Below are 56,830 nucleotides of genomic sequence, written 5' to 3' on the forward strand. Positions count from 1 at the left end.
TAATGCGCTCCTGCACAAAGGTGTTTAGGTTTGCAACTTGGTTCCGTACGTCTTCAAAAGCAACTTTCATCGCTTTTTGAAAAACACGGGTTGCATATAAGATAAAAGGCAAAACAATAAAAACAATGAGCGACAATCGCCAGCTTTGGTATAGCATAAATCCAGCGATTACGAGCATTTTCAATAGGTCGCTAATAATCATAAACAAGCCTTCGCTGAAAATACTGGAAATGGTTTCCACATCGTTCACGGCACGGGTGGTCAATCTTCCGACGGCGCTCTTATCAAAATATTTCATCTTGAAACTCATCATCAATCGGAAGAGTTTTTGGCGCATATCGCGGATTACACTCTGGCCGAGCCAGTTGGTGTAAAATATGAAGGCGAACTGGAAAATTACTTCCAGCATGAGTACGACCACCATTAAAATGATGTACTTTATAAAACCGTCGCCATCTTTGGGAACCATAGAATTGTCTATGGCCAACTCCAAAAGATAGGGTCGCAGCACGGCAAGGCCGGACATTATGATTGCGGCAAAAGCGACAAAATAAAACACAAGCCGATAGGGCTTTGTAAAAGCCAGCAATCGCTTAAAAAGCTTAAAATCGAATGCGTTTCCTGTGGTTTCTGCCATTATAGTTTTATGTTATCGGGGTAAACAACTTTCGTCAAATACAAACCGTGCGCCGGCGCGGATGCCCCCGCTTCTTCCCTACTTTTACTTTTCAATATTGCCTTAAAATCTTCCAGCGTAGTCTTTCCGTAACCCACATCCAAAAGCGTCCCGACTATTGCGCGGACCATATTTCGAAGAAAACGATCTGCGGCAATGGTAAAAATAAGCCTATTATCCGTAGCTTCCCAAAATGCTTTTACGATGGTGCAATTGTACGTTTTTACATCGGTTTTGGAGCGGGAAAAGCATTGAAAATCTCTATGGGCCAATAGCAATTCAGCGGCTTGGTTCATCCAGGGTACATTTGGCACATTGTTAATCTGAAAGGCAAAATCCTGACTAAAAGGATCTTTGCCGACCGAAATAACGTATTCGTACTCCCGTTCCACCGCGTCAAATCGCGCGTGGGCATCTTCCTTTACTTCAAAAATATTCTTTACTGAAATATCCTTCGGAAGAAAGGAATTCATTCTAAAAATAAATTCATCAAAATTTTCAATTTTATCACTATCAAAATGTGCGAAAAGCTGTTTGGCGTGCACACCAGTGTCAGTTCTGCCAGCGCCCGTGAGCTTTATTTCCTTCCGAAGCAAGGTTGAAATGGTCTCCTCCAACACTTGCTGTACACTAATCTGTTCGGGCTGGCGCTGCCATCCAAAATAATTTTTCCCGTTATAGGCTATTTCAATAAAATATCGCACTTGCATTTTTTCAGAATTGACAAAATTACGATTTACTTTAAAGAGTTTAGAAGTTTGGGAGTTTAAAAGTTTAGAAGGTTGGCTGAGGGCTGTCCTTTTATTGAGACAAAACCAAAATATTAAATAACTTCGCTACATAGAAAAATAATCTATTTTGAAAAAAATCCTGCTCCTTAGCGACACCCATAGTTATATAGATGAAAAAATCCTGAAATACGTAAAACAGGCTGATGAAGTATGGCATGCAGGCGATATTGGCGACCTTTCGGTAACTGATGCCATCAAAAAACTAAAACCGCTTCGCGCGGTTTACGGAAATATTGACAGTACGGAAGCTCGGATGGAGTTTCCACTCCACAACCGTTTTATGTGCGAAGGGGTTGACGTGTGGATTACGCACATTGGCGGCTATCCGGGAAGGTACAATCCGTCAATCCGGCAGGAAATTTATTCCAATCCACCAAAAATCTTTATTTGTGGGCATTCACATATTCTGAAGGTCATGCCCGATAAAACAACTGGACTGCTTCATATGAATCCAGGTGCCGTGGGAAAACATGGTTTTCAAAAGGTACGCACGATGCTGCGTTTTGAGATTGATGGGGAAAAAATACTAAATTTGGAAGTTATTGAATTTGGGAATCGTTGATTCGGGATTTGAGAAACAAAAAACCCCCGAAGTTGGCATACTCCGGGGGTCTTGCACTAATATACCAAGATCGGTTTAACGTAAACGATCGACAGATTTTACGAGGTCCTCATCCCTTTTTATGGCCTTGTTGGCCAGCACTAAAAATACGATAGAAATGATGGGAAAAAGTACCCCAATACCCTTCTCTGAAACAATAGTTTCTCCGGATAACGTTAGCAACCTGTAAACGAAAACTCCCAGTAATACAAAGTTTGATATGATGTTCAAACGGTTGAGCACAAACTGCAACTGCCGTTTTTTGAAACTTAAAATTGAAATTATTGCCAACGCAATCGAAACAAATATCAGCCCAAAAATCAAGGGCTCACTCCGTTCCATAATTACAGAACCATCAGTGCCAATCACCACTGGAAACCACATAAATAAAGCTCCCATTACAATGGCAGAAACGACTAAATAAATGGTTTGGATGCGTTGGATCATTTTTTACAAAAATCTATTCTGCAGCAAAAATACTGTTTCTTTTTAAAAAAAATAACGGTGGTTTTTAATTTATTGTTGTATTATTGCAGTAACAATTCGTAACCAACTCAATCAAGGTTACTTAGTCTTCGAAAAAATTTTCAACGTACTTACCTTCTCAAAAGGAACACATTTGTATCAACATTAACAACAGTATATTCTACATGTTTGAAATTTCAGAATTAAAAGAAAAAAAGCTACCTGAATTACAGGAAATAGCCAAAGAGCTTAATGTGCCGAAATATCGCACTCAAAAAAAATTGGACTTGGTATATCAAATTCTCGATTACCAAGCTGCTAACCCAAAAGCGGTTAAAGCAGTCATTAAAGCCGAAGAGTCATCTACAGAATCCAAGAAAGAGGAAAAAACTTCTTCTACAAGTGACAATGCAGCCAAGGACCAAAAACAACGTCCTCAGAAAAATGAGAATAGGAACAAAAAACCTCAACCTCAAAAAAAGCATCACGATAAAAAAAGTGATGATGACAAAAAACCTGCAGACGATAAACGTTCCGGCAATGACAGAAATGACAAAGACAGGAAGGACAAAAAGGAAAGCGATAATAAACCGCAGCACCAAAAACCAAATTCCAACAATAACGACAATCGTCAGAAAAACCAACGCAACGACAATAACAATCCTGACAATCGCCAAAAACACCAAGGCCACAAACAAAAAGATGGCAATGTGCACGACAACAAAAGCAACGGAAATAAAGACTCCCGCAACCGTTATAGAGAGCCAGACTATGAGTTTGACGGTATAATTGAAAGCGAAGGCGTGCTGGACATTATGCAGGATGGCTACGGCTTTTTGCGTTCCAGCGATTACAACTACCTTTCATCACCCGATGATATTTACGTTTCCCAATCACAGATTCGTCTTTTCGGATTAAAGACTGGAGATACGGTTTTGGGCGAGGTGCGCCCGCCAAAAGAAGGTGAAAAATATTTCCCCTTAATTAAAGTGAACAAAATAAATGGCTTGAACCCGAACGTGGTTCGCGACCGTGTTTCTTTTGAACATTTAACGCCGCTTTTCCCTCAGGAAAAATTCAACCTTGCAGACAAGCAAAGTACCATTTCAACACGAATTATTGATCTTTTTGCACCTATCGGAAAAGGGCAGCGAGGCATGATTGTTTCGCAACCAAAAACAGGTAAAACCATGCTGTTGAAAGATATTGCAAACGCAATAGCAGCAAACCACCCAGAAGTCTATCAAATTATTCTTTTGATTGACGAACGCCCTGAAGAAGTTACCGATATGCAACGAAATGTACGTGGTGAAGTGGTTGCTTCAACCTTCGACAAAGAGGCCAGTGAGCATGTTCGTGTGGCAAATATTGTAATTGACAAAGCAAAGCGTTTGGTAGAATGTGGCCACGATGTGGTAATTCTTTTGGATTCCATTACACGTTTGGCGCGAGCTTACAACACAGTCCAGCCTGCAAGTGGTAAAATATTAAGTGGTGGTGTAGATGCAAACGCACTTCACAAACCAAAACGTTTCTTTGGTGCCGCCCGTAATATTGAAAATGGTGGCTCACTAAGTATCATTGCAACCGCTTTGACTGAAACGGGTTCTAAAATGGACGAGGTGATTTTTGAGGAATTTAAAGGAACCGGTAACATGGAACTTCAGTTGGATAGAAAAATCTCCAACCGAAGAATTTTCCCTGCTATTGACCTTACTTCTTCAAGCACGCGACGTGACGATTTACTGCTTGATGAAAACACCATTCAAAGAATGTGGGTATTGCGCAAATACCTTGCGGATATGAACCCAGTGGAAGCAATGGAATTCATCAACGACCGAGTTAAACAGACTCGAAACAACGAAGAATTTTTGATTTCGATGAACGGATAAAGTTCTTTAAAACAACCTAATTGAGCCCCTCAAAGTCTTGTGGGGCTTTTTTTATGACTTATAAATTACCACAGCCCTCAAAATGTTTTTATGCCTTTACTATATTTGTGAATATTATTTTCGATGAAAAAAACACTACTACATTTCAGTCTGCTTTATTTACTGTTTTGTTTCGCACTACAGAACATTTCGGCACAAAATTTAAACACTACTTTTGAAACTTCAAACGGCCTACAAACTGCACCCTATGAAGAAGTAATTGCATATTATTTGGCACTGGAGAAGAAATTTCCCTCCATCACTGTTTTTGAAATGGGCCAGACCGATAGCGGCTTGCCGCTTCATATCGTGGTATTCGATCCACAAAATAAAAAACATTCAAAAGAAAATTTTTCAAAAAACGGAAGAAATCTATTATTGATAAACAACGGAATACATCCGGGAGAACCCGACGGGATTGACGCAACAATGCTTCTTTTTAGAGATTTTGCCGAAAATAAAATCATCCCTCCCCAGAATACAATCATCGCGGCGATTCCCGTTTACAACATTGGCGGTGCTTTAAACCGAAACAGCACAAGCCGCACCAATCAAAACGGTCCCGAGGAATACGGGTTTCGCGGCAATGCGAGAAATTATGATTTAAACCGTGATTTTATAAAAAAAGACACAAAAAATGCTCGGGCTTTTGCGGAAATATTCCATTGGCTAAATCCAGATTTGTTTATAGACAACCACGTGAGCAACGGCGCCGACTATCAATATGTGCTCACGCACCTTTTTACACAGCACGACAAATTGGGCGGAGATTTGGGCACCTATCTGCACACTTCCTTTATGCCGCAATTGGAAGATTCATTGCTTCGAAAAAAATGGGACATTACGCCTTATGTAAACGTTTTTAACCAAGTGCCAGAAAAAGGGTTCTCGCAATTTATGGATTCGCCGCGTTACGCCTCGGGCTATACCACGCTATTCAACACCTTAGGCCTTACGGTGGAAACTCATATGCTAAAACCCTACAGACAAAGGGTGGATGGCACATACGAACTGATGAAGAGCTTTATAAATATTGCCGATAAAGACGCCGAAACAATAAAAACCCTTCGAAAAAATGCTTTGGAGAAATATAAAGTTGGCAGCTACTACCCCCTTTCCTGGGCAGTGGATTCCTCGAAAACCTCGACTTTAAAATTTAAAGGTTTTGAAGGAAAAATGGTACCAAGCAAAGTTACAGGGGCAGAAAGGTTGAAATATTTCCGTGACAAACCGTTTACGAAAGACGTTACATATTACAATCATTTTAAGGCAACGGATTCCGTAACAATTCCTTCGGCATATATTGTCCCGAAAGGATATTGGAATATTATTGAGCTTTTGAAGTTGAACAAAATTGAATTTTCGGAATTTTCAAAAGACACGATAATTACTGCGGAAGTTTATCACATAAAAAGTTTTGAAACCGTTAAAAATCCTTTTGAGGGACATTACCTTCATTATAAAACGGAAGTAAGAAAAAGCACAGAAAATGTTTCAGTAAAAGAAGGTGATATTTTGGTCAAAACCCAGCAGCCCGGCGTTCGCTATCTTTTGGAAACTTTGGAACCTTCAGCTCCCGATTCGTTTTTCAACTGGAATTTTTTCGACGCAATCCTGCAACAAAAAGAAGGTTTTTCGCCCTATGTTTGGGAAGATATGGCTGAAAATTTTCTGAACGAAAACCCCGAAATCAAAAAAGAATTTGAGCGCAAAAAGATGAGCGATCCCGCATTTATGAATAATTGGTATGCGCAGCTGGACTGGATACACAAGCAATCGCCCTATTACGAAAAATCACACCTTCGGTATCCGATCGTTCGGGTGGGTGGTTAAATATTCTTTCGGAAAAAGCAACTTAATATTTTCATAGGAATTCTGCAAAGCCCTTTGGGATTTTTCAAAATCCTTCCATTTTACTTTTTTAATGCCCTCTTCAGGCTCGGGAATTAGCGGCCCATCATAATCACTGAACATTTCGTACCAGTAGGTTATTTTTAGCCGGAATTTATCATTGCGGGTAAAAACATGGTACGTAGTCATCAAAAAATCGCGGATTTCGAGATCCTTCACCCCTGTTTCTTCGATAACCTCGCGAACGGCTGCCTCTCGATGGGTTTCTCCTTTTTCTATTTTCCCTTTTGGGAGGTCCCACTTTTTATTTCTTCGTATAAAAAGAATTTCCTTCTTGCTGTTATAGACCAGTCCACCAGCGGCTTCCACGACTTTTATTTTTTTTCGAAGAAAACGCTCAAGTTTTTCCGCATTTTTGTGGTACAGGTTAACATAAAGCAGTTCGCCGTTGTTTATTTTTTTTACCAACTTTTTAAAACGAGCCTGTTTTAAAGGAATGGTGGTGTAATGCTCCCCAATATTTTCTTCAGTTGAAAGAATAATGGGAATATCTTTTACAAAAACTTTATACATTTGCACAATGATATTAAACAAAGAAACGGCGCAAAAAACCGCTGCCTTACTATTGCAAATTAATGCAATAAAATTGCAACCACAAAACCCTTTTACGTGGGCGTCGGGATGGAAATCTCCAATTTACTGTGACAATCGCATTACACTCTCCTATCCGATGATTCGGAATTACATCCGCGAGAACCTCGCAAAACAAATTGAGGAACTGTACGGAAAGCCCGAAATGATTGCCGGTGTAGCCACTGGCGCGATAGGAATTGGCGCTTTGGTTGCCGATTATTTAAACGTTCCTTTTTGCTATGTGCGTCCCGAAGCAAAGGGACACGGCCGCCAAAATAAAATTGAGGGGCATCTGGAAAAAAACACAAACGTTGTTGTTGTTGAAGACCTCATCAGCACCGGAAAAAGCAGTTTGTTGGCCGTGGAAGCTTTAAAGGAGGCCAATGCGAACGTGAAAGGAATGCTTGCCATTTTCAGTTACGGTTTTGATACTGCCGAAGAAAACTTTAAAAAGGCAAATGTTACCCTAAACACTTTGAGCAATTATGAAATGTTGCTGGAAGAGGCCGAAAAATCCAAATATATCAATTCTGAAGAAGCTGCGCTGCTTTCTGAATGGAGGGAGAATCCTGCTGTTTGGGGGCAATAATGTTCAGTGTTCAGTCGCAGTATCCAGCACTTCTAAACTCATAAACTCATAAACTCATAAATGAAACTAAACAGCAAAAAAGTAACCACCCAAAAATCCGCAGCAGAACTTTGTGATTTTTTGGCCGATGTAAGGAATTTCGAAACATTGATGCCCGAGAACATCAGCAAATTTGAAGTGATCAGAGAAAATGCTTTTGTATTTGCTTTAAAAGGCATGCCCGAAATAGCGTTGGAAGTAAAAGAAGTTGAAAAGCCAAACAAAGTAGTTTTGGGCGCAATCAGCGATAAAATTCCGTTTACGTTAACCGGAAATATTGAGGAAATTTCTGAGAACGCATCAACTGTTGAACTTCATTTTGAAGGCGAATTTAACGCGATGATGGCAATGATGGTAAAAGGGCCTATTTCAAAATTTATAGATACGTTGGCATCCAATTTGGAGCAAGTTTAAACAAACTTCAGCTTTCTCCCGCAAGTGTGAGTGAAGGGAAAGTTTTTTATTCGTTTTCAATTTCAAAAAATTAGTTTTACTTCTTTCAACTGAAATTTTCGTAAGCCTTCATTTTCGGTATCCACCAAAAGCTCGCCGATATTAGACACGCCTTTTATTATTCCATTGAAACGTGAATTTTCGGAAGTTTCAAACACTGAAACCTTTCCCTTTTGGAATAAATTTTCCTCGTAAATGGGTTTCATTTCTGAAAAATCGAAAGTTGAGAGTTTTTTTAGTTTTTCGAGCATATTTCTCAGAAGTACATCCTGCAATTCTTCAAGCTGGAATGTCTCACCTGTTTCAAGCTTCATTGAACTAGCCTGTGGCAGTTCGTGGAAGTCGGTTTCATTCACATTGATTCCCACTCCTATAATCGCATATTTAACAGTGTTTCCCGTTAATACGTTCTCTATTAAAATACCGCCAATTTTTTTATTGGCTGACAATATGTCGTTTGGCCATTTGATACTTAATTTGGGCACATTTAGACTTTGAAGCGCCTTCAATATAGCTAAAGATACTGCCATAGAAACCCAAAATTGCCTTTCTATTTGTAGCTTATCAAAAGCTTGAAATACACTAAATGTAAGGCTTTGGCCTTCCTTGGAGAGCCACCCATTCCCCATTTGGCCACGCCCCGCAAATTGTCTTTTGGCCACCACAATGGTGGGGTTTGGCAATTGCGTTTCTTTTGCCAATTGCTTTAAGTATGTATTGGTAGAATCGATGGCATTAAGTTTGATTATCTTCAAAACGATAATTATGTTTAGTATTACGCCTTTTAAGGCGCTTCAAGAAACAAAAAAGTAATAACTTTGCACAATAGAAAAGAAAAATAATTAATGCAGAAAAAACAAGCAGGAACAGATCAACTTATTGCTCAAATAATACGAGGGATTGAAGATGTTAAGGGAAATGATATAGAAATTCTTGACCTAAGAGATATAGAAAATACCGTTTGTGACTATTTTATAATATGCAATGGTACCAGTAACACACAGGTGAATGCCATTGTAAATTCCGTTCAGAAATCAGTAAGCAAAGCACTTAAGGAAAAACCGTGGCACGTTGAGGGCAGCGACAACGCGGAGTGGATACTTATGGACTATGTGCACGTGGTAGTGCATGTTTTCCAAAAGCACATTCGCGAGTTTTATGATATTGAGGGGCTTTGGGGCGATGCAAAATCGGTTAAAATAGAAACAACACATTAAAAAAAGAAAATTGCCTTATGGCCGAAGAAAATAAAAATAAAAAGAACGAATCGAAAAGACCGAAACCTAGCTATTACTGGATTTACGCGGCAATAATTCTATTGTTTTTCGGTATCCAAATCTTTGGGGGTGGAAGTTGGTCGCAACCCGAGAAAACGAATCAAGCAAAGTTTGAAGAGTTTCTGAGAAATGGGGACGTTGAAAAAGTGGATGTCATCAATAAGAAAATTGCGAAGGTATATCTTACCGATGAAGCCAAAAAAAAGGAAATCCATTCCAGCAAAACCAATGCCCCTTCCTTTTTGGAACCAGGGCCGAACGATCCCGATTATCAGTTTGAATTTGGCGATTTACAGCTTTTCCAAGAGGATTTTCAGCAGATTAAAACAGAAAATGGATTATCTACTCCGCTAAATTTTGAAACAGACAATAATGTTTGGGGTGATATCTTAATGGGCATCCTGCCCTTCGTAATTATTATCGCTATTTGGATTTTCATCATGCGAAGAATGTCTTCAGGTGCTGGAGGTGGCGCTGGAGGACAACTTTTCAATATAGGAAAATCAAAAGCCAAGCTTTTTGACGAAAAAACAGATGTAAAAACTTCATTTAAGGATGTTGCCGGACTTGAGGGCGCCAAAGAAGAAGTTCAAGAAATTGTGGATTTCTTAAAGCAACCTGAGAAATACACCTCCCTTGGGGGTAAAATCCCTAAAGGAGCACTGCTTGTAGGTCCTCCAGGTACGGGTAAAACACTTTTGGCGAAGGCCGTTGCTGGCGAAGCTAAAGTACCGTTCTTCTCACTTTCCGGTTCAGATTTCGTTGAAATGTTTGTGGGCGTGGGTGCTTCCCGCGTGCGCGATCTTTTTAAACAGGCGAAAGACAAATCACCCGCAATTATTTTTATTGATGAAATTGATGCCATTGGCCGTGCCCGTGGAAAAAATAATTTCTCGGGAAGTAATGACGAGCGCGAAAACACACTGAACCAGCTGCTTACAGAAATGGACGGCTTTGGAACAAATACTAATGTTATTGTACTTGCCGCCACCAACCGTGCCGATGTATTGGACAAAGCTTTAATGCGCGCCGGCCGTTTCGATAGACAGATTTATGTAGATCTACCAGACGTACGTGAGCGTAAGGAAATTTTTGAAGTGCATTTGCGCCCGATAAAAAAAGATGATGATTTAGATACAGACTTTCTTTCAAAACAAACTCCGGGCTTCTCTGGAGCTGATATTGCAAACGTTTGTAACGAAGCAGCTTTGATTGCCGCCCGAAATGGTAAAAAATCTGTTGGAAAGCAAGACTTTTTAGATGCCGTGGATAGAATTGTTGGCGGTCTGGAAAAGAAGAACAAGATAATGACCATGGACGAGAAGCGCGCCATTGCGTTTCACGAAGCGGGACATGCAACCGTTAGCTGGATGCTCGAGCATGCTGCGCCTTTGGTAAAGGTTACTATAGTGCCTCGTGGACAGTCACTGGGAGCTGCGTGGTATTTACCCGAAGAAAGATTAATTATTCACCCAGAGCAGATGCTTGACGAAATGTGTGCCGCCCTTGGGGGACGCGCTGCGGAAAAGGTGATTTTCAACCGTATTTCAACCGGAGCATTGAGCGACCTGGAAAAAGTGACAAAACAAGCCCGCGCAATGGTGACCATCTATGGCCTAAATGAAAAAATAGGAAACCTTACCTATTACGATAGTAGCGGACAGTCTGAGTATAACTTTTCAAAACCGTATAGTGAGAAAACTGCCGAACTGATCGATAAGGAAATTTCAGCGTTAATTGAAGGACAGTACCAACGCGCCGTGAAGCTTTTAGAAGAAAACAAGGACAAATTGACCGAATTGGCAAACGTTCTTCTTGAAAAAGAAGTGATATTTAAGGACAATCTCCAGAAGATATTTGGCGACCGCCCTTTCGAAAAACCAGAAGAGGCACCCAGAGTGGCAACTAGCTAATGTTGCCATTTTTGGTTTCGTCCTTAAACTTTGTTTGGCCCGTAACAATACTTCAGTATAGATTTTATATATTTGAAGTTTAACGCAAATATGAACTCCTCAATTCATTATTAATGAGTCTATTCAAAAGACTTTTAAACCCTAATTACAAAAAATCGGAAGAGAAGGCCAAACGTGCCGAAAAAGCCGAACACAGCAGTTATTACCCAGAACAAAAACTTCCCATTGACGAAAAATTCACCTATAATTTTAAAAACAACGGGGGCAAATTTATTTACTGTGAAAATTGGGAAGAGGTTACCGAGGCTTTTGATAATATAATGCTTGAGAATGATTGGTATGAACAGGACGTTTTTTGCGTGAACGATATGCTTACCAAAAAATTTGATGGTTTTAATCTAAACTTCACCAAAAACACAGACTCAAAATTTTTCCTTTCCACGTGCGAATCCTTGGTCTCGAATAACGGCTCCATATTACTTTCGTCAAACCAAATAAAGGAAAAGAAGTTGAAGGAGCTTCCCTTCAATGTTATTATTTTTGCTACCACCAGCCAAATTGTGGATACCATTAGTGAAGGTTTGCGGATTATTAAAAACCAAAGTTCCGGTTCCATTCCCAGTAACATTACTACCATTCAAGACTTTGAAACCGAAAAAGAAAAGGATTTTATGAGTTATGGAAGTAGCACAAAAAACCTATATTTGTTGCTACTGGAAGACTTATAATATGAAGGAAATTCTCGTACGGACCCTTTCGGGCGTATTATACATTTCGATTATCATTTTTGCAATGTTTACTTCGCGCGAATGGTTTATGGGGCTCTTCTTTGTTTTGGCAATCATTACTTTAAGCGAATATTTAAAACTGGTGCACCTTACCAGCTATCTTGCCTATTTTCTACTTGCGGCCGCCTTTTACTTTCTGAGCTATGACGTTTTTGCCGATAATGCTGTTTATCTTCTTTTGATCTTAAGTGGCTTCGTCAATCTTTTTTTGTTGAAAGACGTATTGTGGACAAGCAAAATCCCAATGTTTGAGAAGAAAAAATACATTACCGTGATATTCTACATTATTAGTGGCTTTGTTTTTCTCACTCTTATTCCTGTAATGAATATAGACGGCGAGTTTATGCCAGAAATAATTATTGCGGTTTTTATATTGGTTTGGAGCAATGATACTTTTGCCTACCTCATCGGTTCAAAATTTGGAAAACATAAACTGCTGGAGCGCATTTCTCCCAAAAAGACCGTTGAAGGTTTTGTGGGCGGATTGGCTGGCGCTCTTTTGGCAGGATTTATTATCTTTAAAGTACTGGAAGGTTACAATCCGCTGGATGCTGAAAAGTATCCACTATGGGTTTGGATAGTCATGGCAGTTATTGTGTCTATATTTGGCACCATCGGCGATTTGATTCAATCAAAATTCAAAAGGCAGGCAGGAGTCAAGGACAGTGGAATTATTATGCCGGGCCACGGTGGCTTATATGACAGGCTTGACAGCATTATTTACGCCAGCCCATTTGTTTATGCATTTTTATTAATTGTTGACAATGTTTCATAAAGAAGGATTCAAAATTATATTTATTGCGCTCGTAATCGTTATCGCGCTTAGTCTTTTGGCGAATGTGTTTGTTGAAAACCCAACCATTCGCGGAGGAATTATTATTTCGTTGATTATTCTTTTGCTATTGGTACTCCAATTTTTCAGAAATCCAAAGCGAAACTTTTTGGTGCATCCGGAGCGCGTCCTATCTTCCGTTGATGGAAAGGTGGTAGTGATTGAAGAAGTTTTTGAGAAGGAATATTTCAACGATAAGAGATTGCAGGTATCAGTTTTTATGAGTCCAATAAATGTTCACGTAACCCGCTATCCCGTTGGCGGAAAGGTGGTTTATAGCAAATATCACCCGGGTAAATTCTTGGTAGCTTGGCACCCAAAATCTTCCGAGGAAAACGAACGCACCACGGTAGTGGTAAATAATGAAACGTTTGGAGATGTGCTTTTCAGACAGATTGCCGGCGCCATGGCCAAACGAATCGTAAATTACGCCGAAGCGGGCCAAGAGGTAGAACAGGCCTCTGACAGTGGTTTTATAAAATTTGGATCGCGCGTGGATATCTTTCTGCCGCTGGATGCAAAAATTAAAGTAGCCTTAAACCAAAAAGTTAAAGGTGGAATTTCAATAATTGCCGAAAAATAATGACTTCAGAAGAGCTTGATATAGCATTTAGAAATGCCGTGAAGAGCATCAATGAGCACACGGAACCTTTTCCCGCAGATGTACTATTGCGGTTATACGCCTACTACAAACGGGCAACGAATGATGCCGATATTCCCAGTGGCGGAAAGCCGCATATCTCGGCATTTAAGACCAACGCACTTTTCCAAACGCGCGGTCTTACCGAGGACGAGGCCAAACAACTCTACATTGAGGCCGTTAATCAATACTTTTTATACCGAAAGTAATTAGGCCTGCTGGGCTTTGTTGAATTTTATCTCGTACTCCTCAATAGCCTCCCTAATCTTTTCCACATTTTCTGAAGCGCGTTCATGTGCGCCCTCCATTGCTTTTTCAAGGTCCTTATCGGGATGTTGAAATAAGTCGGTAATCACGTGGTTAATCTTGTCGATGATACTTTTTTGGCTGTTTTTAATGTCCTCCAATTTGTGGAGCATCGACTGCATTTGTTCATACTTTGCTTGGTCCATAATTGTTCTGTTTTGAAGCAAGTTACACTCAAATACATCTGAAAATGAATAAATTAACCTCGATTTAGAATAAATTAAGAGATTTTAACGCCTTCAGAGTTTACTTCAGTCCCGCCAAACTTGCCTTCAAAGTTTCAATCTTTGCAAGCGCATCCGCTTCTTTTTGTCTTTCCAAAGCAACCACTTGTTCCGGAGCGCCGCTCACAAAACGTTCGTTCTTCAGTTTGCCCTGCACGCTTTTTAGAAAACCTTCGGTGTATTTCAATTCTTCGGAAAGCTTTGCCATTTCTTCTTCAACGTTAATTGCCCCAGCAATCGGTATAAAATATTCGTTGCTCTTTACACGGAAAGTCAATGCCCCGTCCAGTTTTTCTGAGATGTAATTCAATTCTGAAATATTGCCGAGTTTTGAAATCACGGCGTCAAATTCCTTAGAAGCATTGTCATTATTAAGAACCGAAAGTTCTATCGTGTCTTTAAAGGAAATGTTTTTCTCTTTGCGAATGGTTCTGATCCCTGAGATTACTTCGGAAGCAAATTCGAAATCCTTTATGATTTTTTCATCAAAAGCTTCCTGTTTTGGCCATTCTGAAATTATCAAAGCTTCAGAAATGTCGCGCTGGGTAATATGTTGCCAGATTTCTTCTGAAATGAATGGCACAAAAGGATGTGATATTTTCAAATTATCTTCCAAAACCGAAATTACTTCGAGATACGTTTTTTCAGAAATCTTTTCGCCAAAAGGTGGTTTTACCATTTCCAAAAGCCACGAACAGAAATCATCCCAAATCAATTTATAGGTTGCCATTAAGGCATCGCTGATGCGGTATTTGCTGTAATGGTCTTCAATCTCGGCAAGCGTTTTTTGGAATTTGCTGCGGTACCATTTTAGGGCAATGATGTCGCTTTGCGATTGCTCCTTTTCCAAATCAACTTCCCAGCCATCAATCAAACGGTAAGCGTTCCAGATTTTGTTCACAAAGGCACTCCCCTGTTTGCAAAGGTCTTCGTCAAACATTAAATCATTCCCCGCAGGTGAGCTCAAAAGCATCCCCACGCGCACGCCGTCGGCTCCGTAGGTATCCATCAAATCAATTGGATCTGGCGAGTTACCCAGCGATTTGCTCATCTTTCTACGCTGCTTATCGCGAACAATTCCCGTTAGGTACACATTTGTAAACGGTTTTTCATTTCGGTATTCATAACCTGCGATAATCATTCGAGCAACCCAAAAGAAAAGAATTTCGGGCGCGGTAACGAGGTCATTGGTTGGGTAATAGTAATTTATTTCTTTGTTGTCTGGCTCTAAAATTCCATTAAATACTGAAATAGGCCATAACCAAGATGAAAACCAGGTGTCCAAAGCGTCCGGATCTTGGGTTAAGTCGGTAGCATTTAATTGGTCATTACCTGTTTTTTCTTGCGCTAATTTTACCGCTTCTTCAATAGTTTCCGCAACAACAAAATCCTCTTTTCCATCTCCATAGAAATAGGCAGGAATTTGCTGCCCCCACCACAATTGGCGGGAGATGTTCCAATCGCGCACGTTTTCCATCCAGTGACGATAGGTGTTAACGAATTTTTCGGGAACTAAGTTTACGTCTTTTTCCAGCACGGCATCCAAAGCAGGTTGCGCAAGCTCCTTCATTTTAAGAAACCACTGATCGCTCAGTTTTGGTTCTATCACAGCGCCGGTTCTTTCACTGGTCCCAACCTTGTGCATATGGCTTTCAATTTTTGAAACCACGCCCATTGCTTCAAGTTCCTTTACAATTTCCTTGCGAACTACAAAACGATCTTTTCCTTCGTAATGAAGACCGAAACTGTTTAGGGTTCCGTCATCATTGAGAATATCAACTATTTCAAGATTGTGCTTATCGCCAAGCATTTTATCATTCTCATCGTGGGCAGGTGTAACTTTTAGACACCCTGTTCCGAATTCCACATCAACATATTCGTCTTCAATGATTGGAATTACACGATTGCAAACCGGAACGATGGCTTTTTTTCCACGAAGGTGCGCAAAACGCTCGTCATTTGGATTTATGCAGATCGCGGTGTCACCCAAAATGGTTTCCGGGCGCGTGGTGGCGATGGTTAAAGTTTCATCGCTGCCATCAATTTTATAATTTAGGTAATAGAGATTGCCTTGTTTTTCTTCGTAAATAACTTCTTCGTCAGAAAGAGTGGTCTTTGCCTGTGGGTCCCAATTTACCATTCGGTAGCCACGGTAAATATTTCCTTTTCGGTATAGGTCAACAAATACCTTTATCACCGAAGCTGACATATCTTCATCCATGGTGAACTTGGTTCGTTCCCAATCGCAGGAGGCGCCGAGTTTTTTCAACTGCTCTAAAATAATCCCACCGTGCTTGTGGGTCCATTCCCAAGCGTGTTCCAAAAATTCCTCGCGTGTAAGGGTCGCTTTGTCTATTCCTTCGGCTTTCAATTTTGCTACAACTTTGGCTTCGGTAGCAATGGAAGCGTGGTCCGTGCCCGGTACCCAGCAAGCATTAAAGCCCTGCAAACGCGCACGGCGAATCAAAACATCCTGTAAAGTATTATTGAGCATATGGCCCATGTGCAGTACTCCGGTAACATTCGGCGGCGGGATGACGATGGTGTATGGCGTTCTTTCGTCCACTTCAGAATGGAAATATCTATTCTCCATCCAGTAGCTATACCACTTGTTCTCAGTCTGTTTTGCATTGTATTTTGCCTCTAAAGCCATACTTTGGTCTGGTATTTGTATAATGAGTTGCAAAAGTAAATATATCTAAAGGATAATAAAAGTGAATAAGTTATTTTGCTTGTTGTTCAAAAGTTATATACTTTAGCAATCATTAAAAAACACAAAATCATGAAAAAATTAGCTCTAATGGCTCTTGTTGCCTTTATCGGTTTTGCCGCACAGGCGCAACAAGCAAAAATCAGTTTCAAGGAAGATACTGTGGATTATGGCACTATCGCAAAAGGCAGTGACGGCGTTCGCGTATTTGAGTTCACTAACACTGGCGATGCCCCGCTTATTATTAGTGATGTAAAGTCCAGCTGTGGCTGTACTGTCCCCAAAAAACCAAGTGGTCCTATTGCCCCAGGAGCAAGTAGTACTATTGAGGTTAAATATGACACTAATCGTGTTGGTCCAATTCGGAAAACGGTTACGGTGTATTCAAACGCAAGCGAACCAATGGTAGCTTTAAAAATAAAAGGCGAAGTTATGAGCGACTCAGCAAGCGTTCTGGAAAAAAGCTAATAAAACTACACTTTATAAAAAGTCCGGTTGAAGTTAAAATTCAACCGGACTTTTTTTTAGAATACGCTTTTAAGATTGAACTTGAATTTGTTTATATAATCGCCTCTTTTAATTTCCAGCGAAATTTTTTTGCCTTCATCTGAAGAAAATATTTCAATCAATTCATAAAGTTTATACTGATAGCAAGGCTTACCGTTTATAGTTAAAACCTCATCCCCTTTTATAACGCCTGCAATCGCAGCAGGCGAACCTTCGCGAACATCGGCCACAACATATTTTGGAACCAAGGAAAAATGCACCTCAGTTGTAATGGAAATGCTATTAACGGTAAGGCTTTCATTTTGGTTCATCCTATTGGTATTCACACTTGCCTGTCGCTCTTCCTTCACAAGTTCAAGACCTTCGTGTTCCAAAGTAATACCACTCATATTATAATTAAAAGGTTCTTTAAATTTTCGGTTTTTTTTAAAGCGAACTATCTTATTTGTATAATCAAATGTAACCGTAAACCTACTTAAAAACCCTCCCCCAACGCTACCGTCGCGTTCTTCATAATTGCGTGCTTTGAGAATTGCCTCCTCTTCAGGAAAGGATGTGTTAACTTCATTTAAATTAAAACTGCCCACAGATAGCCTTGGAATTCTCGTGCGTTTTCCGAAAATATTGCCGCTCAGTCCTAAGCCCAAAAAATCCTTAAAATAATTTGGAGGAGACTCTTTGATGAAATCGGCCTTGTCAAAAAGCCACATTACATCGCTGGATCCAGAATCTACCAAAAGCGTTACTTCTTCCATAGCGTTTTTAGATTCAACTTGTAGGGAGATATAAGGTTTCCCGCCCACAAAGTTTATTGGCAAATCCTCACATTTTTTGCACGGCTTTAGACTGTATTTCTTAGGGTTATATACAGTTATAACTTCCGCCGCATAATTGATTTTCACAATAAAATTCTGAAAAAATTCATTTCCCAGAATACCGTGAACCGGTATACCCATTCGGGGCGAAAAGTTTAGTGTACTATCAAAAATTATGTAAAGGTCATGGTCGTTATCTATCGCACTACCCACTTTTACTTTATTGTTCAAGCTTCTTAAAGCCTCTACCGCCCCTCCCGCGCCGAGGCCCTGCAGCATAACCGGAGTGGTATTTCGGAGCTGGAGACTGTCTGCTTCTTCTAAACTAAATAGAATAGTCGATTTTACACCCGTATCAAGAATAAAGGAAAGCGGCGTGCCATTGATTTCTATTTGAACAATGGACAGATTATTTACCAGTTTGAAAGGAATTTTGTCCCTCTTTTTATCTGACTGAAGAAAAAAGCCTATTTGCGCCACCGAAGCAACCGAAAAACAAAGAAAGAACAGAAGTACAAGGGCTTTACGCAAAATTTTAATAGTTTTTTTGAAAACACTTGAAGATATAAAAAAAAGCCGAATGTTGTTTCAGGCAGAGTGATTTTATAAAATATATTTTGCAACTTTGCCACAAACAATTTCATTATGCCGACAGTTTCACATAAAGGGAAAAACATGCCAGAATCACCTATCAGAAAGCTGGTTCCCTACGCCGAAAAAGCCTATAAAGCAAACAAAACCGTTTACCACCTTAACATAGGCCAGCCCGATATAAAATCGCCTGAGATTGCTATGGATGCTGTGGCGCACCACCATTTGGAAATTCTTGCTTATACTCGCTCTGAAGGTTCGCAGGAATACCGTGAAAAAATTGCAGATTATTATAAAAAGAACAGCATTGCGGTTGAGGCCAATGACATTATCGTAACAACTGGCGGAAGTGAGGCCCTGCTCTTTGCTATGGGAAGCATTGCCGATGCAGGCGATGAAATAATTATTCCCGAACCATTTTATGCAAATTACAACGGTTTTGCCACGGCATCTGATGTAAAAATTGTGCCCGTCATCTCAAAGATTGAAGACAATTTTGCCCTGCCGCCAATTTCGGAATTTGAAAAACTGATTACCCCGAAAACAAAGGCAATACTTATCTGTAACCCCGGAAATCCAACAGGGTATCTCTATTCAAAAGAAGAAATACAGACCTTGGCCAAAATCGTTAAAAAACACGATCTGTTTTTGGTCGCTGATGAAGTATATCGCGAGTTCACCTACGACGGCTATAAACATTATTCAATTCTCGAAGAACCAAGCTTGGCCGAAAACGGAATCATCATCGATTCGGTTTCAAAAAGGTACAGCATGTGTGGCGCGCGCATTGGTTGTTTGGTTTCAAAAAACAAACAGGTTATCGCAACTGCCTTAAAATTTGCGCAGGCGCGTTTAAGTCCGCCCACCTTTGCCCAGATTGCAAGCGAAGCGGCATTGCAGACGCCCCAAAGTTACTTTGATGAAGTAATCACCGAATATCAGGATAGAAGAAATACTTTGGTTGCCGCCCTCAAAGCCATTCCCGGCGTACAAGTGGGTGAGCCCAAAGGCGCTTTTTATTGCATTGTCCAACTTCCAATAAAAAATAGCGATGCCTTTGCACAGTGGCTTTTGGAGGAATTTGACGACAATGGCGAAACCATCATGGTCGCTCCCGCCGCAGGTTTTTATTCCAGTCCCGGGGTTGGATTGAACCAAGTGCGAATTGCTTATGTTTTGAAAAAGGAAAGCCTTATCAGAGCGGTCGAAATCTTAAAACTTGCGCTTCAAAAATATAAGGATTGATGCGGGTTGAAGAGAACAAATCGCTTAAAAACCACAATACTTTTGGCATAGCTTGCAATGCGCGTTATTTTGTTTCGGTTGAAACTATTGACGAACTGAAACAGGCTCTTTCAGAAAAACCTTCAAAAGAGCTTTTCATTCTCGGCGGCGGAAGTAATATGCTGTTGACGGGCGATTTGGACGCGTATGTTCTTCACATAAATTTAAAGGGAATTGAAATTTTAAAGGAAACCAAAACCGAAGTTTGGGTAAAAGCAATGGCCGGCGAAAACTGGCACGAGTTTGTTCAATATTGCATCGCGAACGATCTTGGCGGCCTGGAAAACCTTTCTTTGATTCCCGGGAACGTTGGCACGGCGCCCATCCAAAACATTGGTGCCTATGGCGTGGAGCTAAAAGATACATTTGTAAGCTGCAATACGGTTGAAATTGAAACCTTAAAAGAAAGGGAGTTCACAAAAGCCGAATGTGACTTTGAGTACCGAAATTCAATCTTCAAAAATGAGGCGAAGGGAAAGTACATTATTACCAGCGTAACTTTCCGACTGACCAAAAAGAATCACAAAACGAGTATTTCTTACGGCGATATCCAAAAGATTTTAGCCGATAAAAATATTGAAACCCCTTCAATAAAGGACATTTCGGAAGCGGTAATCGCCATTCGCCAATCAAAACTTCCCGACCCGAAAGTATTGGGCAACAGCGGCAGTTTCTTTAAAAATCCGGTTGTGGATGCTGAAACCTTCCAAGAATTCCGAAGAAATTTTCCCGAAGCTCCTTTTTATGAAGTTTCGCCTACGGAATTTAAAATTCCAGCAGGCTGGCTTATTGAAAAAGCAGGATTTAAAGGCCAGCGTTTTGGCGATGCGGGCGTCCACAAAAATCAAGCGTTGGTTCTCGTAAATTACGGCAACGCCACGGGCAAGGAAATTTGGCAGCTCGCCATGGAAATCCAAAAAAAGGTAAAGGAAATGACCGGAATCTATATTGAGCCGGAAGTAAACGTTTTTTAATTCGTATTCAACAGGGCATCAACTACGTACACAACGCCATTGGACCCTCCCACGCTGCCTTTAATCACCTTCGCGTTCACGCCCTTCCCATTAGAGACCATAAGCCCTTCCCCGGATTTTGTTACGGTGAGCGTAGTGCCGGCAAGCGATTTCAGTGTCGCCTTTCCGCTTTTATCCACGGTTTGCAGCAAGGTTGATTTGTCATAATTCCCTTCTACGATATGCGATTTCAGCATTGTTATCAACTGTTCCTTGTTTTCGGGGTTTGAGTAGAAATTTCGCTTTTCAGCAGGTAGTGATTCAATAGCTGTATCTGTGGCGCCAAAAACCGTAAAAGGCCCAGAATTGTTGGAAAGCAAATCCGTCAATTCGGCGGTAACAAGGTAGCTCGCAAATCTCTTTAAATAGCCATCGTTCATTACTCGGGCCATCACACTTTTTATAACCGCAATGTCCTGTTCGGTCAAATCTCTCTTTGCCGCCCTCTTTTTTGGCAGTTCCGGAGCGGCGTCAACAGCTACGGATTCGATTTCCTTTTTATCTGGATTTTGGGAATCATTTTTACATGAAAAAGTGAGAAGTGCAACGAGTGAAAGAATTAAAAAAGTAGTCGGTTTTAACATCGTTAAATTATTTAAAATTGAGGCTAAAAATACTTAAATTCTGAGCACAACAACAAGAAAGATTGTATTTTTGCACCCTAAATACTTAAGATGAAACTTTTACTTATCACATTAGCTTTATTATTACTTGCCGTTGCGGGAATAGCCATAAAATTATGGGCAAAAAAGGATGGAAAATTTGCAGGCACCTGCGCCAGCCAGAGTCCGTTTTTAAACAAGGAAGGCCAATCGTGCGGCTTCTGCGGAAAGACCCCGGACCAATTTGATACTTGTAAGGAAGATACTCACAAAATTGAGGCTTCTTCTAATTAACTAAATTTAAGCTTCGTCTTTATTCACACAATTACAATCATAAATCTGTATGGTGCTACTTTACGTTTTCGGCGCAATTGCGTTGATTAACTGTGCTTATTACCTTCTCTTTTCGAACTTTGCTTTTTTAAAAACTTCCGAGAAAACCACTTCGGAAAAATATCCACTTTCCCTAATAATTTGTGCCAAGAACGAAGCTGAAAATCTTCAAAAGCACATTCCGCTTTGGCAAAAACAGCAATATCCCAATTTTGAAATCATACTTATAAACGATGCCTCGATTGACGAGACCTTGGAGGTTATGGAAAGTTTTGCCGAGAACGATTCACGAATCCAGATTGTAAACGTAAAAAACAACGAAGCTTTTTGGGCCAACAAAAAATATGCCCTCACCTTGGGAATAAAACGCGCAAAAAACACGCGGCTGGTGTTCACGGATGCCGATTGTTACCCAGCCTCCGAGGATTGGTTGGCGACGATGGCCTCCAATTTTTCCGATGAAAAACAGTTGATTCTCGGTTACGGCGCCTATGAAAAGCTGCCCGGATTCTTGAACAAAATAATCCGTTTTGAAACCTTAATGACGGCCGTGCAATATTTTTCGTACGCCCAAGCCGGAAACCCTTATATGGGCGTGGGCCGCAATTTGGCTTATACAAGCAATCTTTACTATGAAAATAATGGCTATATGAGCCATATTAAAATACCTTCGGGCGATGACGATCTTTTTGTGAATGAAGCCGCTACTTCCAAAAATGTCGCCCTTTGTGTGGAACCAAAAGCCTTTACATATTCCCTTCCTAAGAAGAAAAGGAAAAAATGGCTTCTTCAAAAAAAGAGGCATTATTCCACCGCTAAACTCTACAAACCCAAGCACCGTTTTCTCTTGGCGACTTATTACGCGACTAATTTATTATTTTGGTTACTGGCAATCGCCACCCTGTTTACAGATTTTTGGTATTTTGCGTTGGCCATAATTTTCATTCGCCTTGTATTTCAGTATATTATAGTGGGAAGCGCCGCAAAAAAACTGAAAGAGCAGGATTTGGCACCGTTCATTCCTTTTTACGAATTGTTTTTAGTCTTCACACAATTAAGTATCTTTATTTCCAACAGCGGCGAAAAAAACTCGCGATGGAAATAACTTCGGAAGAAATAGCACTACATATTGAAAAGGCAAAAAAGGGCAAACAGGGCGCTTTCAAATTCTTGTTGGATTATTTTTGGAACGAAGTGTATGGCTTTCAAATGAAAAGGGTCAGGAACGAGCACGAAGCCGAGGACATCACCATTGAAACCTTTGCAAAAGCTTTTGATAAAATTGAGACTTTTGACGAAAACTACACCTTTTCAACCTGGCTGATTGCCATTTCGAAAAATATCCAAATAGACAAAACGCGCAAAAAAAACGCTTCCATCTATTCCAATACAACAGACGCTTCCAACGAGCAGGTGCAGAAAATTGCGGACCACTCGCCCACCCCGGAGGATAAATTGATTCGGGAGCAAAATCTCGCTGAGCTTTTATGCTACATTAAACAACTGAAACCACATTATCAGGAAGTAATAAACCTGCGGTATTTTCAGGAAATGAGCTACAATGAAATTTCCGAAACCTTGGAGGAACCTTTAAACAATGTAAAAGTGAGACTGCTTCGGGCCAGAAAACTTCTGGCAGAAATCATTACGGAGAAAGGGTAGGAAATACAAATCCCAAAAATCATCCCGATAGTTTTTGGGACCAAATTCCAAAAAAATGAGGTTCCCCTCTTGGTTGTTAGGGGGCTTTTTTTCGTACTTTTGTTTCCCTTATGAGCACAGAAACTTTGGAAATTCAAAAGCCCACGCCCAAACCTAAATGGATTCGCGTAAAGCTTCCCACAGGAAAAAAATATACCGAACTGCGCGGCGTGGTTGAAAAATATAAACTGCACACCATCTGCACTTCCGGTAGCTGCCCAAATATGGGTGAATGCTGGGGCGAGGGCACGGCCACCTTTATGATTTTGGGAAACATCTGTACCCGCTCCTGCGGTTTCTGCGGGGTGAAAACCGGACGCCCCGAAACTATAGATTGGGACGAGCCTGAAAAAGTTGCGCGCTCCATTAAATTGATGAATATAAAGCACGCGGTTATAACCTCTGTTGACCGTGATGATTTGAAAGATATGGGCTCTATTATTTGGGCCGAAACCGTGAAGGCGATTCGCCGGATGAATCCAGATACTACTTTGGAAACTTTGATTCCAGATTTTCAGGGCAACACCCGAAACATAGACCGCATAATAGCCGTGCGGCCCGAAATTGTGAGCCACAATATGGAAACAGTAAAGCGCCTAACACGCGAGGTACGGATACAGGCTAAATATGAACGCAGTCTTGAAGTATTGAATTACCTGAAACAGTCGGGTAACCTTCGCACCAAAAGCGGTATCATGCTCGGTTTGGGAGAAATAGAAGAAGAAGTAATTCAAACCATGAAAGATTTGCGCAGCGTGGGGCTGGATGTATTGACCATTGGGCAGTACTTGCAACCCTCCAAAAAGCATCTTCCGGTAAAGGAATTTATTACGCCCGAACAGTTCAAAAAATATGAGACCATAGGTTTGGAAATGGGTTTCCGCCACGTGGAAAGCGGGGCTCTGGTACGTTCTTCGTACAAGGCGCAAAAGCATCTTACCTAAATAATTTCTGAAATGCAAGAAAAAACAACCGTCGGCATTAATGGTTTTGGCCGCATTGGCCGAAACCTTTTTCGGTTATTACTGAACCATCCTGCTATTGAGGTGGTTGCGGTAAATGATTTGGCCGATTCCAAAACGCTAAGTCATCTGCTAAAATATGACAGCATTCACGGGGTTTTAAAGGAAGATATTTCACATTCAAAAAACGGGATTACCGTTGCCGGAAAGAAGGTGAAATTTTCCTCGGAAAAAAACATAGCAGATATTGTCTGGGGAAAGATAGATGTGGTGGTAGAATGCACGGGCAAATTCAAAACCAAGTCACAACTTGAAAACCATTTAAGAAATGGCGCAAAAAAGGTAATTCTCTCCGTACCACCGTCGGACGATGATATTAAAACCGTTGTAATTGGCGTAAACGACAATATACTAAATGCGGATGATTTAATTATATCTAACGCGTCCTGCACCACCAATAATGCCGCCCCAATGTTGAAAATAATCAACGAACTCTGCGGCATTGAGCAGGCCTACATCACCACGGTCCACTCTTACACCACCGACCAAAGCTTGCACGACCAGCCCCATAGGGACCTGCGCCGTGCGCGCGCCGCGGGACAATCCATTGTGCCCACAACCACGGGCGCAGCAAAGGCTTTGACCAAAATATTTCCGGAGTTTTCTGAAGTAATCGGCGGTTGCGGCATCCGGGTGCCCGTTCCTAATGGTTCCTTGACAGACGTAACCCTCAATGTGAAAAAGGAAGTTTCAATAGAAGAAATAAACAATGCCTTCAAAAACGCTTCGGAAAATTCACTAGCGGGAATTCTTCAATATACCGAAGACCCTATCGTTTCCATTGACATTGTAGGCAATACAAATTCATGCATTTTTGATGCGGGAATGACCTCGGTAATAGGCAAGATGGTAAAAATAATCGGATGGTATGATAATGAAATTGGCTATTCGTCCAGAATTATAGATTTAATTGACAAAATTTCAGTGAAATAACTATATTTATTGCCCCTTTAAACCAACCAATGCACCAACTGATTTTAAAATACAAGATTTTCTTGCCCCTTGTTTTGTGTTTGCTGGTTTCAGTCAATTCCTCTTCAGCGCAAATTAAGGATACCATTGTGACCATAAAACAGTTACAGTATTCAGCCAGCAAAGCACTGGAAACTGAAAACTTTATGGAAGCGGTGAAAAATCTAAACGATGCCAACAAACTGGCAATGCTCCCGAAATATAGAAGTTATAAGCCAGATGTAGAATTAAGTATTGCAGAGCTTTACTATAATTTGGAATATTTTGACAAGGCGATTGATGAAACAAAAAAAGCAATTGAAAATGGCGAAACCTATAAAAATTTCTATAAACTGGCAAAAGCTTATAATCTTTATGGAATTATTCTAGTTTCAAATGGTAAGACTGAAATAGCTGAAAAATACTTAAGTAAGGCTGACTCAATCTATACCGATCTCAATGATGAAAAAAGTAAGGCAAACGTACTTTATGGTAAAGGTCTGTTAGAGATTCGGTTAGGCAATTATGAAAAAGCCATTTCTTATTTAAAACCAGCTGCACAAAGCTTTAAGGAACAAGGTTTATTGTATCAAGAAGTGGGTGCATATAGCAGTATTGCAGATGCGCTTTCACTAATAAATCCTGAAATATATCCTCGCCCATTGCAGGAAGCTAGGAACTTTTTAAAGACTGTCTCTGAAATTTCATATTCACAAGGTTTCACAAAGTATATTGTGGAAAGCCATCGAATCAATTCACAGATCTTGATTGCAGAAAAGATGAATTCCAAAGCAGAGGAAGAGCTTAAATATTACTTCAACCGAAAGGATTCGCTACGCCAAATTCACTTAAAAGCTATTGAACGCGGAATTCAAGCAGAATCTGCCATTGGCGATTTGAACGAAATAATAGCAACGCAACAAGACGACCTCACAAAACAGGAAAAATCGCTATTTTTTGGAAAGCTTACAGGCTGGCTTAGTATTGCCCTCATTTTGATCCTTTCGCTCTTAACGCTATCACTTTATAAAAACAATAATTTAAGGGCCAAGGCAAACGAACTGTTGCAGGACAAAAACACCGAGTTGCAGGAGGCAAAAGAAAATGCTGAAAAAGCTTCGCAGGCCAAGGCACAGTTTCTCTCCACCATTACGCACGAACTGCGAACGCCTATGTACACCGTAACCGGGCTAACGCACCTGCTTTTGGAAGAAGATCCGAAGCCGGAACAAAGAGAGCATCTAAACTCTTTGAAATTCTCTGGAGAATATCTGCTTTCCCTAATCAACAATATTCTCGACCTCAATAAATTAGAGGCCAATAAGGTTGAAATTGAAAAAGCGCCCTTCAATCTGAAAAAGCGGATAGACGGGGTGTTGATTGCCTTAAAGAAATCTGCGGAGGCCAAAAACAACAATGTTCATTACGAATACGACCCAACCTTGCCAAATGAAGTGATGGGCGATTCCCTGAAAATTTCACAAATCCTTATCAACCTTATCAGCAACTCCATCAAGTTTACCGAAAATGGCGATATCTGGGTACGGGTAAAAAATGCCGAAAAATCCGCCAATAAGGTGGTGGTCCATTTTGAAGTGGAAGATACGGGAGACGGAATTTCCAAAAAGAAACAAAACACCATATTTGAATCGTTCTCGCAAGGTTCACTTCAGATAAACCGAAAATACGGGGGAACGGGTCTTGGCCTCTCTATCGTAAAGAATCTATTGGAACTTATGGGCAGCAAAATATTCCTTGAGAGTAAGCTGGGCGAAGGTTCCAAATTTTGGTTCAATATAAGTTATGATATTGTGGAGTCAGAAACCAATATAGTTGACCCTAAAAATATGGAGGTTGTATTGGACAATGACATATTTGAAAACAAATCGGTGATGATTGTGGAAGACAACAAAATCAACCAGATGATTACCAAGAAAATTCTTGAAAAGAAAAAAATGTCGTGCACCGTAGTAGATAACGGGATGGATGCCATAAAGCACGCCAAAGAACAAGATTTTGACGTAATCCTCATGGACATCCACATGCCGGGAATTAGCGGAATAGAGGCCACGAAAAAGATTCGTGAATTTAACAGAACCGTTCCCATCATCGCTCTTACCGCAATTACTATTGAGGAAAATTTAGAGGATTTTTATAAAGCGGGTTTCAATGAATTTATACCAAAACCTTTCAATGCCGAAGACTTTTTTGAAAAGATAAACCGCGTGCTACGCAGCAATGATTTTTTGGTGAAGTAATTACGATTTCTCTTTTATCGCTTTCTCAATACTACTTTTGAATTTCGCCTCTTCATCCTTCAAAATCACGGTTTTTATTGGCAAATAGTAGATTTCCGTAGTGTTTGAAATAGGCTGCAATCTCATAAAATCCTTTTCGGTCGTCAGTATTAAGGATTGCTTTTGCAACTCCTCAATTTCAGAAACGGTAAAATTATGATGGTCGGGGAATGATTTTTCGTCAAAGTTCAATCCTTCGCCCTTCAAAAACTCGATCAACGGCTTGGGGTTTGCAATACCCGTTACCAAAAGGAATTTGCGATCTTTTAAATAGGAAAGCGGTTTTTCTTCCTTTGCATTTTTTATTTCGGAAGCATAACCGATTTTGGAAAAATATAGTTCCTGATGCGATTTCGGCTTCAGTTTTCGCTTTATGGTTTCGATTTTGGAATTGGAAATAGATTCGGGACATTTCGTTACAACAATTATATCTGCCCGACCTGCGCCAAATTTCGGTTCCCGAAGATTTCCCGCGGGAAGCATACAGTCGTCCACGTACAATTTATCAAAAGAGGTAAGCAAAATGTTCAACGAGGCGGTTACCTTTCTATGTTGAAAGGCATCGTCGAGCAAAATTACGTCTGCCCTGTCCTGCAATTCCTCAATTCCCGTTTGCCGATCTTCGCATACGGCGACGGTTATTTCGGGAAATTTCTTTTTAAACTGAAGCGGCTCGTCGCCTACTTCTTCCGCAGTACTTTTAGTTAAAACTTCGCGGTAACCGGAAGACTTCCGTTTATAACCGCGGCTCAAAACGGCAATCTTATTAGTGTCCTTTAAAAAAGAAACCAGTAATTCTATCATCGGCGATTTTCCCGTACCGCCCGTGGAAAGGTTTCCCACGCAGATAACCGGAAAATCATAGCTTTTGCTTTTCAAAATCCCTTTGTTGTAAAAAAAGTTGCGGAGCGCAGTAATGCCACCGTAGAGGATTGAAAAAGGAAATAATAACTTCCGCAGAAAATTCATTTAACGAAAGTACTAATTCCGCAGAAATTGAGGATTGCTTTAAAATAAAAATAGAGGCCGCTAAAAATTGGGCAAACCGTTATCTTTACCGAAAATGTAGAAAAATGAAGGTAAAAGAAGTAATCGCACTGCTTGAGGAGCTCTCCCCGCTCTCCTATTCCGAAGGTTTTGACAATACCGGTCTGTTGATCGGCGATGTCAACGCCACTGTCTCGGGAATCTTGGTAACGCTGGATACGCTTGAAAAAGTGGTGGATGAAGCCATTGAAAAAAAATGCAACCTCATCGTGAGCTTTCACCCGATTATTTTCTCGGGCCTGAAAAAAATTACTGGAAAAACCTATGTGGAACGCGTGGTGCAAAAAGCCATAAAACACGACATCGCCATATTCTCAAATCATACCGCGCTGGACAATTCCTGGAACGGCGTAAATGCAATGATCTGCGAAAAGCTCAGGTTGAAAAATCGTTCGGTGTTAATTCCACAAAACGAAACCATTAAAAAACTCATTACGTTTGTGCCTTCAAAAGATGCCGAAAAAGTTAGAAACGCCCTTTTTGCAGTTGGTGCAGGCAATATTGGCAATTATGAAAATTGCAGTTTCAATATTGAGGGAAAAGGTAGTTTTAAGGGCAATGAAGCCTCCAATCCCGTAATCGGAAAAAAGGGCGAAACACATTTTGAAGAAGAAACCCAAATTGGGATTACTTTTGCAAAACACCTCCAAAGCAATATTTTAAAAGCCTTGTTTGAAGCGCATCCGTACGAAGAAGTAGCTTATGAAATTACTACACTCGAAAACCAAAACCAACATTTGGGGATGGGAATGGTCGGAGAACTGGAACAAGCGTTGGATGAAAGAACGTTTTTAAAATTTCTAAAGGAAACCATGAAAACGGATTGCGTGCGGCATTCCGCTATGCTGGATAAACCAATTAAGAAGGTTGCGGTTCTCGGTGGAAGCGGAGCTTTTGCAATTGATGCCGCAAAAAAAGCTGGCGCCGATGCATTTATTTCGGCAGATTTTAAATACCACGACTTCTTTAGGGCTGAAAACACAATACTTTTGGCAGATATTGGACATTATGAAAGCGAACAGTACACAAAAGACCTTTTACATTCTTTCCTTAAGAAAAAAATCACTAATTTTGCAGTCCTTTTATCACAAATAAATACCAATCCTATTAGCTATTTATAATTTATGGCAACAAAAACCGAAGTTACTGTTGAAGAGAAGTTAAGAGCACTGTATGATCTGCAACTTATTGATTCCAGAATTGATGAAATAAGAAGCGTTCGTGGCGAACTTCCGCTGGAAGTGGAAGATCTTGAGGACGAGGTGGCAGGAATGAACACCCGTTTGGAAAAGCTTAAGGCAGACCTTGAGGTAATTGAAGACCAAATCAAGGAAAAGAAGAACAATATTGAAGAGTCTAAGGCTCTCATTAAAAAATATACTGCACAACAGGATAATGTTCGAAATAATCGCGAATATAACTCCTTGAGTAAAGAAGTTGAATTCCAAGAGCTTGAAATTCAACTTGCGGAAAAAAACATCAAGGAATATCGCGCACAGATTGAGCAAAAGAACCAAGTAATTGAAGAAACCAAAGGACGTTTTGACGAGCGCTCTGAGCATTTAAAGCACAAGCAAAACGAGCTGGACGAAATCTTGAAAGAGACCGAGAAGGAAGAGCAAACGCTTATCAAGGAATCTGAAAACTTTGAATCCCAAATTGAGCCTCGACTTCTAAAAGCCTACAAACGCATTCGCACCAATGTGAAAAACGGTTTGGCCGTAGTTCCTGTGGAGCGTGGTGCTTCGGGAGGTTCTTTCTTCACCATTCCACCACAAGTGCAAATGGAGATTGCAGGTCGAAAAAAAATTATTACTGACGAGCACAGTGGACGAATCTTAGTTGATCCAGATTTAGCTGCCGAAGAGCGTGAAAAAATGGAAGCTAAGTTTGCAAAACTTAAATAAATACCACCCTTAATTATAACAAAGCCTTCACATATTGTGAGGGCTTTTTTTGTACTTTAAATGCAAGGTTTTCTATTTACTGAAGACCAATTCCACAAAATCAAACAATATGAAAAAAATCACATTTATCATTGCAAGTATTTTTCTTTTCTCGCTTCAGGGCGCTTGCAAACCTTCCAATGAAAGTAATAAGCAGGCTGAGGCTATTGCCCAAAAAGAACAAGTTCCAGTTCAAACCGAACCTGTTAACGGCCTAAAGAGAGCGTATTTTGCAAGTGGTTGCTTTTGGTGTGTTGAGGCCATCTACGAAAGTGTAAATGGTGTTAAGAAAGCCATTTCAGGCTATAGCGGCGGCGAAACGAAAAACCCAACGTATCAAAATCATGCAGATCACGCAGAAGCAGTGGAGGTAATTTATGATCCTGAAATTGTAAGTTTTAATCAGTTGGTTGATGTGTATTTCGGCTCACAAAATATAACCCAAGTGAATGGTCAAGGCCCTGATCACGGGAAATCGTACCGCTCTATTATTTTTTATCAGAATGATGAAGAAAAGAAAATTATTGATGAAAAAATTAATGCACTGAATAAACAATTAAATGGAGATAAAGTTGCCGCACAAGTTTTGCCATTCCAAAAATTTTGGGATGCAGAGAACTACCACCAAAACTACGAGCGTAACAATCCCGATAATCCGTACATTCAAAATGTTTCCATTCCACGTTTGAACAGATTTAAGGAGAAATTTCCGGAACTTTTAAAAAAAGATTCCGCGCATTAATTCTTTGGAATAATCTGAATATCAAAATTCCATAGCTTCGGTTGTGGAATTTTTTATTGCCTTCAATTCAAAAATCAACGGGTATAATTTATTTGGCATTTCGAACACCCCTTCTTCATTTTTAATCAAGCCGGGAAATATATCATAAGGAGAAGCATCATGTTCTTTTAGATATTCTATTTGAAGTCCTGCTTCGGCAAGCGAAGATATCACTTCACCCAAACTATGGTTCCAGCCGTATTCCTTGCTCACCATTTTTGAATTTTTATCGGCATACGTACCTTGGTATTCCTCATAAATCGCTTCTTTTTGCTGGTAGCCATATTTCATCTCTGGAGGTGAAACGGTATAATCAAACATCCAGGCAATGGGATGGAATTCTACAATATAAAAAAATCCGCCGGGCTTTAACCGTTCCGAAATCATCTGCGCCCACGGTTTTAAATCGGGCAACCAACCTATCGTCCCGTAGCTTGTAAAAACAATATCAAATTTTTCTGAAACAAATTGTGAAGTATCCAAAACATTGCAACAAACAAACTTCGCATCAAGTTTCAATTCCGTGTTCAATTGCTTTGCTAATTTAATTGCTTCATCAGAAATATCAACGCCCGTACATTTGGCACCCATTCGCGCAAGACTTAGCGTATCCTGCCCAAAATGACACTGAAGATGCAAAATATTTTGTCCACAAACCTCGCCAAAGGCTTCCATTTCGTATTTATTCAGCGATGACTTGCCTTTTCTAAAATTGGCCAAATCATAAAATTCACTATCGGCATGTACAGGAACTTTGGCATTCCAAGTATTGCGATTGGTTTCAAACATTTCTGCTTCATTCATTTTCTTAAATTTTAATAATTAAGCTCTAACACAAAAAAAACATTCGATAACATTTTTCAAATTTATTTACGATTTTCGTTAAACATCGGTTAAAATAATTTAAATCTGAAATGTTTTGTTGTAGTTTTAGAAATACTAACTTTAAAAAACTAAAATTATGGGTGACATCATCTGGTTAATTGTAGTACTCCTTATTATAGGATGGCTCGTAGGTTACTTCGGTTTCGGTGAAGCTGTTGGAAGCCTAATTCACATTTTACTGGTCTTAGCAATAATTGGTATTCTGTACCGATTGGCAACTGGCCGCAGACCTTAATCAATCTTAATTTTAAAATTAACCCTTAAACAACAAACTAATATGAAAAAAGTATTCTTAATTTTATTTGCAGCAGGCTTGATGGCAACAAGCTTTACTAGCTGCCGCGAAAACAAAACCGTAGGCGACGAAGTTGAAGACGTAGCAGACGATATTGAAGATGCTGTAGATTAATTTTATCTATATATCCATAAAAGCCCTTCCAGTTAATCTTGGGAGGGCTTTTTCTTTTTGGCCTCGTTTGCCACTATGGATTTCCATTCAGGATGTTTTTCAATATAATTCTTTGTGAAGGGACAAACGGGAATAACTTTCAGTCCTCTTAATTCTATTTGCAGTAAAACCTTTTCGGTCATTTCACTGGCTATACCCCTGCCCGAAAGTTCCTCGGGCACCTCGGTATGGTTTAAAGATAAAATACCGGGTTGCACCGAATATTCAATAATTGCCTTATAGCCATCAACCTCGGCTTCAAATCTATTTTCCTCTTTATTGTCAATTACACGCATGCCTTAGGGAGTTTATTGATTGAATACAATAAAAATACAAAAAATATGAAAGCCAAAAGTATTCCTTACTTTTACAAAAAAACTTATCAATTTATGAAGATCATCTGTACCACAATAATAGTAATGGTAGCCCTAGCCGGCTGCAATAACAATCAAAAGTCAATACAGGAAGCTTCCGCCGAAAAATCATTTATGAACAGTGACTCACTGAGCAATCTCACAAATGCCCAACGCATTGCAAATGCGAATGGTTACGAAGCGTGGAAAGATGTTTCAGAAATCTCATTTACCTTTAATGTAAATCGCGGCGGGAATCATTTTGAACGCTCATGGACCTGGAATCCTAAGACAAGTGATATAAAAATGGTTTCCCAAAAAGACACCGTACGTTATAACAGAACCAAAATGGACAGTCTGAGCATGAAAACTGACGCAGCCTTTATAAACGATAAATACTGGCTTCTCGCCCCCTTTCAATTGGTCTGGGATGATGGAATTACAGTTTCAGAGAAAGAACATACCGTGGCGCCCATTTCCAAAGACACCCTAAGCCAACTAACCATCGTTTATGGAAATGAGGGAGGCTATACGCCCGGCGATGCATACGATTTTTTTTATGATGAAAATTTCAAAATAAAGGAATGGAACTATAGAAAAGGAAATGCCGAAACTCCCTCTATGAGTACTACTTGGGAGGATTATGAAAATTTCAACGGAATAGAAATTGCAAAAATGCACAAGGATAGCACGGGTAACTTCAAATTGTATTTTACCGATATTTCGGTGAAAAAATAAGCTTGTAATTAGTTCCCTATTTTTGTTAAAATCCAAAACCCAACCCATTCAAATGTTTCAAAATTCCTTAGAATACGCAAAAAAGCAAGATGCCGATGATGCTCTGGCCGCTTTCCGAAATAAATTCCACATTCCCAAAGATGCCACTGGCAAAGAACTTATTTATCTCTGCGGAAATTCCCTTGGTTTACAGCCAAAAATCACTTCAGAATATATAAAGGAAGAGCTTGCAGATTGGGCAAATCTGGGTGTTGAAGGCCACGTGGAAGGCAAGCATCCGTGGCTTCCATACCACGAATTCCTTACCGAAAACATGGCGAAAATCGTTGGCGCAAAACCTTCGGAAGTTGTGGTGATGAATACGCTGACGACGAACCTTCATTTAATGATGGTTTCCTTTTACCAGCCTACAAAAACAAAATATAAAATTGTGGTGGAAAGCGACGCTTTCCCAAGTGATAAATATACAGTGGAAAGTCAGTTGAAATTTCACGGAATTGACCCAAAAGACGGATTGATTCTTTGGAAACCCCGAAAAGGCGAGGAACTCTGCCGTTTTGAGGATTTGGAAGAAATTATGAAAACCCACGGCAACGAAATCGCTTTGTTGATGATTGGCAGCACCAATTATTACACAGGGCAATCCTTTCCGCTGAAGAAAATTACCGAACTCGGCCATAAATACAATTGCATGGTTGGTTTCGATTTGGCGCACGGAGCTGGAAACATTCAACCAAATCTTCACGAAACGGGAGCCGATTTTGCCGTTTGGTGTACCTATAAATATTTAAACAGCGGCCCGGGAAGTCTTGGCGGATGTTTTGTTCACGAACGCCACGCAAACAATGAAAATCTCAACCGTTTTGCGGGCTGGTGGGGCCATAACAAAAAAACGCGTTTTAACATGCGGCACGAATTTGATGCGTTACCGGGCGCAGAGGGTTGGCAATTAAGCAATCCGCCAATTTTATCGATGGCGGCCATTCGTGCGTCTTTGGACACTTTTGCGGAAGCAGGTTTTGAAAACCTTCGGAAGAAATCTGAAAAACTCACGGGCTATTTGGAGTTTTTGTTGGACGAAATGAAAAATGATGCAATCAACGTAATCACTCCAAGAAATCCCGAAGAACGTGGCTGCCAGCTTTCAATTCAAGTGAAAAACGCAGATAAAAGTTTACACACAAAATTGACCGAAGCTGGCGTAATTAGCGATTGGCGAGAGCCCGACGTAATCCGTGTAGCCCCTGCCCCACTTTATAATAGTTTTGAGGATGTATTTCACTTTTCGGAAAAATTAAAGAAGGTTTTAAAATAAAATGGCGAAAAAAGAAAAAATACTAATAATCGGTGCCGGCCTCTGCGGAAGCCTTCTCGCACTGCGAATGGCACAGCGTGGCTATGAAATAACACTGGTTGAAAAACGTCCCGATTTGCGCAAAGTAACCCAAGACGCTGGCCGATCCATCAATTTAGCTTTGAGCGATCGTGGCTTACGGGGATTGCGTTTGGCGGGAGTTGAGGAACAGGCAAAAAAATTGTGCATCCCGATGAACGGACGGATGATCCACGACAAAGCGGGAAATACTTTTTTGAGTCCGTATAGCGGTAGAAAGGATGAATACATCAACTCCATTTCACGGCCAGGATTGAACATGCTTTTGTTGGATGAAGCCGAAAAAATGCAAAATGTGAAACTCATTTTCAACCACGCTTGCGAAGAAGTTGATTTGGAAAATGTTTCCGCCACGTTCAGAGATTACAATTCAAAAGAAGAGATTACTATTTCCTCAGATGCAATTTTTGGAACCGATGGCGCAGGTTCCGCAGTCCGAAAAAGTATGTTTGAAAGTCATAAATTTCTGTTCAGTTTTTCGCAGCAATGGCTTAGTCACGGATATAAAGAACTTGAAATTCCCGCTTCTGAAAATGGCGGTTACAGGACCTATAAAAATGCGTTGCATATTTGGCCACGCGGCGAGGATATGTTGATTGCGCTTCCAAATCTGGATGGAAGTTTTACCGTAACGCTTTTTCTTCCGTATGAAAACAGCGATTATTGTTTCGCGAATTTGACCTCACCAGAAATGGTCCACGAATATTTCAATAAAGAATTTCCCGATGTGGTGGAAATGATCCCAAATCTTGCAGAGGAGTTTTTCGGAAACCCAACTGGGCCTTTGGGAACTGTAAAATGTTCGCCGTGGAATGCCTTCGGAAAAGTACTGTTGATGGGCGATGCTGCCCACGCTATCGTTCCATTTTACGGGCAGGGAATGAATGCCTCCTTTGAGGATGTTGTGGTTTTTGATGAAATTCTTGAGAAATATGCTTCCGAAGAAAACATCAATTGGAACAATCTTTTTAAGGAATACGAAGCGCTTCGGAAAAAAGATACGGATGCCATTGCAGATTTGGCGGTAGATAATTTCCACGAAATGAAAGAGCACACCGCAATGGAAATTTTTCAAAAGAAAAGAAAGCTGGAAACCGCATTTGAAGCAGAATTTCCCGAGGAATATTACAGCAAATATTCTTTGGTTACCTTTAAGGAATCCATTACCTATAGCGAAGCATTAAAACGCGGACGGGCACAGGACAAAGCGATTTTAAACCTTTTGGACGACGGAAAAATAAAAGAGGAAATGTCGCTAAATGAAAAACTCGAATTAGTAAAAAAAGAGACCAAAGCCATTCTTCACGATGATGAAGTGGCGTTTGGGTAAAACATAAATTATGAGCAACAAAAGCAGATTGGTTGAGGGAAAAGCAACGCCGCGTGGCGCATATCCACACGTAAAACGCGTGGGCGATTTTATATTTATTAGCGGAACAAGTTCGCGTTTGCCCGACAATACCTTTGCGGGCGTCCACAAAGTGGACGAAATGGGCACGATGCATTTCGACATAAAAGAACAAACCCGCGCCGTGTTGGAAAACATAAAAGATTACCTCGCCACTGAGGGCGCAACTATGGCAGATGTGGTGGACGTGACAAGCTTTTTGGTAAATATGAACGACTTTGCTGGTTACAACGAAGTGTACGCAGAATATTTCAATAAGGAAACTGGGCCAACGCGCACTACGGTAGCGGTGCATCAATTGCCACATCCCTATTTGGTGGTGGAAATTAAGGCGATGGCTTACAAACCTTTGTAAAATGCAAAAAATCCTAAACTATATAAACGGTGAATACGTTGAACCGCTTTCCAAAAAATGGTTGGACAATTACAATCCGTCCAATGGTGAGATTTATTCACAGATTGCAGATTCAAATGTCGAGGATATTGAAACTGCATACCAAGCTGCAAAGGAAGCTTTCCCAAAATGGAGCAACACAACCATTGACGAACGCAGCAAAATTCTTTTAAAAATTGCAGATTTAATTGAAGAAAAACTAGTTGAATTGGCCGAAGCCGAGGCAAAGGACAACGGCAAACCATTGAGTTTGTCTTTGGCAGTTGATATTCCCAGAGCCGCTGCAAACTTTCGATTTTTCGGAAATGCAATTACCCAATTTTCCAGCGAGGCCCACGAAAGTGTGGGATTGAATACGATGAATTTTACTTTGCGCCAGCCGCTTGGCGTTGTGGGCTGTATTTCACCCTGGAACCTTCCGTTATATTTGTTCACTTGGAAAATCGCCCCGGCAATTGCTGCAGGAAATACGGTAGTTGCAAAACCCAGCGAGGTTACACCAATGACCGCTTTCCTTTTAGGTGAAATTTGCACCGAAGCCGGTTTGCCAAAAGGTGTTTTGAACATCGTGCACGGCACGGGACCTTCCCCAGGGCAAGCGATTGTGGAGCATAAAAACATAAAAGCAATTTCCTTTACCGGCGGAACCAAAACCGGCGAACACATTGCCCGAACCGCCGCACCAATGTTCAAAAAACTTTCTTTGGAACTCGGTGGAAAAAACCCAAACCTCATCTTCGCAGATTGCGATTATGAGAAAATGCTGGAAGTTACCGTGCGCTCTTCCTTTGCGAACCAAGGCCAAATTTGCCTTTGCGGAAGCAGGATTTATGTGGAGAAACCACTGTTTGAAAAATTCAAAAAAGATTTTGTTGAAAAAGTAAAGCAACTAAAAGTGGGGAATCCCTTTGATGCCGAAACCAATTTGGGTGCTTTGGTATCGAAACCACATTTGGAAAAAGTGGAATCGTATATAAAACTCGCCGAAAAAGAAGGCGGAAAAATCCTTTGTGGCGGAAATAGGGTTTCGGTGAAAAATTTCGAAAATGGTTATTATTTGGAACCCACGGTCATTGAGGTTTTTGACGACCAATGTCGTGTAAACCAAGAAGAAATCTTCGGTCCTGTAGTAACCATTATGCCTTTTGAAACCGAGGAAGAAGTTTTACAAATGGCAAATTCCGTTAAATATGGTTTATCTTCAACCCTTTGGACTTCAGATTTAAACCGCACGATGCGCATTTCAAAAGAGATTGAAGCTGGCATTGTTTGGGTAAATACGTGGCTAAACCGTGATTTGCGAACGCCTTTCGGCGGAATGAAGGATAGCGGCGTGGGTCGCGAAGGGGGTTTTGAGGCACTTCGGTTTTTTACGGAGGCGAAGAATGTTTGTATTAGTTATTAGGTATGAGGAATGAGGGATGAGGGATAAAAGTATTGAGAATTGAACATTGAATATTGAACATTGAATATTGACTATGAATTTAGACTTAACAAATAAAAACGCACTGGTCTGCGGAAGTACCGCCGGCATTGGGAAAGCGACAGCAATTCAATTGGCAAAATTGGGTGCGACGGTAACGCTTGTGGCCCGCGACGAATCAAAATTAAAAGATACTTTGATTGAACTTCCTTTCGAAAAAGGCCAAAAACACAATTATTTCATTGCGGATTTTACCAATCCGAAACAGGTAAAGGAAAAGGCCGAGCTGGCCGCTTCCAACAAAACATTTCATATTTTGGTGAACAACACGGGCGGTCCAAAAGGCGGTCCAATCTTTTCCGCGGAAACCGAGGAATTTGAAAAAGCATTCTCAATGCACGTGATCTGTAATCAAATTTTAGTGCAGGCGGTAGTTCCCGGGATGAAGGAAGCCGATTATGGCAGAATTATCAATATCATTTCCACTTCGGTAAAACAGCCTATTGATGGACTTGGTGTAAGCAATACCATTCGCGGCGCTGTTGCAAACTGGAGCAAAACCCTGGCGAATGAGTTGGGGCAATTCGGGATAACGGTAAACAATGTTTTGCCAGGTTTTACAGCAACTGACAGATTAGAAGACATTGTAGCCAACGCCGCAAAACGCATGGATAAAACCGAAAAAGAAGCCAGCGATTTTATGAAAAGTCTTGTTCCGGCAAGGCGTTTCGCCCAACCGGGTGAGATTGCAAATGCTGTTGCATTTTTGGCCAGTGAAGCCGCAAGCTACATCAACGGAATAAACCTACCCGTAGATGGTGGACGCACTAAAAGTTTGTAACTTTAGCATTCCTTAAATTTTCTTATGAAACGAAAACTCCGCATTAACGGCCATTCACATTTGCTTCCTTATCCCGAGGAAATTCCGCAGTTCATGCAGGATAAGGGAATTTTTTGGGTAGATAAGGACCGAAAGTTTATGCTCCAAAAAGATTGGAGTCGCCCAGTTACCGATTCCAGTTTCTTTTTGAATGAAAAGTTGGAATGGATGGAGCGTTTTAAAATAGACCACGCCGTGGTTTTAAACCTTTCCCAACTCTACGGAAATGGTCTGCGCGTAGAGGAAATGAAACAGGCACTTCGCTTTCAGAATGATTTCAACGCAAAGATACAGCACGACCATCCCTCAAAATTTACCTGTGGTTTTGTGGTACACCCCGGTTTTGTTCGCGGGGCGCTTTGGGAAATGGAACGCTGTGTGGAAGAATTAGGCATGCAACTTCTTTGTTTGCCCACACATTATATGGATACCATTGGTACTTGGCGTTGCATTTTTGATGAAGAGAATGAACCTATTTTTGAACTTGCTTCAAAATACAATCTCGCCGTTGAAATCCATCCCTACGATGGCGAAAAATTCATTAAGCTTGAAAACACTGCCTGGCGCTTCCACCTTATTTGGATGCTTGCCCAATGTGCCGATGCCTATCACTTTTTAACCCTAAATGGCTACGCAGATAAATATCCCAGAATGCGAACCTGTTTTGCCCACGGCGGCCAATTGGCACAGATAAACCTGGGAAGAAGAATTCAAGGTTTTGATGGCCGGCCCGATCTTTTTAAAGGAAAAGTGCATCCCCGAAAATCGGTCGGCCACAAAAACATTTTCTTCGACACTTTGGTCCACGATACAGGTTCTTTGGAATTGGTCGTAAAAAACCAAGGCGCAAAACAAGTTCTGGTGGGGCTTGACGATCCCTACCCGCTTGGTGAAATGGAAAGCGCACCCCAATCTTCCTATCCCGGAAAAATTTTGGATTTGGCTTTGGAACGAAAAATAATAACACAAGAGCAAGCCGATGCCATGTGGGAAGACAACGTTATTCAATGGCTCTGCGGTGACGATGAGGCTGCCAAGCAAAAATTAGTCAAAAGAATTTTAGGCGAATAATGACAGAAGTAGCCAAATTCTATATCCTTTCACATATTTGCATTGCCTTTATTGGCGGTATTTTATTGCTTGCGCTTTGGTATAACATACGTGCGAGGTTTCGTCAATTGCTAGAGGAAGATGACTCACAAAAAAGAGTTGATAAGGGCTTGCTTTATTTAAGTTGTGCAATGTTTGTTTGGGTGCTCTCGGGCTGTTGGATTTTTGGCGGTACAATTTTCAACACTACCGAAACCCGGGGCTACCAATTGGCTATAAATCTGTTTTCAATTGTAAATAATATGTTTTTACTATTGGCGCTTTTCTATTTTTATTACGCACCCGGATTTATTTACCACAATAAAAAAAATATAAAAAAAATAATTTTAGTAATTGTTTTTACTTCTATAATAACCTTTGCGCTACCTTTAATATTAAAAGAGAATAATGTTATAAAAGGAATACGCATTAGTGCAATTCCAGATTTATTGCTTTCGGGATTCCTCTGTTATTTGTTAGGCGTTTCTTTTTACAGAACCTTTGTTTACAGGGGTTTAAAAATTATTGGCTATATCTCGGTAGTAGTGATACTGCTTATATTTGTATCGCAGCTTTCAGAAGTTTTTTTAACCTTCGGAAATGATTTCAGCAACAATTTCATCAAAATAATTGCGAAAACTTCACTGATTTCCATCTTTTTGGTTTTGGCGACAACTTGGGTTATTCGCCTTGCAAGCACTCCAAAACCGAATGAAATAACCATTCACTTCTTGGATTGGAGTTTGGTAAAATTGAATATTCCGACGAAAAACATTTACGACCAAACCATCGATTTCGGCTCAAAAACCACGCAGTATAAAAATCTGCTGAAATTTGCCATCCGAAGAAAATTTGCTGAAGGCGATTCGCAAACCATTCCCGTAAATCTTGGTGGTGAAATAAAAAACCAAACCTATCTCACCCGAATCATCGAAAACATCAACGATATTCTTCAATTGGACGATTCGCAAAAACTCGACCGTCGCGACCTTTTTACTTTTATTGGCGAAAGCAAATACCGTTTGCGGATTGTTCCGAACAACATTTCCATCGATAAAAGATTGCTTGAGGAATTTTCCGAAAGCGCCGAAAACAAAGACTACAAAGCGTTTTTGTAACCCATTGTAATCGCATTTACAATTACTCACATTTCACTATTTTTTAGTATAAATTAAAACAGCGAACCCATCGGTTTGCAATCTGTTTTACATTGCTCCAAATTAAAAATCCAACTATGAGCAATGTAATTTCCGAGGCAGAACAACCTCAACTTTTCGGCCACCCCAAAGGACTTCTTTATCTATTTTTTGCAGAATTGTGGGAGCGCTTTTCCTTTTACGGAATGCGCGCTTTGCTCGTTCTTTATATGACAAAACATTTGTTGTATGATGACGATATGGCTTTCGGCGTTTATGCGGCTTATATGTCGCTGGTTTATGTAACACCGATGATTGGCGGGATTTTGGCCGATAAAATTTTGGGTTACCGAAAAGCAATTATCCTCGGTGGGATTTTAATGATTTTCGGCCACTTTTTTCTTTCCATTGAAATGCCCATTTTCTTTTATGGCTCCCTTGGATTGATAATTGTGGGAAATGGCTTTTTTAAACCGAATATTTCATCGTTTGTTGGTGAATTATACGCGCAGGGCGATGCGCGTCGCGATTCAGGTTTTACTATTTTTTACCTCGGAATAAATTTGGGCGCAGCGATCGCGCCTCTTTTGTGCGCTTGGTTCGCGATAACTTATGGTTGGCATTACGGCTTTGTTTTGGCGGGAATTGGCATGGTTACCGGACTATTGGTCTTTAGAACTGGCTTAAAAAATAATGTGTTTGGAAATCAAGGTTTGGTACCCAACCAAGAGGTTTACGATAAAAAATCATTTGGGTTAAATCGAGGGAAATTGATTGTTTTGGCTTCAATCGTTTCTGTTGGAATTTTTGCAACCCTTGTACGTTTTAATGAATTTGAGGGCTATTTAGTGTGGATTGTTTCTGCATTTTTGGTTTTTTATATCGGTTACATTATTTCCACAGTCAGTTCAAAAGAAAAGAAACGTTTATTGGTGGCGGTTTACTTTACGGTTTTATACACTTTGTTCGCCGCAATTTTTGAACAGGCTGGAAGTTCGTTGACACTTTTTGCAGATAGAAATGTGAATTTGGTTGGAATGGATGCCGCTGGAACTAATAGTATAAATGCAGCATTTATCATTCTTTTCGCCATTCCGTTTTCGATGCTTTGGACCTATTTAAGCCGAAGAAAAATAAATCCTAATTCCGCCGTAAAGTTCGGGCTTGGATTATTATTTCTCGGTCTCGGTTTTATCGTTTTTGCACTTTCGGCACACAGTGTTGATGATTTTGCGAGAACCTCGATGAGTTATTTGGTAATCGGCTATATGGTTTTGACGATTGGGGAATTATTTCTATCGCCTATCGGACTTTCAAAAATGACGGAACTTTCTCCTTTAAAATATGTGGCTTTCATCATGGGCGTATGGTTTTCCGCTAATTTTTACGGACACTTTTTCGCAGGAAAAATTGCGAAACTCACCACAGTTTCTGATGGAAATACAAATGTTTTTTCGGAAGGATTCTTCGGAAATATCACGGAATACATTACCGGATTATCGCCGCAAATAGCTTCGGGGCAAAGCGATGCGTTTCAGCAACTGTTTTCGTATGTTTCGGTATATGCAAGTTTTGGGGTAATTAGCGTAGTTGTTGGTATATTTGCAATACTTATTTCGCCAATTATTAAAAAAATGATGGGCGGCATTCACTAAAATTTTCAAAATGGATTTTCTTCCCGAAAAAATAAACGATTACGTTGAAAAACATTCACAACCCGAACCGGAATTGCTTCAAAAACTGAATCGCGAAACCTGGCAAAAACAGTTGCAACCACGTATGCTGAGCGGACATTTGCAGGGCCGTGTTTTGAGTACGCTTTCAAAATTAATTCAGCCGAAAAACATTCTTGAAATTGGAACCTATACAGGGTATTCAGCATTGTGTTTAGCAGAAGGAATGCAGGAAAATGGCGAGCTTCACACAATAGACATCAATGAAGAACTCTTCGATTTCCAAAGAAAATATTTTGACGAATCACCTTTCGGGAAACAGATTTTCCAACATTTGGGAAATGCATTGGAAATTATTCCGAAGCTCGAAAAAACCTTCGATTTGGTTTTTATTGATGCCGATAAAAACAACTATCCGAACTATCTGGAAATCATTTTTCCGAAGCTTAAAAAAGGTTCCGTTATTTTAAGTGATAATGTGCTGTGGAGCGGAAAAGTTGTGGAAAAAGTAAAAGATGATGATATTGACACCAAAGCACTTCTTCAATATAATAAACTATTAAATGAGCATCCAAAACTTGAAACGGTACTTTTGCCAATTCGCGACGGACTTACCATTTCACGGGTTGTTGATTAGCTTTTTATGTGCCAAAACTTTTTTGCAAAGAAAGTAAAAGAAAAAGGCAAATACCGTTCCTACTAAAGCTCCCACAAAAATATCGCTGGGATAGTGCACGCCCACGTAAATGCGGCTCATTACAAAAACAAGCGGCCAAATATAAGCTAGGTATATCCATTTTGTGAATTTCCGCAAAACCAAAACCATAAAAGTGGTTATCGCAAAACTGGAAGAAGCATGGCCGGAAAAAAAACTGTAATTGGTTGGATTTTGAAGAATTCGTATCAACTCCCCCAGCGCTTCAACATTATTGGGGCGAAGCCTTGCTACGTAGTCTTTTACAAAACCAGTAAAAAAGATAGTTATTCCGAAGGTCAACAAAACAAAAAAGGCAACTGTTGCGCCTTTTCTCCATTTGTAGTAATAAAATATAAGTATGAAAAAGAAGATGAATAATGGGGTCCAACTTTCAATTTGGGTAACGTATATCCAAAAGCCGTCAAAACGCTCAATTCCTAAGCTGTTTAAAAAAACAAATAGCTCTCTGTCCCACTGTTTTAGGGTCTCAAGCATTTAGAATTTTCTTTTTATAGGCCCCGTAACCTCGTCAACGTCTTCCTTTACTTGGTCTATTTGTTTTTGGACATCTTTGGTAATGTCTATATCAATACCCTGTTTTTCGGCGCTTTTGGTTATTTCAGATTTAATATCGTTGGTAGCGTCTTTTACTTGTCGCATCGCCTTGCCCATTCCACGCGCAATCTCTGGTATTTTGTCAGCACCAAAGACCAAAAGCACGATGAACAGGATAAAACCTATTTCGGCACCACTAATGAAAAGAAAAATTGCCTGTGAAATCATGCTGCAAATATACTAACGAGTTATGAGTTATACGTGTTGAGTGGTGAGTTTTTCTGAAAACCATACTGCACAAAAAACCCCTCCTCAATAAATATTGAAGAAGGGTTCTTATAATTAAATCACTAATTAGTCTGTTTTTGTTTTATTTTTAAACTGGTCAAAAGCACCAAGTTTTTTACGCTTTGGCCATGTATTATTGCTTGTATCAATATCTGCTGTCTCTTCGTCTGGATCAACTTCAATCTTGGTTATTTCTTTTTCTGAAGCTATAAATTTTCCTACGGAAGCATCATTTTTTCTCCATATTTCAGCTGGATAGGTAATCTTTTCAGAAGTTCCATCGGCGTAGGATAATTGCACAATAATAGGCATTGGAATTCCTCCTGGCTTTTCAAAAGTTATTTCATAAAAATAGCTTGGATTTTTTAGATTGGCACGCTCTTCGACAGGAATATTATCTGCAATATATTCTTTTAAAGTTTTCACATCCTCAATTTTCACATCACGCATACTTTCCTCAAAATCTTCACTGTCTTCTCTTACAAAATAGACAAGAGGGGGCAAATCGCTTTCCTTAATGCCATTGGCTTCCATCATTTGTCTTGCTTCTTTGTTGATTTTTGAAGTCACGTAAAATTTCTTAACCTCTTTCACCCCAATATCTACATAATCCGTGGTATAAAACCACTCTCTCCAATACCAATCCAAATCTACCGCAGATGCATCTTCCATAGTTCGGAAGAAATCCTCTGGCGTTGGATGTTTAAACATCCAACGGTTTGCATAGGTTTTAAAGGCGAAATCAAAAAGTTCGCGACCCATAATGGTCTCACGAAGAATGTTAAGTGCCGTTGCAGGTTTTGCATATGCATTTGCCCCAAAGTTATAAGTATTCAATCCTTTGGTCATTATTGGCGCCAATTGGCTTTGGTCGCCGGCCATATAATCAACAATGTTTTTTGCGGGACCGCGGCGCGATGGATATTTTTTATTGGGCGCAATGGCTTCGGGATATTCCTCACCAAAATCTTGCTCTGCGACGTATTGGGTAAAAGTATTTAATCCCTCATCCATCCAGGTCCATTGGCGCTCGTCGCTATTTACGATCATCGGGAAATAGTTATGACCCACTTCGTGGATAATCACGCTTATCATTCCATATTTTGTACGATCGCTGATGGTTCCATCCTTGTCTGGTCTTCCATAGTTCCAGCAAATCATGGGGTATTCCATTCCTTGGTTTTTAGCACTTACTGAAATGGCTTTTGAGTACGGATAGTCAAAAGTCATACGTGAATAGGTTTTTAAAGTACTTGCCACTGCACGTGTAGACCAATCTTCCCAAAGCGGGTTTGATTCTGGCGGATAGAGTGAAACTGCCATAACAGAGCCACTGCCCATTTTTACTGCCATCATATCCCAAATGTATCTACGTGAAGTTGCAAAGGCATAATCACGTACATTTTCCGCTTTAAATTTCCAGGTTCTTTTTGCCGTTGAAAACCCTTTTGAGGCAGCTTCGGCCTCGGCTTGGGTTACGATGACTACAGGCTTGTCATAAGATTTTTGAGCAGCTTCGTAACGATTCATCATTTCTTTGGTAAAAATTTCCTTTCTGTTTTGAAGCTCTCCAGTAGCATCCAAAATATGGTCAGCAGGAACTGTAATATTCACTTCAAAATTTCCGAAAGGAAGTGCAAATTCATCCCTACCCCAAAACTGGCTGTTTTGCCAGCCTTCCACATCGTTATAAACCGCCATTCGGGGATAGAATTGGGCGATTACATAACCACGGTTTCCGTCCTCAAAAGTTTCATAACCACTTCGGGCGCGGTCTACTACGTGGTCATTGATATTGTACCACCACTTGATGGAGAATACAAATTTTTCACCTGGGCTTAATTTCTTCGGCATATCAATACGCATCATCGTTTGGTTAATAATATGCTTTAAAGGATTGCCTTTGGCATCTTTTACTTCCAAAATATTGAAGCCTCCCTCAAAAGGAGTTCCCATATAATTTTTCACAAAATTTCCGGCCATGTCTCCCGGCAAAGCATCAGAAGGTTCAATCAAAGGCGATTTGGAATCTTTTGCCCTTTTATTCTGGTCTAATTGCACCCATAGATATTCCAAAACATCGGGTGAATTGTTTGTATACGTTATAGTCTCAAAACCGGAAAGCTTTTTGTTTTTGTCATCCAGCTCTATGTCCATCACATAATCTGCTTGCTGCTGGTAATAGCTAGGTCCGGGAGCTCCGCTTGCGGTCCGGAACATATTTGGTGTTGAAAATTCTTCGTAAAGCTGCTTAAAACGGTTTGTGTTATAATGACCGGGCTCACGCTTTTGGGAATCAGTTTCATCTTGCGCAGATACTGCTCCCGCTAAAAGGAAAAGAGCTGTAAGAAGAAAGGAATTAAATAATCGCATACTAATCGGGAAATTTTAAGTGATTTTGTTGATTTAGTTAAATTTTAAGACACCGTTGGGTTCGTCTTTATCAAGCATCAAACTTTTACGGCTATTTGGGGTTTTTAGGTGAATTATATTTTGTTGTTCGGGAAACATTTCCATCAATATTTTATTTTCTACCTCAAGAGATTTTAAATCGGTTATATTAGCAACCTCTATATAGGCAACGAGCATATCCACATCATATTCCTTTCCGATGTAATTAAGTTGCACCGGTTTTCCGTTCACTTTTATGTTTAGCTTTTGAAGAATATATTTCTGCACATATTCATCGGCAGTTTCGGTTTCCTTTTTGGTGTCCAACGAAATGGAGGGGTCGTAGCGTTGCTGTAGCGCATCCTCAATATCATCAATAAAAATTTTAGTGATTATTTGAAGTGATTTTTTCTCCTTCACATATTCAATTTTGGTAATACTCACATAAAATTTGTGTGCGGAAGTAGCCGAAATAAGCGGAAAGATGAGTAATAAAAGTGAGATTCTAAAATACTTCATATAAAAAATAGGCAAACTAATGGAACATTAGACGGTTCATTTCTGAAATGTTACAGGTTTTTTGGAAGATTGTTTTTGAAATACACTTTTTTCAGACGTCTTATTTCTAAATTTACTCACCACGCTCTTTGTATTCCTTGCTTTTTTTGAACAGAAACTCCATGAGCTGCATTTCGTTTTCAGGTTTCAATAAATCTTTATCCAACCCATTTTCCTGTGCAAAAAAGAGAAAATCAACCGCTTTATTTTCTGGAATATCAAAATTTGCCACAATAAAATCCTTGCTAAATCTCTGTTGTATGTTATTGCTAATTGCGCTTTGGGTTTCCTGTTTTTCAACCAACGTTATTTTTTTGCCTTCCGGAAATAGCAATTGTGCCACTCCTCCCAAAAGCGCCAGAATATTTGCGCCATTTTTAAGTGCGTTGCCGTGCAGCGCTTCTTCTGCGGCATTCCCCCGAACAGCAGTTTTATCATCAGGCACAAAGGTGTAGCCGTATTCCAGGTTTTTATAACTCAGGTCCCAGTCCTTTGTAACGTTATAGGTGGGGATTTTTTTTACATCTACGTTTATATTTCCAGAAAGGTCGTATGGGCGGACTACCACTTCTTCCAACTGGTTTACGGAAGGATTCAGGAAAATATTCATCACTTTTCTGGTTATGACTCCTTTATCAACAATAACCGTAAAAGATTGGTACTGCAGCGCGGTTATTTGCACACGGTCGTTTTCCGCCAAATCAATTTCAAAGTTTCCATCGGCATCAGTCACAGTTCCTTTTTGTGAGGAAATATTATAAACCGAAATGCCCTCGACATCCTCCCCTTGGGGAACATGCACTTTGCCGAAAACTTTTGTGCGGTCAATATCCTGCGCAAAGAGTGCCGGTGCTGCAAGAATTAATAATAGAAGGAGTAGTTTTTTTGTCATTCCCTAAAAGTACGGTTTTGTTTTGTTATCGAAAAGGTAAAGTTTACAGATGCAATAGTTAAATTTACATTTCTGAAAATAAACAATAATGAAAAACCTAATAACAGCAAGCACCAGCACCGTTTACGGCGGGGAATATCTAGATTATATAACCGACGAAATGGCCGAGCTTTTTAAGGATACCGAAGAAGTAATCTTCATTCCCTACGCCCGTCCGGGCGGCATCAGCCACGACGAATACACTGAAAAAGCTGCAAAAGCATTTTCCAAAATCGGCAAGAAATTGGTTGGATTGCACACTTTTGATAATCCATTGGAAGCATTAAAAAACGCAAAAGGCGCATTTACAGGTGGTGGAAATACCTTTGTTTTGGTAAGTGCGCTCTACCGTTTGGAAATTATGCAACCGCTTCGTGAAGCTATTTTTAACGGATTACCGTATATGGGCACCAGCGCGGGCAGCAATATTTGCGGAGTTTCCATGCAAACAACTAATGATATGCCTATTGTTTATCCGCCCTCTTTTAAAACTTTGGGCGTGATTCCCTTCAACCTCAACCCGCATTATTTGGACCCTGATCCAAATAGCAAACACATGGGCGAAACCCGAGAGACCCGTATTGCGGAATTTCATACCCAAAACACAATTCCCGTTATCGGGCTGCGCGAGGGCAGTTGGCTTCGTGTAAAAGGCGATGAGATTATGTTAAAAGGTGAATTGAAAGCCCGCGTTTTTGAACAGGGAAAAGAGCCGTATGAGGTGAAAAGCGGGACTTCGCTAAAATTTCATTAAGGTTGTATATTCTTGAACGGTAGACGCTTAGGACGGGCTACGATTGTAATATTGTTATTCTCTGGGATTGATAACTTTTTTATTGCTATATCTTTCTGTTACAATTCAACAATTTTAAACCCTTTGAGAGTTTCTATTATCTATCTTTTTAGTTAGGTGTTCCGCATTTATACACTTTAGAAAATCTATTCCAAGAGTTTGGTATTTAAAAGCATTATCCCTAACCTACTGATGGGTCTAGGGGTAGCGAAGTCAGCTATAATAGAAACAATAGATTTTTATTTACCTGATTCTTTTTAAGGGTTGCAATCGTTTTGGAGTTATATTAAAGTAGAAGTCTATATAACTATTATACACTATAAATACGCTTTAAACACGCTATATATATGCTATAAATACACTTTATATACGTTATAATTGAAATCTAAATATAACTTATGTTTTACCCAAGCAGTACTTATTTGGGACGGTTGATTATTTTTAAAGTGATATTGACAGTATAGGATTTGCGCATTTGCTGTCGCCAAAGAGGTCAGAAATGGGCTTTGTAATATTAAAAATCCAACAGGTTTTTGTTTGAATTGCAGGCTTAGTTGTGGGCCGGCCCAAGTGTCATTTCAGCTGCGCTCAATGATCGAGAGACTGTTGACTGCGCAAAGTTGAAGTTAAAGTTCCTTCACAAAATGATAGCCCTTCGCCACAAAACCTTGGTTATAAAAAAATTTATGTGAAGGGAAGTTATGCACATAACTATTTAGCTCCACCCAATTGCAGGATTTTTTCTTGGCATAATCGCTTACAAATTCTACAAGCATTTTGCCAACACCATGACCTCGGTAGGCGTCGTCAATTATTACATGATCCATTTCCAGACTTCTCCCTGCGTAGTGTCGGGTTTGGAACCACAAACCACAAGTGCCGATTAGTTTTTCTTCGTCAAAAATCCCAAGGCATTCGTAATTCTGCTGAATCATTTCCTGCAAACGCTCTTTGATAACAGGTCCTTCAACCGTATTATTTCCTAGTTTTTGCAAAAAAGGGACAATGGTGAAAATTTCTTTTGGGTCAATAATACGGATGGAAACGGCGTTATCTTTCAAAATATTGGTACTTTTAAAACTTCACTAAATCATAAAATGAAGCGCAACGAATTTATTAAAATTTCAGGCATTGCCGGACTCGGTTTGGCTATTTTTCCGCAAATTTCCTTCCGTAATTTTTCAGAAGAATTTACCCGAAACCAATTAATAGGAAAGGGAAATCCAGATATTGTGGGCGATAGCTATACTTCAAAAATGCACAAAACCGCAAAGGAAGCATTCCATAAAATGAAAGCTGCCGCGGCTAAAGAAAATATAAATATTGAAGTAGTTTCCGCTTACCGAAGCTTTCAGCGGCAAAAGGAAATTTTTGAAGGAAAGTACAAAAAATTCACTGCCGAAGGGCTTTCGCCAGAAAAGGCAATTGAAAAAATAATTGAATATTCCACCATTCCCGGTACTTCGCGCCACCATTGGGGAACAGATATCGACATTATTGACGCCAATGCCCCGCGGCCCGCAAATGTGTTAATACCCGAAAATTTCCACGGAAACGGACCTTTCTGCAAACTGAAAATGTGGTTGAATGACAATGCGGAGAAATTCGACTTTTACGAAGTCTATACCGACAACGGCAATCGAAAAGGGTTTAAATATGAACCGTGGCATTTCAGCTATGCACCAGTTTCCATCCCAATGCTGAAAGTTTATAAAGAGCAGATTGACGTGAAAAAAATGCTTTCCGAAGAAAAAATAATGGGCAATGAACATTTTTCCGAAGCTTTCGTTTCAAAATATGTAAAAGAAAATATTTTTGATATTAATCCGAAGTTGCTTTCCTAAATTGATTCAAAATTCAAGGTTTTAAAATTCAAGATTTTTGTTTCCTCATATATAAACTTCTCAACTCATCGACTTCTAAACTTTTAAACCCATAAACATTTAAACTTATCTTTGCACCATGAACAAAAAAGTTCTCTTAATGATACTCGATGGTTGGGGCATTACGCAAGACCCTGCCGTTTCTGCCATCGCACAGGCCGATACCCCTTTTATCGATTCGCTTTATAAAAAATATCCGCACGCACAATTGCTCACCCACGGAATGAACGTGGGGCTGCCCGAGGGCCAAATGGGCAACAGCGAGGTGGGACATATGAATCTGGGCGCAGGAAGAATTGTTTATCAAGACCTTGCCAAAATAAATATTGCGGTTGAAAACGGAACGCTGAAAAGTGAACCTGAGCTTGAAAAAGCCTTCAATCACGCCATCTTTCACAACAAAAAAGTACATTTTTTGGGTCTTGTTTCCAACGGGGGCGTACATTCGCACATAGACCATTTAAAAGGGTTGTTAACAGCCGCGCAGCAACACGGATTAAAAAATATTTACGTCCATGCCTTTACAGATGGCCGCGATGTGGACCCTCATTCAGGGAAAGGGTTTATTGCAGACTTACAAAACCATTTGGAAAAAACAGGCGGGAAACTCGCTTCCATTATTGGCCGCTATTACGCCATGGACCGCGACAAACGTTGGGAACGCGTAAAGAAAGCCTATGATTTGTTACGCTTCGGAATAGGGAAACCTTCAACCTATGCCGTAAACAGTATCGAGAAAAGTTATGCGGAAGGCATTTCCGATGAATTCATCGAACCCATCGTGATGATTACTTCCGAAGGCAAACCCGTTGCAACCATTGAAAAAGACGACGTTGTAATATTTTTCAATTTTAGGACCGACCGCGGAAGGCAACTTACCGAAGTGTTAACGCAAAAGGATTACGAAAGATATGGAATGAAAACGCTTCCGCTTTATTTCGTAACGCTTACCAATTATGATGATTCCTTCGGAAATATCCACGTGGTTTACAATAAGGAAAACCTGCACGATACTTTGGGCGAGGTTTTGGAAAGAAATAAAAAGAAGCAAATACGAATTGCGGAAACCGAGAAATATCCCCACGTAACCTTTTTCTTTTCGGGCGGAAGGGAAATTCCCTTTGAGGGTGAAAAACGAATTCTTTGTCCCTCACCCACGGTGGCTACTTACGATTTAAAACCCGAAATGAGCGCTTATGAACTTCGGGATATGATACTTCCTGAGATTGAAAAAGAGACTGCGGAATTTATCTGTCTAAATTTCGCAAACCCAGATATGGTTGGCCATACCGGCGTTTTTAAAGCTGCCGTAAAAGCTTGTGAAACTGTGGACAATTGTGCTCGCGCAATCGTGGAGCAAGCACTGGAAAGCCATTACACAACAATCATAATTGCAGACCACGGCAATAGCGAAACCATGCGAAATCCCGACGGCTCTCCCAATACGGCACATACTACCAATCCAGTGCCGATCATCATTGTGGATGATGAAATAAAAGCTGTTAAAGATGGTGTTTTGGGAGATATTGCCCCGACAATCCTAAAAATTATGGGCATTGAAAAACCTGAAATAATGACACAAAATTCCTTGATTTAATACTATGAAAAAACTATTTATAATACTCTCGGCAACATTTTTGGTAGCCTGCAATTCTTCCAAAGAAAAAAACAAAGTGGATGAAAACACTTCAAAAGAAATGATTTCAGGATCTCGAAGCCTCGGGACCAAAGAAAAAATAAACGACACCGTTCCCTACGAAGATACCGTGATGCTTTTGGGAAAAGCCAACCGCAAAGGGTTCCAAATGGACGCTTTTAAAAGTTGGTTCAACACGGGTTATGAAAATTACAAAGTAGATTCTGAAACTTTGGAAAAATTGAAACCGCTTTTAAAAGATGCGACCATCACTGTTTTTATGGGCACTTGGTGCGAGGACAGCCAGCGCGAGACGCCACATTTTTATAAAATTTTGGACGAAGCCAATTTTGATGAATCAAAACTCACCTTGATTACCGTTTCTGATGAAAAAACAACGCCCCAGGGTTTTGAGGATGGCAAAAACATCACCAACGTTCCGACGCTAATTTTCTATAAAAACGGAAAGGAATTGGGCCGAATTGTGGAGTACCCTATTGAAAGCCTTGAAAAAGACATGCTCGCCATTTTAAGCGGCAAGGAATACAAACACGCTTACGCCGAATAAAACTTTAGCAACGGCATAATTATTTGTAAATTTGCGGCTCGAAAAATGACGATGATTAGAGAAACCCTCACCATAGCCGTAGATTTTGACGGAACCATTGTGGAAGATGAATATCCACGCATTGGCAGGCCCATTATTTTTGCTTTTGATACTTTGAAAAAACTGCAGAATGAAGGGCATCGGCTTATTTTATGGACCTATCGAAAAGGGCGCACTTTGGAAGAAGCCGTAAAATTCTGTGAAGAAAACGGCATTTTTTTTTATGCAGTAAACCAAAGTTTCCCTGAAGAGGAATTTGACGCTTCGTACAGTCGAAAAATACATGCGGACGTTTTTATTGACGATCGTAACATCGGCGGCCTTAAAAGTTGGGGCGAAATATACCAACAATTGGTTGGCGCGCCCGCACCCGCAAAACCCAAAACCCAAAAAAAGGGATTGTTTTCCTTTTTAAAATAACCCTATGATAATTCCAAAAACAAGAGAAGAAATAGAATTGATGCGCGAAAGCGCCTTGGTGGTTTCCCGTACTTTGGGAATGCTCGCAAAAGAGGTAAAACCGGGTGTTACCACCAACCAACTCAATAAAATGGCGGAAGACTACATCCGTAGCCAAGATGCCGTTCCCGGCTTTTTGGGATTGTATGATTGTCCTTCAACGCTGCTTACCAGTGTAAATGAGGCTGTGGTCCACGGTCTGCCAACAGATATTCCTTTAAAGGAAGGCGATATTGTGGCTATAGATTGCGGCGCCATAAAGAACGGTTTTTACGGCGATCACGCCTATACTTTTGAAGTTGGTGAAGTGGCTCCCGAAATAAAAAAACTGTTGAAAATTACAAAAGAATCCCTTTACGTCGGTATCCGCGAATTTAAAGCTGGCAATCGCGTGGGCGATGTTGGTTTCGCTATTCAAAATTATTGCGAAGCACACGGCTATGGCGTGGTTCGTGAACTTGTTGGCCACGGACTCGGAAGAAAAATGCACGAAGACCCTGAAATGCCAAATTACGGGCGTCGCGGTCGTGGAAAGAAATTTATTGAGGGAATGACCATCGCACTGGAACCGATGATAAATATGGGAACCCATAAAGTGAAACAGTTAAAGGATGGCTGGACCATCGTTACCCAAGACGGGCAGCCCAGCGCACACTTTGAGCACAATATTGCTTTGGTAAATGGAAAACCCGAACTGCTTTCTACATTTGCTTATGTGTATGAAGCCTTGGGCATTGTGAGCGATGAGGAAAAGGAGTTCCGAGCAAACTGAAAATGCTATTACGCTGAGTTACGCTGAGAAACACAGAGATTCGCGGAGAAATGAACAACGAATTAACAGAAATTATAATAGGTTCAGCAATAGAGGTTCATCGAAACCTTGGACCGGGTCTATTAGAATCTGCTTATCAGGAATGTCTTTTATTTGAACTGAGAGCGAAGGGATTAATTGTTGAAAAAGAAAAACCCTTGCCTATAATTTATAAAGACATAAAATTAGATCACGGATATAGAATTGATTTATTGGTTGAAAATTCAGTCGTTATAGAAATCAAAACTGTAGAAAATTTCACAGATGTGCATACAGCACAAGTTTTAACATATCTTAAATTAGGAAAGTATCCTTTAGGCCTGATGTTCAACTTTCATACAATACTTTTAAAAAACGGCTTAAAAAGATTTATAAATTCTCAGTGAAACTCCGCGGAACCTCTGTGCAACTCTGTGTAACAACCCAAAACTTTTGTTCAAAAAACTCCTAAATACCATTCCCCGTCCGCTGCTTATACGATTGAGCATTATTGGCAGGCCTATATTTGCATTTTTTCTTAGGGGAAATAAATACACAGATCCCATTAACGACAAATCATACCGAAAGTTTCTTCCGTACGGTTATGAGAATGTTCGTGAAAATGTACTTTCGCCCGGAACGCTTTCTTTGGAAAGGCACAGATTGTTTTGGTTGTATCTTCAAAATGAAACTGGATTCTTCACTAAAAATCTGAAAGTGCTTCACTTCGCACCCGAACAGGCTTTTTATAAGAAATTCCGGAAAATGAAAAACCTAATTTATACCACAACCGACCTAAATTCACCCATTGCAGATGTGAAAGCGGATATTTGCAATTTGCCTTTTCCCAATAACGAATTCGATTTTATAATCTGCAACCACGTTTTGGAACACATTCCAAATGACACCAAAGCAATGCAGGAAATTTATCGTGTGTTGGCACCCGGTGGCACGGCAATTCTTCAAGTTCCCTATAAAGCAGATTTAGAAAAAACATTTGAGGACGATAGCATTACCGACCCAAAAGAGCGCGCAAAGATTTTCGGACAGTACGATCATGTTCGAGTTTATGGGATGGATTATTTTACGAAACTTGAAAGTATCGGCTTTAAAGTGGAAGCGGTAGATTACACCCAAAAACTTTCTTCCGAGGAAATTGAAAAATACAGATTACCTAAAGGCGAATTGATTCCTGTAGGCAAAAAATCAATTTCCTAAACGTTTTTTGAAGCCATCTGTCATAAAAATCTGATGGTTGTTCAGGGAATCATTGAAGGTTAAATATGCTTCCACATTTGGAAGATTTTTCAGCAATTCTTTTGATTTTTCCAAACCCAATGCCATAAATGAAGTGGCATAGGCATCGGCCACGGCGCAAGTGGGGGCAATGACGGTAGAACTGGTTACATCGCTCATTTCCGCAGAGCCGGTCAATGGATTCAATGTGTGGACGTATTTTTTCCCCGTAAGGGAATCAATCCTGAATTTGCGGTAATTGCCCGAGGATGCCATCCCTTCATTTTTCAATGTAACCGTAGCTTCATAGCTTCGGTCTTCAAGTTCAGAATCTACGGCTTCAATACCCACGACCCATTTTTGGTTTTTATCAAGGTTTTCGCCTTTTGTAAGAATCTCGCCTCCCAATTCAATTAAATAATCGGTAACGCCCTTAGATTCCAAATAACGGCCAAGACAATCAATCCCGAAGCCTTTTGCCACTGCATTAAAGTCGAAATATATTTGTGGATAATCTTTTGAAACGGTTCCGTCGCTGTTAATTTTCACTTTATGGAAACCCACATATTTCATCAAG

62 protein-coding genes (2 of these 62 only partly in view) are annotated in these 56,830 nt (G+C 40.2%); 43 read left to right on the plus strand and 19 right to left on the minus strand.

All coding sequences use genetic code 11. The annotated features are described in order from the left end of the window. Both LS48_RS09435 and truA read right to left on the minus strand, forming a co-directional pair. Positions 1–637, minus strand: the start of a protein-coding gene (locus LS48_RS09435) for an ABC transporter ATP-binding protein (protein WP_062622301.1). 1,130 nt of this gene lie to the left of the window's left edge; 637 of the gene's 1,767 nt are visible here — the first part of the coding sequence; the start codon lies at positions 635–637; the stop codon falls past the left edge of the window. Beyond that, on the minus strand, positions 637–1,380 hold the full coding sequence (gene truA / locus LS48_RS09440; protein ID WP_062622425.1) for a tRNA pseudouridine(38-40) synthase TruA: 744 nt from the start codon (positions 1,378–1,380) through the stop codon (positions 637–639). Before truA ends, LS48_RS09435 begins: the two co-directional genes overlap by 1 nt. A gap of 154 nt (positions 1,381–1,534) precedes the next feature. Between truA and LS48_RS09445 the strand changes: the two genes are divergently transcribed. Then, positions 1,535–2,029 carry a metallophosphoesterase family protein gene (locus LS48_RS09445; RefSeq protein ID WP_062622302.1) on the plus strand — a complete coding sequence of 165 codons (495 nt, stop codon included), beginning with the start codon at positions 1,535–1,537 and terminating at the stop codon, positions 2,027–2,029. A 75-nt stretch (positions 2,030–2,104) separates the two neighbouring features. On the opposite strand, the gene LS48_RS09450 is transcribed toward LS48_RS09445, so the two are convergent. Next, a complete protein-coding gene (locus tag LS48_RS09450) occupies positions 2,105–2,515 on the minus strand; it encodes a DUF4293 domain-containing protein (RefSeq protein ID WP_062622303.1) in 411 nt (136 codons plus the stop codon). A gap of 203 nt (positions 2,516–2,718) precedes the next feature. On the opposite strand from LS48_RS09450, the gene rho reads away from it, so the two are divergent. Continuing rightward, a complete protein-coding gene (rho, locus tag LS48_RS09455) occupies positions 2,719–4,425 on the plus strand; it encodes a transcription termination factor Rho (RefSeq protein ID WP_062622304.1) in 1,707 nt (568 codons plus the stop codon). Positions 4,426–4,548: 123 nt separating this feature from the next. Then, complete coding sequence (locus tag LS48_RS09460) at positions 4,549–6,297, plus strand: M14 family metallopeptidase (RefSeq protein ID WP_062622305.1); 1,749 nt, start codon at positions 4,549–4,551, stop codon at positions 6,295–6,297. On the opposite strand, the gene LS48_RS09465 is transcribed toward LS48_RS09460, so the two are convergent. Continuing rightward, positions 6,259–6,888, minus strand: coding sequence for an NUDIX hydrolase (locus tag LS48_RS09465; protein ID WP_062622426.1), 630 nt, complete (start codon positions 6,886–6,888; stop codon positions 6,259–6,261). The two genes, LS48_RS09460 and LS48_RS09465, sit on opposite strands and share 39 nt — an antisense overlap. Positions 6,889–6,895: 7 nt before the next feature. Between LS48_RS09465 and pyrE the strand changes: the two genes are divergently transcribed. Together pyrE and LS48_RS09475 are read left to right on the plus strand one after the other, a co-directional pair. Next, the gene (gene pyrE, locus LS48_RS09470; protein WP_062622306.1) at positions 6,896–7,537 is read left to right on the plus strand and encodes an orotate phosphoribosyltransferase; all 642 of its coding nucleotides are present in this window, start codon (positions 6,896–6,898) and stop codon (positions 7,535–7,537) included. 60 nt (positions 7,538–7,597) lie between these two features. Continuing rightward, positions 7,598–7,990: a hypothetical protein gene (locus tag LS48_RS09475; RefSeq protein ID WP_062622307.1), complete on the plus strand. Its 393-nt coding sequence runs from the start codon at positions 7,598–7,600 to the stop codon at positions 7,988–7,990. 62 nt (positions 7,991–8,052) lie between these two features. Here LS48_RS09475 and LS48_RS09480 read toward each other — a convergent pair whose 3' ends face one another. Continuing rightward, a complete protein-coding gene (locus LS48_RS09480) occupies positions 8,053–8,784 on the minus strand; it encodes a biotin--[acetyl-CoA-carboxylase] ligase (protein WP_062622308.1) in 732 nt (243 codons plus the stop codon). A 90-nt stretch (positions 8,785–8,874) separates the two neighbouring features. Between LS48_RS09480 and rsfS the strand changes: the two genes are divergently transcribed. The 6 genes from rsfS (at position 8,875) to LS48_RS09510 (ending at position 13,688) form a co-directional block, all read left to right on the plus strand. After that, positions 8,875–9,246 (plus strand): ribosome silencing factor, encoded by a 372-nt coding sequence (gene rsfS / locus LS48_RS09485; RefSeq protein WP_045080690.1) that lies wholly within the window; start codon positions 8,875–8,877, stop codon positions 9,244–9,246. A gap of 17 nt (positions 9,247–9,263) precedes the next feature. After that, a complete protein-coding gene (gene ftsH, locus LS48_RS09490; protein ID WP_045080691.1) occupies positions 9,264–11,219 on the plus strand; it encodes an ATP-dependent zinc metalloprotease FtsH in 1,956 nt (651 codons plus the stop codon). A gap of 113 nt (positions 11,220–11,332) precedes the next feature. Beyond that, the gene (locus LS48_RS09495; RefSeq protein WP_045080692.1) at positions 11,333–11,947 is read left to right on the plus strand and encodes an LUD domain-containing protein; all 615 of its coding nucleotides are present in this window, start codon (positions 11,333–11,335) and stop codon (positions 11,945–11,947) included. A 1-nt stretch (position 11,948) separates the two neighbouring features. After that, positions 11,949–12,782 carry a phosphatidate cytidylyltransferase gene (locus tag LS48_RS09500; RefSeq protein WP_045080693.1) on the plus strand — a complete coding sequence of 278 codons (834 nt, stop codon included), beginning with the start codon at positions 11,949–11,951 and terminating at the stop codon, positions 12,780–12,782. Beyond that, positions 12,772–13,422: a phosphatidylserine decarboxylase family protein gene (locus LS48_RS09505; RefSeq protein WP_045080694.1), complete on the plus strand. Its 651-nt coding sequence runs from the start codon at positions 12,772–12,774 to the stop codon at positions 13,420–13,422. Before LS48_RS09500 ends, LS48_RS09505 begins: the two co-directional genes overlap by 11 nt. Beyond that, positions 13,422–13,688: an acyl-CoA-binding protein gene (locus tag LS48_RS09510; RefSeq protein ID WP_045080695.1), complete on the plus strand. Its 267-nt coding sequence runs from the start codon at positions 13,422–13,424 to the stop codon at positions 13,686–13,688. Before LS48_RS09505 ends, LS48_RS09510 begins: the two co-directional genes overlap by 1 nt. On the opposite strand, the gene LS48_RS09515 is transcribed toward LS48_RS09510, so the two are convergent. Then, on the minus strand, positions 13,689–13,931 hold the full coding sequence (locus LS48_RS09515; RefSeq protein WP_045080696.1) for a hypothetical protein: 243 nt from the start codon (positions 13,929–13,931) through the stop codon (positions 13,689–13,691). It lies immediately after the preceding gene. 100 nt (positions 13,932–14,031) lie between these two features. Continuing rightward, positions 14,032–16,662 carry a valine--tRNA ligase gene (locus LS48_RS09520; RefSeq protein WP_062622309.1) on the minus strand — a complete coding sequence of 877 codons (2,631 nt, stop codon included), beginning with the start codon at positions 16,660–16,662 and terminating at the stop codon, positions 14,032–14,034. Positions 16,663–16,791: 129 nt separating this feature from the next. Between LS48_RS09520 and LS48_RS09525 the strand changes: the two genes are divergently transcribed. Then, entirely contained in the window at positions 16,792–17,187 is a 396-nt protein-coding gene (locus tag LS48_RS09525) for a DUF1573 domain-containing protein (RefSeq protein WP_062622310.1), read from the plus strand. Positions 17,188–17,243: 56 nt separating this feature from the next. On the opposite strand, the gene LS48_RS09530 is transcribed toward LS48_RS09525, so the two are convergent. Then, on the minus strand, positions 17,244–18,572 hold the full coding sequence (locus tag LS48_RS09530) for an aspartyl protease family protein (RefSeq protein WP_078056414.1): 1,329 nt from the start codon (positions 18,570–18,572) through the stop codon (positions 17,244–17,246). 114 nt (positions 18,573–18,686) lie between these two features. Between LS48_RS09530 and LS48_RS09535 the strand changes: the two genes are divergently transcribed. After that, positions 18,687–19,877, plus strand: a complete 1,191-nt coding sequence (locus tag LS48_RS09535; RefSeq protein ID WP_062622312.1) for a pyridoxal phosphate-dependent aminotransferase — start codon at positions 18,687–18,689, stop codon at positions 19,875–19,877. Further along, positions 19,877–20,890 (plus strand): UDP-N-acetylmuramate dehydrogenase, encoded by a 1,014-nt coding sequence (murB, locus tag LS48_RS09540; protein WP_062622313.1) that lies wholly within the window; start codon positions 19,877–19,879, stop codon positions 20,888–20,890. Before LS48_RS09535 ends, murB begins: the two co-directional genes overlap by 1 nt. On the opposite strand, the gene LS48_RS09545 is transcribed toward murB, so the two are convergent. After that, entirely contained in the window at positions 20,887–21,513 is a 627-nt protein-coding gene (locus LS48_RS09545; protein WP_062622314.1) for a fasciclin domain-containing protein, read from the minus strand. The genes murB and LS48_RS09545 overlap by 4 nt on opposite strands. A 90-nt stretch (positions 21,514–21,603) precedes the next feature. Here LS48_RS09545 and LS48_RS09550 point away from each other — a divergent pair, with 90 nt between their 5' ends. The 6 genes from LS48_RS09550 to LS48_RS09575 all read left to right on the plus strand — a co-directional run bounded on the left by LS48_RS09550 (position 21,604) and on the right by LS48_RS09575 (position 27,796). Further along, positions 21,604–21,825: a hypothetical protein gene (locus LS48_RS09550; protein ID WP_045080701.1), complete on the plus strand. Its 222-nt coding sequence runs from the start codon at positions 21,604–21,606 to the stop codon at positions 21,823–21,825. A gap of 49 nt (positions 21,826–21,874) precedes the next feature. Then, positions 21,875–22,969: a glycosyltransferase gene (locus tag LS48_RS09555; RefSeq protein ID WP_062622315.1), complete on the plus strand. Its 1,095-nt coding sequence runs from the start codon at positions 21,875–21,877 to the stop codon at positions 22,967–22,969. Then, a complete protein-coding gene (locus LS48_RS09560) occupies positions 22,960–23,526 on the plus strand; it encodes an RNA polymerase sigma factor (protein ID WP_062622316.1) in 567 nt (188 codons plus the stop codon). Before LS48_RS09555 ends, LS48_RS09560 begins: the two co-directional genes overlap by 10 nt. Positions 23,527–23,636: 110 nt before the next feature. Then, positions 23,637–24,509 carry a lipoyl synthase gene (gene lipA, locus LS48_RS09565; protein ID WP_062622317.1) on the plus strand — a complete coding sequence of 291 codons (873 nt, stop codon included), beginning with the start codon at positions 23,637–23,639 and terminating at the stop codon, positions 24,507–24,509. A 12-nt stretch (positions 24,510–24,521) separates the two neighbouring features. Continuing rightward, on the plus strand, positions 24,522–25,520 hold the full coding sequence (gene gap, locus LS48_RS09570) for a type I glyceraldehyde-3-phosphate dehydrogenase (RefSeq protein ID WP_062622318.1): 999 nt from the start codon (positions 24,522–24,524) through the stop codon (positions 25,518–25,520). Between the two features lie 29 nt (positions 25,521–25,549). Beyond that, positions 25,550–27,796, plus strand: coding sequence for a tetratricopeptide repeat-containing hybrid sensor histidine kinase/response regulator (locus tag LS48_RS09575; protein ID WP_062622319.1), 2,247 nt, complete (start codon positions 25,550–25,552; stop codon positions 27,794–27,796). Here LS48_RS09575 and lpxK read toward each other — a convergent pair whose 3' ends face one another. Further along, positions 27,797–28,804, minus strand: coding sequence for a tetraacyldisaccharide 4'-kinase (gene lpxK, locus LS48_RS09580; protein WP_062622320.1), 1,008 nt, complete (start codon positions 28,802–28,804; stop codon positions 27,797–27,799). A gap of 104 nt (positions 28,805–28,908) precedes the next feature. Between lpxK and LS48_RS09585 the strand changes: the two genes are divergently transcribed. The 3 genes from LS48_RS09585 to msrA all read left to right on the plus strand — a co-directional run bounded on the left by LS48_RS09585 (position 28,909) and on the right by msrA (position 31,570). Continuing rightward, a complete protein-coding gene (locus LS48_RS09585) occupies positions 28,909–30,003 on the plus strand; it encodes a Nif3-like dinuclear metal center hexameric protein (protein WP_062622427.1) in 1,095 nt (364 codons plus the stop codon). Positions 30,004–30,006: 3 nt separating this feature from the next. Continuing rightward, the gene (locus LS48_RS09590) at positions 30,007–30,789 is read left to right on the plus strand and encodes a zinc ribbon domain-containing protein (RefSeq protein ID WP_062622321.1); all 783 of its coding nucleotides are present in this window, start codon (positions 30,007–30,009) and stop codon (positions 30,787–30,789) included. 109 nt (positions 30,790–30,898) lie between these two features. Beyond that, positions 30,899–31,570, plus strand: coding sequence for a peptide-methionine (S)-S-oxide reductase MsrA (gene msrA / locus LS48_RS09595; protein ID WP_062622322.1), 672 nt, complete (start codon positions 30,899–30,901; stop codon positions 31,568–31,570). Between the two features lie 21 nt (positions 31,571–31,591). Here the strand turns inward: msrA and LS48_RS09600 are convergent, their stop codons facing one another. After that, the gene (locus LS48_RS09600; RefSeq protein ID WP_062622323.1) at positions 31,592–32,413 is read right to left on the minus strand and encodes a class I SAM-dependent methyltransferase; all 822 of its coding nucleotides are present in this window, start codon (positions 32,411–32,413) and stop codon (positions 31,592–31,594) included. A 157-nt stretch (positions 32,414–32,570) separates the two neighbouring features. Here LS48_RS09600 and LS48_RS15210 point away from each other — a divergent pair, with 157 nt between their 5' ends. Both LS48_RS15210 and LS48_RS15645 read left to right on the plus strand, forming a co-directional pair. After that, positions 32,571–32,729, plus strand: a complete 159-nt coding sequence (locus LS48_RS15210) for a lmo0937 family membrane protein (RefSeq protein ID WP_014781235.1) — start codon at positions 32,571–32,573, stop codon at positions 32,727–32,729. A gap of 42 nt (positions 32,730–32,771) precedes the next feature. Then, positions 32,772–32,903, plus strand: a complete 132-nt coding sequence (locus tag LS48_RS15645) for a hypothetical protein (RefSeq protein WP_262480967.1) — start codon at positions 32,772–32,774, stop codon at positions 32,901–32,903. 32 nt (positions 32,904–32,935) lie between these two features. On the opposite strand, the gene LS48_RS09605 is transcribed toward LS48_RS15645, so the two are convergent. Further along, positions 32,936–33,238 carry a GNAT family N-acetyltransferase gene (locus tag LS48_RS09605; protein WP_062622324.1) on the minus strand — a complete coding sequence of 101 codons (303 nt, stop codon included), beginning with the start codon at positions 33,236–33,238 and terminating at the stop codon, positions 32,936–32,938. Between the two features lie 93 nt (positions 33,239–33,331). On the opposite strand from LS48_RS09605, the gene LS48_RS09610 reads away from it, so the two are divergent. The 10 genes from LS48_RS09610 to LS48_RS09655 all read left to right on the plus strand — a co-directional run bounded on the left by LS48_RS09610 (position 33,332) and on the right by LS48_RS09655 (position 44,066). Continuing rightward, positions 33,332–34,033, plus strand: a complete 702-nt coding sequence (locus LS48_RS09610) for a hypothetical protein (RefSeq protein WP_062622428.1) — start codon at positions 33,332–33,334, stop codon at positions 34,031–34,033. Positions 34,034–34,085: 52 nt separating this feature from the next. Continuing rightward, on the plus strand, positions 34,086–35,348 hold the full coding sequence (kynU, locus tag LS48_RS09615; protein ID WP_062622325.1) for a kynureninase: 1,263 nt from the start codon (positions 34,086–34,088) through the stop codon (positions 35,346–35,348). 1 nt (position 35,349) lies between these two features. Beyond that, positions 35,350–36,756 carry an FAD-dependent oxidoreductase gene (locus LS48_RS09620; RefSeq protein WP_062622326.1) on the plus strand — a complete coding sequence of 469 codons (1,407 nt, stop codon included), beginning with the start codon at positions 35,350–35,352 and terminating at the stop codon, positions 36,754–36,756. 10 nt (positions 36,757–36,766) lie between these two features. Further along, positions 36,767–37,189 carry a RidA family protein gene (locus tag LS48_RS09625; protein WP_062622327.1) on the plus strand — a complete coding sequence of 141 codons (423 nt, stop codon included), beginning with the start codon at positions 36,767–36,769 and terminating at the stop codon, positions 37,187–37,189. 1 nt (position 37,190) lies between these two features. Further along, on the plus strand, positions 37,191–38,633 hold the full coding sequence (locus tag LS48_RS09630) for an aldehyde dehydrogenase (RefSeq protein ID WP_062622328.1): 1,443 nt from the start codon (positions 37,191–37,193) through the stop codon (positions 38,631–38,633). Between the two features lie 73 nt (positions 38,634–38,706). Continuing rightward, positions 38,707–39,492 (plus strand): SDR family oxidoreductase, encoded by a 786-nt coding sequence (locus LS48_RS09635; RefSeq protein ID WP_062622329.1) that lies wholly within the window; start codon positions 38,707–38,709, stop codon positions 39,490–39,492. Positions 39,493–39,516: 24 nt separating this feature from the next. Continuing rightward, positions 39,517–40,602, plus strand: a complete 1,086-nt coding sequence (locus LS48_RS09640; protein WP_062622330.1) for an amidohydrolase family protein — start codon at positions 39,517–39,519, stop codon at positions 40,600–40,602. After that, a complete protein-coding gene (locus tag LS48_RS09645) occupies positions 40,602–41,738 on the plus strand; it encodes a hypothetical protein (RefSeq protein WP_062622331.1) in 1,137 nt (378 codons plus the stop codon). The genes LS48_RS09640 and LS48_RS09645 overlap by 1 nt, the downstream gene beginning before the upstream one ends. Before the next feature lie 116 nt (positions 41,739–41,854). Further along, complete coding sequence (locus LS48_RS09650) at positions 41,855–43,411, plus strand: peptide MFS transporter (RefSeq protein WP_062622332.1); 1,557 nt, start codon at positions 41,855–41,857, stop codon at positions 43,409–43,411. A gap of 10 nt (positions 43,412–43,421) precedes the next feature. Further along, positions 43,422–44,066 carry an O-methyltransferase gene (locus LS48_RS09655; RefSeq protein ID WP_062622333.1) on the plus strand — a complete coding sequence of 215 codons (645 nt, stop codon included), beginning with the start codon at positions 43,422–43,424 and terminating at the stop codon, positions 44,064–44,066. On the opposite strand, the gene LS48_RS09660 is transcribed toward LS48_RS09655, so the two are convergent. The 5 genes from LS48_RS09660 to LS48_RS09680 form a co-directional block, all read right to left on the minus strand. After that, positions 44,049–44,621: a phosphatase PAP2 family protein gene (locus tag LS48_RS09660; protein ID WP_062622334.1), complete on the minus strand. Its 573-nt coding sequence runs from the start codon at positions 44,619–44,621 to the stop codon at positions 44,049–44,051. The genes LS48_RS09655 and LS48_RS09660 overlap by 18 nt on opposite strands. Further along, positions 44,622–44,909: a Sec-independent protein translocase subunit TatA/TatB gene (locus LS48_RS09665; protein ID WP_062622335.1), complete on the minus strand. Its 288-nt coding sequence runs from the start codon at positions 44,907–44,909 to the stop codon at positions 44,622–44,624. A gap of 126 nt (positions 44,910–45,035) precedes the next feature. Continuing rightward, a complete protein-coding gene (locus LS48_RS09670; protein WP_062622336.1) occupies positions 45,036–47,342 on the minus strand; it encodes a M1 family metallopeptidase in 2,307 nt (768 codons plus the stop codon). A gap of 33 nt (positions 47,343–47,375) precedes the next feature. After that, complete coding sequence (locus LS48_RS09675; protein WP_062622337.1) at positions 47,376–47,879, minus strand: DUF6702 family protein; 504 nt, start codon at positions 47,877–47,879, stop codon at positions 47,376–47,378. Positions 47,880–47,991: 112 nt separating this feature from the next. Continuing rightward, positions 47,992–48,810, minus strand: a complete 819-nt coding sequence (locus LS48_RS09680; protein WP_062622338.1) for a BamP family beta-assembly machinery protein — start codon at positions 48,808–48,810, stop codon at positions 47,992–47,994. A gap of 88 nt (positions 48,811–48,898) precedes the next feature. Between LS48_RS09680 and pepE the strand changes: the two genes are divergently transcribed. After that, entirely contained in the window at positions 48,899–49,603 is a 705-nt protein-coding gene (gene pepE, locus LS48_RS09685; protein WP_062622339.1) for a dipeptidase PepE, read from the plus strand. A 665-nt stretch (positions 49,604–50,268) separates the two neighbouring features. On the opposite strand, the gene LS48_RS09690 is transcribed toward pepE, so the two are convergent. Beyond that, positions 50,269–50,703, minus strand: a complete 435-nt coding sequence (locus LS48_RS09690; protein ID WP_062622340.1) for a GNAT family N-acetyltransferase — start codon at positions 50,701–50,703, stop codon at positions 50,269–50,271. 36 nt (positions 50,704–50,739) lie between these two features. On the opposite strand from LS48_RS09690, the gene LS48_RS09695 reads away from it, so the two are divergent. From LS48_RS09695 to LS48_RS09725, 7 genes are all read left to right on the plus strand, one after another. Beyond that, positions 50,740–51,486, plus strand: a complete 747-nt coding sequence (locus LS48_RS09695; RefSeq protein WP_062622341.1) for a M15 family metallopeptidase — start codon at positions 50,740–50,742, stop codon at positions 51,484–51,486. Positions 51,487–51,604: 118 nt separating this feature from the next. Further along, positions 51,605–53,122, plus strand: coding sequence for a 2,3-bisphosphoglycerate-independent phosphoglycerate mutase (gpmI, locus tag LS48_RS09700; RefSeq protein WP_062622342.1), 1,518 nt, complete (start codon positions 51,605–51,607; stop codon positions 53,120–53,122). A 4-nt stretch (positions 53,123–53,126) separates the two neighbouring features. Continuing rightward, positions 53,127–53,729 (plus strand): thioredoxin family protein, encoded by a 603-nt coding sequence (locus LS48_RS09705; protein WP_062622343.1) that lies wholly within the window; start codon positions 53,127–53,129, stop codon positions 53,727–53,729. 51 nt (positions 53,730–53,780) lie between these two features. Continuing rightward, positions 53,781–54,188: a BT0820 family HAD-type phosphatase gene (locus LS48_RS09710; RefSeq protein WP_062622344.1), complete on the plus strand. Its 408-nt coding sequence runs from the start codon at positions 53,781–53,783 to the stop codon at positions 54,186–54,188. A 4-nt stretch (positions 54,189–54,192) separates the two neighbouring features. After that, on the plus strand, positions 54,193–54,999 hold the full coding sequence (map, locus tag LS48_RS09715) for a type I methionyl aminopeptidase (protein ID WP_062622345.1): 807 nt from the start codon (positions 54,193–54,195) through the stop codon (positions 54,997–54,999). Positions 55,000–55,049: 50 nt separating this feature from the next. Continuing rightward, positions 55,050–55,424, plus strand: coding sequence for a GxxExxY protein (locus LS48_RS09720; protein ID WP_045080729.1), 375 nt, complete (start codon positions 55,050–55,052; stop codon positions 55,422–55,424). A gap of 46 nt (positions 55,425–55,470) precedes the next feature. Next, the gene (locus tag LS48_RS09725) at positions 55,471–56,235 is read left to right on the plus strand and encodes a class I SAM-dependent methyltransferase (RefSeq protein WP_193392795.1); all 765 of its coding nucleotides are present in this window, start codon (positions 55,471–55,473) and stop codon (positions 56,233–56,235) included. On the opposite strand, the gene LS48_RS09730 is transcribed toward LS48_RS09725, so the two are convergent. After that, a protein-coding gene (locus LS48_RS09730; RefSeq protein WP_062622347.1) for an FAD:protein FMN transferase crosses the window boundary here: on the minus strand, positions 56,224–56,830 show its 3' portion. It continues 401 nt past the right edge of the window; 607 of the gene's 1,008 nt are visible here — the last part of the coding sequence; its start codon lies off the right edge, out of view; it ends in the stop codon at positions 56,224–56,226. The genes LS48_RS09725 and LS48_RS09730 overlap by 12 nt on opposite strands.

This window comes from Aequorivita aquimaris (genome assembly GCF_001573155.1).
GTDB lineage: Bacteria > Bacteroidota > Bacteroidia > Flavobacteriales > Flavobacteriaceae > Aequorivita > Aequorivita aquimaris.

Excerpts from the sequence above, each read along its gene's own strand:
- LS48_RS09660 (WP_062622334.1), bottom strand. The coding sequence starts at position 44,621 with ATGCTTGAGACCCTAAAACAGTGGGACAGAGAGCTATTTGTTTTTTTA.
- LS48_RS09670 (WP_062622336.1), bottom strand. The coding sequence starts at position 47,342 with ATGCGATTATTTAATTCCTTTCTTCTTACAGCTCTTTTCCTTTTAGCG.
- LS48_RS09610 (WP_062622428.1), top strand. The coding sequence starts at position 33,332 with ATGAAGATCATCTGTACCACAATAATAGTAATGGTAGCCCTAGCCGGC.
- LS48_RS09555 (WP_062622315.1), top strand. The coding sequence starts at position 21,875 with ATGGTGCTACTTTACGTTTTCGGCGCAATTGCGTTGATTAACTGTGCT.
- LS48_RS09665 (WP_062622335.1), bottom strand. The coding sequence starts at position 44,909 with ATGATTTCACAGGCAATTTTTCTTTTCATTAGTGGTGCCGAAATAGGT.
- murB (WP_062622313.1), top strand. The coding sequence starts at position 19,877 with ATGCGGGTTGAAGAGAACAAATCGCTTAAAAACCACAATACTTTTGGC.
- LS48_RS09605 (WP_062622324.1), bottom strand. The coding sequence starts at position 33,238 with ATGCGTGTAATTGACAATAAAGAGGAAAATAGATTTGAAGCCGAGGTT.
- LS48_RS09460 (WP_062622305.1), top strand. The coding sequence starts at position 4,549 with ATGAAAAAAACACTACTACATTTCAGTCTGCTTTATTTACTGTTTTGT.
- LS48_RS09550 (WP_045080701.1), top strand. The coding sequence starts at position 21,604 with ATGAAACTTTTACTTATCACATTAGCTTTATTATTACTTGCCGTTGCG.
- pyrE (WP_062622306.1), top strand. The coding sequence starts at position 6,896 with ATGATATTAAACAAAGAAACGGCGCAAAAAACCGCTGCCTTACTATTG.
- LS48_RS09510 (WP_045080695.1), top strand. The coding sequence starts at position 13,422 with ATGACTTCAGAAGAGCTTGATATAGCATTTAGAAATGCCGTGAAGAGC.
- lipA (WP_062622317.1), top strand. The coding sequence starts at position 23,637 with ATGAGCACAGAAACTTTGGAAATTCAAAAGCCCACGCCCAAACCTAAA.
- LS48_RS09710 (WP_062622344.1), top strand. The coding sequence starts at position 53,781 with ATGATTAGAGAAACCCTCACCATAGCCGTAGATTTTGACGGAACCATT.
- LS48_RS09680 (WP_062622338.1), bottom strand. The coding sequence starts at position 48,810 with ATGACAAAAAAACTACTCCTTCTATTATTAATTCTTGCAGCACCGGCA.
- LS48_RS09475 (WP_062622307.1), top strand. The coding sequence starts at position 7,598 with ATGAAACTAAACAGCAAAAAAGTAACCACCCAAAAATCCGCAGCAGAA.
- LS48_RS09585 (WP_062622427.1), top strand. The coding sequence starts at position 28,909 with ATGAAGGTAAAAGAAGTAATCGCACTGCTTGAGGAGCTCTCCCCGCTC.
- LS48_RS09495 (WP_045080692.1), top strand. The coding sequence starts at position 11,333 with ATGAGTCTATTCAAAAGACTTTTAAACCCTAATTACAAAAAATCGGAA.
- pepE (WP_062622339.1), top strand. The coding sequence starts at position 48,899 with ATGAAAAACCTAATAACAGCAAGCACCAGCACCGTTTACGGCGGGGAA.
- LS48_RS15210 (WP_014781235.1), top strand. The coding sequence starts at position 32,571 with ATGGGTGACATCATCTGGTTAATTGTAGTACTCCTTATTATAGGATGG.
- gpmI (WP_062622342.1), top strand. The coding sequence starts at position 51,605 with ATGAACAAAAAAGTTCTCTTAATGATACTCGATGGTTGGGGCATTACG.
- gap (WP_062622318.1), top strand. The coding sequence starts at position 24,522 with ATGCAAGAAAAAACAACCGTCGGCATTAATGGTTTTGGCCGCATTGGC.
- LS48_RS09655 (WP_062622333.1), top strand. The coding sequence starts at position 43,422 with ATGGATTTTCTTCCCGAAAAAATAAACGATTACGTTGAAAAACATTCA.
- LS48_RS09600 (WP_062622323.1), bottom strand. The coding sequence starts at position 32,413 with ATGAATGAAGCAGAAATGTTTGAAACCAATCGCAATACTTGGAATGCC.
- LS48_RS09535 (WP_062622312.1), top strand. The coding sequence starts at position 18,687 with ATGCCGACAGTTTCACATAAAGGGAAAAACATGCCAGAATCACCTATC.
- rho (WP_062622304.1), top strand. The coding sequence starts at position 2,719 with ATGTTTGAAATTTCAGAATTAAAAGAAAAAAAGCTACCTGAATTACAG.
- kynU (WP_062622325.1), top strand. The coding sequence starts at position 34,086 with ATGTTTCAAAATTCCTTAGAATACGCAAAAAAGCAAGATGCCGATGAT.
- ftsH (WP_045080691.1), top strand. The coding sequence starts at position 9,264 with ATGGCCGAAGAAAATAAAAATAAAAAGAACGAATCGAAAAGACCGAAA.
- LS48_RS09520 (WP_062622309.1), bottom strand. The coding sequence starts at position 16,662 with ATGGCTTTAGAGGCAAAATACAATGCAAAACAGACTGAGAACAAGTGG.
- LS48_RS09645 (WP_062622331.1), top strand. The coding sequence starts at position 40,602 with ATGACAGAAGTAGCCAAATTCTATATCCTTTCACATATTTGCATTGCC.
- rsfS (WP_045080690.1), top strand. The coding sequence starts at position 8,875 with ATGCAGAAAAAACAAGCAGGAACAGATCAACTTATTGCTCAAATAATA.
- LS48_RS09695 (WP_062622341.1), top strand. The coding sequence starts at position 50,740 with ATGAAGCGCAACGAATTTATTAAAATTTCAGGCATTGCCGGACTCGGT.
- LS48_RS09505 (WP_045080694.1), top strand. The coding sequence starts at position 12,772 with ATGTTTCATAAAGAAGGATTCAAAATTATATTTATTGCGCTCGTAATC.
- LS48_RS09500 (WP_045080693.1), top strand. The coding sequence starts at position 11,949 with ATGAAGGAAATTCTCGTACGGACCCTTTCGGGCGTATTATACATTTCG.
- LS48_RS09630 (WP_062622328.1), top strand. The coding sequence starts at position 37,191 with ATGCAAAAAATCCTAAACTATATAAACGGTGAATACGTTGAACCGCTT.
- LS48_RS09560 (WP_062622316.1), top strand. The coding sequence starts at position 22,960 with ATGGAAATAACTTCGGAAGAAATAGCACTACATATTGAAAAGGCAAAA.
- LS48_RS09545 (WP_062622314.1), bottom strand. The coding sequence starts at position 21,513 with ATGTTAAAACCGACTACTTTTTTAATTCTTTCACTCGTTGCACTTCTC.
- LS48_RS09515 (WP_045080696.1), bottom strand. The coding sequence starts at position 13,931 with ATGGACCAAGCAAAGTATGAACAAATGCAGTCGATGCTCCACAAATTG.
- LS48_RS09525 (WP_062622310.1), top strand. The coding sequence starts at position 16,792 with ATGAAAAAATTAGCTCTAATGGCTCTTGTTGCCTTTATCGGTTTTGCC.
- LS48_RS09575 (WP_062622319.1), top strand. The coding sequence starts at position 25,550 with ATGCACCAACTGATTTTAAAATACAAGATTTTCTTGCCCCTTGTTTTG.
- LS48_RS09465 (WP_062622426.1), bottom strand. The coding sequence starts at position 6,888 with ATGTATAAAGTTTTTGTAAAAGATATTCCCATTATTCTTTCAACTGAA.
- LS48_RS09720 (WP_045080729.1), top strand. The coding sequence starts at position 55,050 with ATGAACAACGAATTAACAGAAATTATAATAGGTTCAGCAATAGAGGTT.
- LS48_RS09650 (WP_062622332.1), top strand. The coding sequence starts at position 41,855 with ATGAGCAATGTAATTTCCGAGGCAGAACAACCTCAACTTTTCGGCCAC.
- lpxK (WP_062622320.1), bottom strand. The coding sequence starts at position 28,804 with ATGAATTTTCTGCGGAAGTTATTATTTCCTTTTTCAATCCTCTACGGT.
- msrA (WP_062622322.1), top strand. The coding sequence starts at position 30,899 with ATGAAAAAAATCACATTTATCATTGCAAGTATTTTTCTTTTCTCGCTT.
- LS48_RS09640 (WP_062622330.1), top strand. The coding sequence starts at position 39,517 with ATGAAACGAAAACTCCGCATTAACGGCCATTCACATTTGCTTCCTTAT.
- LS48_RS09625 (WP_062622327.1), top strand. The coding sequence starts at position 36,767 with ATGAGCAACAAAAGCAGATTGGTTGAGGGAAAAGCAACGCCGCGTGGC.
- LS48_RS09635 (WP_062622329.1), top strand. The coding sequence starts at position 38,707 with ATGAATTTAGACTTAACAAATAAAAACGCACTGGTCTGCGGAAGTACC.
- LS48_RS09590 (WP_062622321.1), top strand. The coding sequence starts at position 30,007 with ATGGCAACAAAAACCGAAGTTACTGTTGAAGAGAAGTTAAGAGCACTG.
- LS48_RS09450 (WP_062622303.1), bottom strand. The coding sequence starts at position 2,515 with ATGATCCAACGCATCCAAACCATTTATTTAGTCGTTTCTGCCATTGTA.
- LS48_RS09675 (WP_062622337.1), bottom strand. The coding sequence starts at position 47,879 with ATGAAGTATTTTAGAATCTCACTTTTATTACTCATCTTTCCGCTTATT.
- map (WP_062622345.1), top strand. The coding sequence starts at position 54,193 with ATGATAATTCCAAAAACAAGAGAAGAAATAGAATTGATGCGCGAAAGC.
- LS48_RS09620 (WP_062622326.1), top strand. The coding sequence starts at position 35,350 with ATGGCGAAAAAAGAAAAAATACTAATAATCGGTGCCGGCCTCTGCGGA.
- LS48_RS15645 (WP_262480967.1), top strand. The coding sequence starts at position 32,772 with ATGAAAAAAGTATTCTTAATTTTATTTGCAGCAGGCTTGATGGCAACA.
- LS48_RS09705 (WP_062622343.1), top strand. The coding sequence starts at position 53,127 with ATGAAAAAACTATTTATAATACTCTCGGCAACATTTTTGGTAGCCTGC.